General features: G+C 73.4%; 57 protein-coding genes and 1 rRNA gene (1 of these 58 only partly in view). 22 read left to right on the forward strand and 36 right to left on the reverse strand.

What is annotated here, in order from left to right; all coding sequences use genetic code 11:
* The 15 genes from ABD644_RS11480 to pheS form a co-directional block, all read right to left on the reverse strand.
* A 16S ribosomal RNA gene (locus ABD644_RS11480) occupies positions 1–61 on the reverse strand; the annotation flags it as partial.
* Positions 62–437: 376 nt separating this feature from the next.
* A complete protein-coding gene (tyrS, locus tag ABD644_RS11485; protein ID WP_344689006.1) occupies positions 438–1,715 on the reverse strand; it encodes a tyrosine--tRNA ligase in 1,278 nt (425 codons plus the stop codon).
* A complete protein-coding gene (locus tag ABD644_RS11490) occupies positions 1,712–2,374 on the reverse strand; it encodes a DNA-3-methyladenine glycosylase (protein WP_344689007.1) in 663 nt (220 codons plus the stop codon). The genes tyrS and ABD644_RS11490 overlap by 4 nt, the downstream gene beginning before the upstream one ends.
* Before the next feature lie 2 nt (positions 2,375–2,376).
* Complete coding sequence (gene argH / locus ABD644_RS11495; RefSeq protein ID WP_344689008.1) at positions 2,377–3,843, reverse strand: argininosuccinate lyase; 1,467 nt, start codon at positions 3,841–3,843, stop codon at positions 2,377–2,379.
* Between the two features lie 2 nt (positions 3,844–3,845).
* Positions 3,846–4,376 carry an arginine repressor gene (locus ABD644_RS11500; protein ID WP_344689009.1) on the reverse strand — a complete coding sequence of 177 codons (531 nt, stop codon included), beginning with the start codon at positions 4,374–4,376 and terminating at the stop codon, positions 3,846–3,848.
* Positions 4,373–5,308 (reverse strand): ornithine carbamoyltransferase, encoded by a 936-nt coding sequence (gene argF, locus ABD644_RS11505; protein ID WP_344689010.1) that lies wholly within the window; start codon positions 5,306–5,308, stop codon positions 4,373–4,375. The genes ABD644_RS11500 and argF overlap by 4 nt, the downstream gene beginning before the upstream one ends.
* Positions 5,305–6,492, reverse strand: a complete 1,188-nt coding sequence (locus tag ABD644_RS11510; RefSeq protein WP_344689011.1) for an acetylornithine transaminase — start codon at positions 6,490–6,492, stop codon at positions 5,305–5,307. Before ABD644_RS11510 ends, argF begins: the two co-directional genes overlap by 4 nt.
* Positions 6,489–7,493 carry an acetylglutamate kinase gene (argB, locus tag ABD644_RS11515; protein WP_344689012.1) on the reverse strand — a complete coding sequence of 335 codons (1,005 nt, stop codon included), beginning with the start codon at positions 7,491–7,493 and terminating at the stop codon, positions 6,489–6,491. The genes ABD644_RS11510 and argB overlap by 4 nt, the downstream gene beginning before the upstream one ends.
* Positions 7,490–8,641, reverse strand: coding sequence for a bifunctional glutamate N-acetyltransferase/amino-acid acetyltransferase ArgJ (argJ, locus tag ABD644_RS11520; RefSeq protein ID WP_344689013.1), 1,152 nt, complete (start codon positions 8,639–8,641; stop codon positions 7,490–7,492). Before argJ ends, argB begins: the two co-directional genes overlap by 4 nt.
* The gene (gene argC / locus ABD644_RS11525) at positions 8,638–9,678 is read right to left on the reverse strand and encodes an N-acetyl-gamma-glutamyl-phosphate reductase (RefSeq protein WP_344689014.1); all 1,041 of its coding nucleotides are present in this window, start codon (positions 9,676–9,678) and stop codon (positions 8,638–8,640) included. Before argC ends, argJ begins: the two co-directional genes overlap by 4 nt.
* Positions 9,679–9,741: 63 nt before the next feature.
* Complete coding sequence (locus ABD644_RS11530) at positions 9,742–11,022, reverse strand: ATP-binding protein (RefSeq protein ID WP_344689015.1); 1,281 nt, start codon at positions 11,020–11,022, stop codon at positions 9,742–9,744.
* Positions 11,023–11,182: 160 nt separating this feature from the next.
* Complete coding sequence (locus ABD644_RS11535; RefSeq protein WP_344689405.1) at positions 11,183–12,022, reverse strand: SDR family NAD(P)-dependent oxidoreductase; 840 nt, start codon at positions 12,020–12,022, stop codon at positions 11,183–11,185.
* On the reverse strand, positions 12,019–12,906 hold the full coding sequence (locus ABD644_RS11540) for a fructose bisphosphate aldolase (protein WP_344689016.1): 888 nt from the start codon (positions 12,904–12,906) through the stop codon (positions 12,019–12,021). Before ABD644_RS11540 ends, ABD644_RS11535 begins: the two co-directional genes overlap by 4 nt.
* Positions 12,907–12,979: 73 nt before the next feature.
* A complete protein-coding gene (gene pheT, locus ABD644_RS11545) occupies positions 12,980–15,451 on the reverse strand; it encodes a phenylalanine--tRNA ligase subunit beta (protein WP_344689017.1) in 2,472 nt (823 codons plus the stop codon).
* Positions 15,448–16,515, reverse strand: coding sequence for a phenylalanine--tRNA ligase subunit alpha (pheS, locus tag ABD644_RS11550; RefSeq protein WP_344689018.1), 1,068 nt, complete (start codon positions 16,513–16,515; stop codon positions 15,448–15,450). Before pheS ends, pheT begins: the two co-directional genes overlap by 4 nt.
* Before the next feature lie 187 nt (positions 16,516–16,702).
* Here pheS and ABD644_RS11555 point away from each other — a divergent pair, with 187 nt between their 5' ends.
* Positions 16,703–17,545, forward strand: a complete 843-nt coding sequence (locus ABD644_RS11555) for an EamA family transporter (protein WP_344689020.1) — start codon at positions 16,703–16,705, stop codon at positions 17,543–17,545.
* An 87-nt stretch (positions 17,546–17,632) separates the two neighbouring features.
* Positions 17,633–19,858, forward strand: coding sequence for an EAL domain-containing protein (locus tag ABD644_RS11560; RefSeq protein ID WP_344689021.1), 2,226 nt, complete (start codon positions 17,633–17,635; stop codon positions 19,856–19,858).
* Between the two features lie 10 nt (positions 19,859–19,868).
* Here the strand turns inward: ABD644_RS11560 and ABD644_RS11565 are convergent, their stop codons facing one another.
* Positions 19,869–20,183 (reverse strand): DUF4873 domain-containing protein, encoded by a 315-nt coding sequence (locus tag ABD644_RS11565; RefSeq protein ID WP_344689022.1) that lies wholly within the window; start codon positions 20,181–20,183, stop codon positions 19,869–19,871.
* An 8-nt stretch (positions 20,184–20,191) separates the two neighbouring features.
* Positions 20,192–20,848, reverse strand: a complete 657-nt coding sequence (locus tag ABD644_RS11570) for a TetR/AcrR family transcriptional regulator (RefSeq protein ID WP_344689023.1) — start codon at positions 20,846–20,848, stop codon at positions 20,192–20,194.
* A 60-nt stretch (positions 20,849–20,908) separates the two neighbouring features.
* On the opposite strand from ABD644_RS11570, the gene ABD644_RS11575 reads away from it, so the two are divergent.
* Positions 20,909–21,835: an AurF N-oxygenase family protein gene (locus tag ABD644_RS11575; RefSeq protein WP_344689024.1), complete on the forward strand. Its 927-nt coding sequence runs from the start codon at positions 20,909–20,911 to the stop codon at positions 21,833–21,835.
* 15 nt (positions 21,836–21,850) lie between these two features.
* Here ABD644_RS11575 and ABD644_RS11580 read toward each other — a convergent pair whose 3' ends face one another.
* The 5 genes from ABD644_RS11580 to ABD644_RS11600 form a co-directional block, all read right to left on the reverse strand.
* Entirely contained in the window at positions 21,851–22,666 is an 816-nt protein-coding gene (locus ABD644_RS11580; RefSeq protein ID WP_344689025.1) for a TrmH family RNA methyltransferase, read from the reverse strand.
* A gap of 46 nt (positions 22,667–22,712) precedes the next feature.
* A complete protein-coding gene (gene rplT / locus ABD644_RS11585) occupies positions 22,713–23,096 on the reverse strand; it encodes a 50S ribosomal protein L20 (protein ID WP_344689026.1) in 384 nt (127 codons plus the stop codon).
* Between the two features lie 35 nt (positions 23,097–23,131).
* Positions 23,132–23,326 carry a 50S ribosomal protein L35 gene (gene rpmI, locus ABD644_RS11590; RefSeq protein WP_344689027.1) on the reverse strand — a complete coding sequence of 65 codons (195 nt, stop codon included), beginning with the start codon at positions 23,324–23,326 and terminating at the stop codon, positions 23,132–23,134.
* Positions 23,327–23,415: 89 nt separating this feature from the next.
* Complete coding sequence (gene infC, locus ABD644_RS11595; RefSeq protein WP_344689028.1) at positions 23,416–24,093, reverse strand: translation initiation factor IF-3; 678 nt, start codon at positions 24,091–24,093, stop codon at positions 23,416–23,418.
* Between the two features lie 217 nt (positions 24,094–24,310).
* A complete protein-coding gene (locus ABD644_RS11600) occupies positions 24,311–24,799 on the reverse strand; it encodes a PH domain-containing protein (protein ID WP_344689030.1) in 489 nt (162 codons plus the stop codon).
* A gap of 58 nt (positions 24,800–24,857) precedes the next feature.
* Here ABD644_RS11600 and ABD644_RS11605 point away from each other — a divergent pair, with 58 nt between their 5' ends.
* The 3 genes from ABD644_RS11605 (at position 24,858) to ABD644_RS11615 (ending at position 27,649) form a co-directional block, all read left to right on the forward strand.
* Positions 24,858–25,904, forward strand: coding sequence for an MBL fold metallo-hydrolase (locus ABD644_RS11605; protein ID WP_344689031.1), 1,047 nt, complete (start codon positions 24,858–24,860; stop codon positions 25,902–25,904).
* A complete protein-coding gene (locus ABD644_RS11610; protein WP_344689032.1) occupies positions 25,883–26,455 on the forward strand; it encodes a uridine kinase family protein in 573 nt (190 codons plus the stop codon). Before ABD644_RS11605 ends, ABD644_RS11610 begins: the two co-directional genes overlap by 22 nt.
* 78 nt (positions 26,456–26,533) lie before the next feature.
* Positions 26,534–27,649, forward strand: a complete 1,116-nt coding sequence (locus ABD644_RS11615; RefSeq protein WP_344689033.1) for a uroporphyrinogen-III synthase — start codon at positions 26,534–26,536, stop codon at positions 27,647–27,649.
* An 80-nt stretch (positions 27,650–27,729) separates the two neighbouring features.
* On the opposite strand, the gene ABD644_RS11620 is transcribed toward ABD644_RS11615, so the two are convergent.
* Entirely contained in the window at positions 27,730–29,124 is a 1,395-nt protein-coding gene (locus ABD644_RS11620; protein WP_344689034.1) for a nitrate/nitrite transporter, read from the reverse strand.
* Positions 29,125–29,270: 146 nt separating this feature from the next.
* Between ABD644_RS11620 and ABD644_RS11625 the strand changes: the two genes are divergently transcribed.
* Positions 29,271–30,050, forward strand: coding sequence for a hypothetical protein (locus ABD644_RS11625; protein ID WP_344689035.1), 780 nt, complete (start codon positions 29,271–29,273; stop codon positions 30,048–30,050).
* Positions 30,051–30,067: 17 nt separating this feature from the next.
* On the opposite strand, the gene ABD644_RS11630 is transcribed toward ABD644_RS11625, so the two are convergent.
* From ABD644_RS11630 to ABD644_RS11640, 3 genes are all read right to left on the reverse strand, one after another.
* A complete protein-coding gene (locus ABD644_RS11630; RefSeq protein WP_344689036.1) occupies positions 30,068–30,499 on the reverse strand; it encodes a hypothetical protein in 432 nt (143 codons plus the stop codon).
* Positions 30,500–30,602: 103 nt separating this feature from the next.
* Positions 30,603–31,286 carry a class I SAM-dependent methyltransferase gene (locus ABD644_RS11635; RefSeq protein WP_344689037.1) on the reverse strand — a complete coding sequence of 228 codons (684 nt, stop codon included), beginning with the start codon at positions 31,284–31,286 and terminating at the stop codon, positions 30,603–30,605.
* On the reverse strand, positions 31,283–32,242 hold the full coding sequence (locus ABD644_RS11640; RefSeq protein ID WP_344689039.1) for an NAD(P)/FAD-dependent oxidoreductase: 960 nt from the start codon (positions 32,240–32,242) through the stop codon (positions 31,283–31,285). The genes ABD644_RS11635 and ABD644_RS11640 overlap by 4 nt, the downstream gene beginning before the upstream one ends.
* 50 nt (positions 32,243–32,292) lie before the next feature.
* On the opposite strand from ABD644_RS11640, the gene ABD644_RS11645 reads away from it, so the two are divergent.
* Positions 32,293–32,886, forward strand: a complete 594-nt coding sequence (locus ABD644_RS11645; RefSeq protein WP_344689040.1) for a helix-turn-helix domain-containing protein — start codon at positions 32,293–32,295, stop codon at positions 32,884–32,886.
* Between the two features lie 26 nt (positions 32,887–32,912).
* On the opposite strand, the gene ABD644_RS11650 is transcribed toward ABD644_RS11645, so the two are convergent.
* Genes ABD644_RS11650 through ABD644_RS11660 form a run of 3 tightly spaced genes read right to left on the reverse strand, consistent with a single transcriptional unit; the run spans position 32,913 to position 38,388 of the window.
* Positions 32,913–33,239 carry a Rieske (2Fe-2S) protein gene (locus ABD644_RS11650; protein ID WP_344689041.1) on the reverse strand — a complete coding sequence of 109 codons (327 nt, stop codon included), beginning with the start codon at positions 33,237–33,239 and terminating at the stop codon, positions 32,913–32,915.
* Complete coding sequence (gene nirB, locus ABD644_RS11655) at positions 33,236–35,776, reverse strand: nitrite reductase large subunit NirB (protein ID WP_344689042.1); 2,541 nt, start codon at positions 35,774–35,776, stop codon at positions 33,236–33,238. Before nirB ends, ABD644_RS11650 begins: the two co-directional genes overlap by 4 nt.
* 20 nt (positions 35,777–35,796) lie before the next feature.
* On the reverse strand, positions 35,797–38,388 hold the full coding sequence (locus ABD644_RS11660) for a molybdopterin oxidoreductase family protein (RefSeq protein WP_344689044.1): 2,592 nt from the start codon (positions 38,386–38,388) through the stop codon (positions 35,797–35,799).
* Positions 38,389–38,534: 146 nt separating this feature from the next.
* Between ABD644_RS11660 and ABD644_RS11665 the strand changes: the two genes are divergently transcribed.
* From ABD644_RS11665 to ABD644_RS11680, 4 genes are all read left to right on the forward strand, one after another.
* Positions 38,535–39,191, forward strand: coding sequence for a GNAT family N-acetyltransferase (locus ABD644_RS11665; protein WP_344689045.1), 657 nt, complete (start codon positions 38,535–38,537; stop codon positions 39,189–39,191).
* A gap of 92 nt (positions 39,192–39,283) precedes the next feature.
* Positions 39,284–39,640, forward strand: a complete 357-nt coding sequence (locus ABD644_RS11670; protein ID WP_344689046.1) for a YciI family protein — start codon at positions 39,284–39,286, stop codon at positions 39,638–39,640.
* An 8-nt stretch (positions 39,641–39,648) separates the two neighbouring features.
* Entirely contained in the window at positions 39,649–40,866 is a 1,218-nt protein-coding gene (locus ABD644_RS11675) for an RNA polymerase sigma factor (RefSeq protein ID WP_344689047.1), read from the forward strand.
* Between the two features lie 70 nt (positions 40,867–40,936).
* Complete coding sequence (locus ABD644_RS11680) at positions 40,937–41,374, forward strand: SRPBCC family protein (RefSeq protein WP_344689048.1); 438 nt, start codon at positions 40,937–40,939, stop codon at positions 41,372–41,374.
* 7 nt (positions 41,375–41,381) lie between these two features.
* Here ABD644_RS11680 and arfB read toward each other — a convergent pair whose 3' ends face one another.
* Complete coding sequence (gene arfB / locus ABD644_RS11685; RefSeq protein WP_344689049.1) at positions 41,382–41,822, reverse strand: alternative ribosome rescue aminoacyl-tRNA hydrolase ArfB; 441 nt, start codon at positions 41,820–41,822, stop codon at positions 41,382–41,384.
* Between the two features lie 90 nt (positions 41,823–41,912).
* Between arfB and mmuM the strand changes: the two genes are divergently transcribed.
* On the forward strand, positions 41,913–42,830 hold the full coding sequence (gene mmuM / locus ABD644_RS11690) for a homocysteine S-methyltransferase (RefSeq protein ID WP_344689050.1): 918 nt from the start codon (positions 41,913–41,915) through the stop codon (positions 42,828–42,830).
* Between the two features lie 35 nt (positions 42,831–42,865).
* Here mmuM and ABD644_RS11695 read toward each other — a convergent pair whose 3' ends face one another.
* On the reverse strand, positions 42,866–43,723 hold the full coding sequence (locus tag ABD644_RS11695) for a glucose 1-dehydrogenase (protein WP_344689051.1): 858 nt from the start codon (positions 43,721–43,723) through the stop codon (positions 42,866–42,868).
* A 116-nt stretch (positions 43,724–43,839) separates the two neighbouring features.
* On the opposite strand from ABD644_RS11695, the gene ABD644_RS11700 reads away from it, so the two are divergent.
* Together ABD644_RS11700 and ABD644_RS11705 are read left to right on the forward strand one after the other, a co-directional pair.
* A complete protein-coding gene (locus ABD644_RS11700) occupies positions 43,840–46,374 on the forward strand; it encodes a DEAD/DEAH box helicase (RefSeq protein WP_344689052.1) in 2,535 nt (844 codons plus the stop codon).
* Positions 46,371–46,928 carry a GNAT family N-acetyltransferase gene (locus ABD644_RS11705; RefSeq protein WP_344689053.1) on the forward strand — a complete coding sequence of 186 codons (558 nt, stop codon included), beginning with the start codon at positions 46,371–46,373 and terminating at the stop codon, positions 46,926–46,928. The genes ABD644_RS11700 and ABD644_RS11705 overlap by 4 nt, the downstream gene beginning before the upstream one ends.
* A gap of 28 nt (positions 46,929–46,956) precedes the next feature.
* Here ABD644_RS11705 and ABD644_RS11710 read toward each other — a convergent pair whose 3' ends face one another.
* Together ABD644_RS11710 and ABD644_RS11715 are read right to left on the reverse strand one after the other, a co-directional pair.
* Positions 46,957–47,478 carry a hypothetical protein gene (locus tag ABD644_RS11710; RefSeq protein ID WP_344689054.1) on the reverse strand — a complete coding sequence of 174 codons (522 nt, stop codon included), beginning with the start codon at positions 47,476–47,478 and terminating at the stop codon, positions 46,957–46,959.
* A 157-nt stretch (positions 47,479–47,635) separates the two neighbouring features.
* Entirely contained in the window at positions 47,636–47,941 is a 306-nt protein-coding gene (locus tag ABD644_RS11715) for a hypothetical protein (protein WP_344689056.1), read from the reverse strand.
* A 219-nt stretch (positions 47,942–48,160) separates the two neighbouring features.
* Here ABD644_RS11715 and ABD644_RS11720 point away from each other — a divergent pair, with 219 nt between their 5' ends.
* The 3 genes from ABD644_RS11720 to ABD644_RS11730 all read left to right on the forward strand — a co-directional run bounded on the left by ABD644_RS11720 (position 48,161) and on the right by ABD644_RS11730 (position 49,954).
* Positions 48,161–48,619, forward strand: a complete 459-nt coding sequence (locus ABD644_RS11720; RefSeq protein WP_344689057.1) for a hypothetical protein — start codon at positions 48,161–48,163, stop codon at positions 48,617–48,619.
* 78 nt (positions 48,620–48,697) lie between these two features.
* Positions 48,698–49,234, forward strand: a complete 537-nt coding sequence (locus ABD644_RS11725; RefSeq protein WP_344689058.1) for a hypothetical protein — start codon at positions 48,698–48,700, stop codon at positions 49,232–49,234.
* A 162-nt stretch (positions 49,235–49,396) separates the two neighbouring features.
* Positions 49,397–49,954 (forward strand): SMI1/KNR4 family protein, encoded by a 558-nt coding sequence (locus ABD644_RS11730; protein ID WP_486303488.1) that lies wholly within the window; start codon positions 49,397–49,399, stop codon positions 49,952–49,954.
* Positions 49,955–50,048: 94 nt separating this feature from the next.
* Here the strand turns inward: ABD644_RS11730 and ABD644_RS11735 are convergent, their stop codons facing one another.
* A complete protein-coding gene (locus ABD644_RS11735; protein WP_344689061.1) occupies positions 50,049–51,518 on the reverse strand; it encodes an HNH endonuclease signature motif containing protein in 1,470 nt (489 codons plus the stop codon).
* A 134-nt stretch (positions 51,519–51,652) separates the two neighbouring features.
* Between ABD644_RS11735 and ABD644_RS11740 the strand changes: the two genes are divergently transcribed.
* The 4 genes from ABD644_RS11740 to ABD644_RS11755 all read left to right on the forward strand — a co-directional run bounded on the left by ABD644_RS11740 (position 51,653) and on the right by ABD644_RS11755 (position 54,438).
* Positions 51,653–52,153: a SixA phosphatase family protein gene (locus ABD644_RS11740; RefSeq protein ID WP_344689062.1), complete on the forward strand. Its 501-nt coding sequence runs from the start codon at positions 51,653–51,655 to the stop codon at positions 52,151–52,153.
* An 82-nt stretch (positions 52,154–52,235) separates the two neighbouring features.
* A complete protein-coding gene (locus ABD644_RS11745) occupies positions 52,236–53,009 on the forward strand; it encodes a sulfite exporter TauE/SafE family protein (RefSeq protein WP_344689063.1) in 774 nt (257 codons plus the stop codon).
* 54 nt (positions 53,010–53,063) lie between these two features.
* Positions 53,064–53,468: a response regulator gene (locus ABD644_RS11750; RefSeq protein WP_344689064.1), complete on the forward strand. Its 405-nt coding sequence runs from the start codon at positions 53,064–53,066 to the stop codon at positions 53,466–53,468.
* 28 nt (positions 53,469–53,496) lie between these two features.
* Positions 53,497–54,438 (forward strand): prenyltransferase/squalene oxidase repeat-containing protein, encoded by a 942-nt coding sequence (locus tag ABD644_RS11755; RefSeq protein WP_344689065.1) that lies wholly within the window; start codon positions 53,497–53,499, stop codon positions 54,436–54,438.
* Between the two features lie 9 nt (positions 54,439–54,447).
* Here ABD644_RS11755 and ABD644_RS11760 read toward each other — a convergent pair whose 3' ends face one another.
* Together ABD644_RS11760 and ABD644_RS11765 are read right to left on the reverse strand one after the other, a co-directional pair.
* On the reverse strand, positions 54,448–55,002 hold the full coding sequence (locus ABD644_RS11760; protein WP_344689066.1) for a hypothetical protein: 555 nt from the start codon (positions 55,000–55,002) through the stop codon (positions 54,448–54,450).
* A gap of 203 nt (positions 55,003–55,205) precedes the next feature.
* Positions 55,206–55,602: the 3' portion of an HNH endonuclease family protein gene (locus ABD644_RS11765; RefSeq protein ID WP_344689067.1), read on the reverse strand. 314 nt of this gene lie beyond the right edge of the window; 397 of the gene's 711 nt are visible here — the last part of the coding sequence; the start codon falls outside the window, past its right edge; it ends in the stop codon at positions 55,206–55,208.

A 55,602-nucleotide genomic window follows, 5' to 3' on the forward strand; every position in this document is an offset into this window, starting at 1 on the left:
CTTGCATGTGTTAAGCACGCCGCCAGCGTTCGTCCTGAGCCAGGATCAAACTCTCCGTAGATGATTTGATCGCAGCTGAGAACCGAGAACTGGACGCTCTCGATATCAATCAACCAAAGGAATCCCAGCCCCCACCACAAGTAGCGGGAGCACGGGGTATTACTTGGCACTGACTTTCGGCACGCTGTTGAGTTCTCAAGGAGCGGACGCGCACGAAACACACCCTTACGGGCTTCCCTCGTGGCTGGATGTCCAACTCTACGCCGGTTTCCAGCTGCCCCACACAGGAGGGCTGGTCCGGCGGCCCTCACGGGCCGCGCGGCGCAGAGAGAAAGTTACGTGCGGGCCCGGGGTCGTGTCAAACCGGTTGGTGGTGACGCCCGACACTCGTTCGTCACGCGCCGGACATGCCGCCGTCGCCGGGGCGACGAGCGTGCTCAGACGGTGCGGCGGACCCCGGCGACCGAGCGCTTCCCCCGGCGGAGCACCAGCCAGCCACCGGGCAGCCACGAGTCCTCACCGGGCACCGCCTCGGCATCGGCGACCCGCTCGTTGTTGAGGTAGGCCCCGCCTTCCTTCACGGTGCGGCGCGCCTCGGAGAGGCTCGAGGCCAGGCCGGTCATCTGCAGCAGCGCGGCCACCGACGGGACCTCACCGTCGACCGTGACGCTGCCGGCCTCCTCGAGCGCGGCGCCCAGCGTCTCGGCACCCAACGTCGAGAGGTCGTCCCGCCCGAACAGCGCCCGGCCGGCAGCCTCCGCCTGGCGCAGCTCCTCGGGCCCGTGGACCAGGAGCGTGAGCTCCTCGGCCAGCGCGCGCTGCGCCGTCCGGGCGGCCGGCCGCTCGATGCTCTCGGCGATCAGCGCCTCGAGCTCGTCGGCGGGCCGTTCCGAGAACAGCGGGAGCCACGTCCGGGCGTCGGCGTCGTCGGCGTTGAGCCAGAACTGGAAGAAGGCGTACGGCGAGGTGAGGGCCGGGTCGAGCCAGATGGTGCCGCCCTCGGACTTGCCGAACTTGGTGCCATCGGACTTGGTCACCAGCGGCGTCGCGAGGGCGTGCACGCTCACGCCCTCGGTCCGCCGGACCAGGTCGATGCCGGCGGTGAGGTTGCCCCACTGGTCGGACCCGCCGGTCTGCAGCGTCACCCCGTGCCGCTGGTAGAGCTCCCGGAAGTCGTTGGCCTGCAGGATCTGGTAGCTGAACTCGGTGTAGCTGATCCCGGCCTCGGAGTTCAGCCGAGCGGCCACGGCCTCCTTCGCCAGCATCTTGCCCACGCGGAAGTGCTTCCCGATCTCGCGCAGGAAGTCGATGGCCGAGATGGGTGCCGTCCACTCGAGGTTGTCCACGTAGACGGGGCCCTTGAGCCCGTCGGTCTCGGCCGGGAGCTCCAGGAACGGCGCGACCTGCTCCCGGATGCGCTGCACCCAGGTGGCCACGGTCTCGTGGTCGTTGAGCTGCCGCTCGGCCGACGGCCGCGGGTCGCCGATCAGGCCGGTGGCGCCACCCACGAGGACGACGGGCTGATGGCCGGCCCGCTGGAGGGCGCGCAGCACCATGAACTGCAGGAGGTTGCCGACGTGCAGGCTCGGCGCGGTCGGGTCGAACCCGCAGTAGTAGGTGACCGGCCCCTCCGCCAGGTGGGCGCGCAGGGCGGCCTCGTCGGTGCTGAGGGCCAGCAGCCCGCGGCGGTGCAGCTCGTCGATCACGTCGTTCACAGGACACCATCCTGCCCGGCCCGCGCACGGCGCGGCTTCCCACCCGCCCGGAACACGCTCACCGACGGCGCATCGGTCTCCCAGAAGCGCCACGGCAGGTCGGTCGCCTGGCTGATCCCGACCCGCGGGCCCGCGGAGATCGTGGCCGGCGTCGCCCCCGTGTGGAGGCGCACCGGGCTGGCCGGCGACAGCAGGTCGACGTCCAGGTCGTCCGGGCCGATGGCCAGCGCCTGCGTCAGCCGGGCCGGGCCGCGGGCGAGGTCGCGCGCGGTACGAGCGGCCGGACGGCGGGATCGGGCGAGCTCCTCCCCCACGACGACCTCACCGGCGCGCAGCAGAACCGCCTGCCCGCGGCCGTCCGGCCCGACCACGACGTTGGCGCACCAGTGCACGCCGTAGCTGAAGTACACGTAGAGCCGCCCCGGCGGACCGAACATGATCGCGGCACGCGGCGTCGGACCACGGTGCGAGTGCGCGGCCGGATCCATCCCGTCGCCCGAGTACGCCTCGACCTCCGTCAGCCGCAACACCACTCGGCCCGCCGGACGATCGGTGACCACCCAGCAGCCCAGCAGCTCGCGCGCCACGACGTCGACCGGCCCGAGCAGGTCCTCCTCGCGGACGAGCGGCCCCAGGCCGTCGAGGTCCGGTCCCGCCACGCTCAGAGGGCGGGGGCCACGGGTGACGAGGACGCCCACTGCGCGTGCTCGGTCGCCAGCGCCTTGAGCGCGGTCAGCTGCTCGGCGACCCGCTCGGGCGCCGTCCCCCCGCGGGTGGTGCGGGCGGCCAGTGCCCCCGGCACCGACAGCACCGCCCGCACGGCCGGGGTCAGGCGCTCGTCGATGCCGGCCAACTGGTCGTCGTCGAGCTGGTCGAGCTCGAGCCCGGCCTGCTCGCAGACGGCGACCATCTCACCGGAGATCTCGTGCGCGGACCGGAAGGGGACGCCGTTCTTGACCAGCCACTCGGCCACGTCGGTGGCCAGGGCGAAGCCCTGGGGCGCGGCCGCCTCGAGCACCGCGGGCCGCAGGGTCAGCGTGGCGATCATCCCGGTGACGGCGGGCAGCAGGAGCAGCAGTTGCTCCATCGAGTCGAAGACCGGCTCCTTGTCCTCCTGCAGGTCGCGGTCGTAGGCGAGCGGCAGACCCTTGAGCATGGTGAGCAGGCCGGTCAGGTTGCCCACGAACCGGCCGGACTTGCCGCGGGCCAGCTCGGCGATGTCGGGGTTCTTCTTCTGCGGCATGATCGACGACCCCGTGGCCCAGGCGTCGTCGAGGATCGCCCAGCCGAACTCGGTCGACGTCCAGAGCACGACCTCCTCCCCCAGCCGGGAGAGGTGCACGCCGATCAGCGCCGCGGCGAAGCAGAACTCCGCGGCGAAGTCGCGGTCGCTGACCGCGTCGATCGAGTTGTCCGCCGCGCGGTCGAAGCCGAGCTCGGCGGCGACGGCGTCGGGGTCCAGCGGCAGCGACGAGCCGGCCAGCGCGCCGGAGCCCAGGGGGCTGACGGCGGCACGCCTGTCCCAGTCCTGCAGGCGGTCGACGTCCCGCGCGATCGCGTGCGCGTGCGCCAGCAGCTGGTGGGCGATGAGCACCGGCTGGGCGTGCTGCAGGTGGGTCATCCCCGGCGCGGCGACCTCCTGGTAGCGCTCGGCCAGCCCCAGCAGCGCGTACTCCAGCGACGACAGCTCGGCGACCAGCGCCCGCACGTTGTGCCGCAGGTAGAGCCGCAGATCGGTGGCGACCTGGTCGTTGCGGCTGCGCCCGGCGCGCAGCTTGCCGCCGAGGGTGCCCAGCTTGTCGAGCAGCCCGCGCTCGAGCGCCTCGTGCACGTCCTCGTCGGCCTCGACCGGGGCGAACGTGCCCGCGGCGACCTCGGCCGACAGCTCGGTGAGGGCGCCCACCATCGCGGTCAGCTCGTCCTCGGTCAGCAGGCCGGCCCGGTGCAGCACGCGGGCGTGCGCCCGGGAGCCGGCCAGGTCGTAGGGGGCCAGCCGCCAGTCGACGTCGGTGGACTTGGAGAGCGCCGCCATCGCCGGCGACGGCCCGCCGCCGAAGCGGCCGCCCCAGAGCCGGGTCTGCGAGGGGGCGGGGATGCCGGGCGCGGCGCCGGGGTCGGCATCCGTCATGTTCAGCTCTCTTCCAGGTCGGTCTTCAGTTCCGGGTACACCGCGGGCGTGCGCTCGGCGAGGCCCCGGAGGCGGTCGGCCAGCGCCGGGCCGCCGTCGGGCTCGCGGGAGACGACCAGGAGAGTGTCGTCCCCGGCGATCGTGCCCAGCACGTCGGGGAGGCCCACCTTGTCCAGAGCGGAGGCCAGGAACTGGGCCGCGCCCGGCGGGGTCCGGAGGACGGCGAGGTTCGCACTCCCCTCCGCGTTGATCAGCAGGTCGGCGAGCAGACGGGTCAACCGGGCCGGCGCCGCCTGCGCGGGCCGCAGCGGCGCGTTCTCCGGCGGCAGCACGTAGGACGCCGGAGCCCCGTCGGACCCGCGCAGCTTCACCGCGCCGAGCTCCTCCAGGTCCCGCGAGAGCGTCGCCTGGGTGACCTCGATGCCCGACTCGGCCAGCAGCGCCGCCAGATGGGTCTGCGAGGTCACCGGCTGGGCCTCGATGAGCTGGCGGACCCGCGCCTGGCGGGCCGAGCGGGTCAGCGCGCTGGTCACGCCCGCTCCAGGAGCCAGGTGAGCAACCCCTTCTGGGCGTGCAGCCGGTTCTCCGCTTCGTCCCAGACCGCGCTCTGCGGACCGTCGATCACCGACGCCGCGATCTCCTTGCCGCGGTAGGCGGGCAGGCAGTGCAGGACGACGGCGTCCGCGGCCGCCCGGGCCAGCGCGTCGTCGTCGACGGCGTAGGGCCGGAACGGCGCGATCCGCGCCTCGTACTCCCCCTCCTGACCCATCGACACCCACGTGTCGGTGGCCAGGACGTCGGTGCCGTCCGCGGCGGCCTGCGCGTCGGCGGTCCACAGCACCGAGCCGCCGGTCTCGGCGGCGATCTCCGCGGCTCGCTTCAGCACTGCGGGGGCGGGCTGGAACGACTCCGGGGAGCCGATCCGCACGTGCATGCCGGCCGTGGCGCCGCCCAGCAGGTACGAGTGCGCCATGTTGTTCGCGCCGTCGCCGAGGTAGGTCAGCGTCAGCCCGGAGAGCTGCCCGCGACGCTCGATCACCGTCTGCAGGTCGGCGAGGATCTGGCACGGGTGGTACTCGTCGGTCAGCGCGTTCACCACCGGCACCCGGCTCACCGCCGCCATGGCCTCGATGCGGTCCTGACCGAAGGTGCGCCACACGATCGCGGCCGCCTGCCGGTCGAGCACCCGAGTGGTGTCCTCGATCGGCTCCCCGCGGCCGAGCTGGCTGCTGGCCGCGTCGATCACCAGCGGGTAGCCGCCGAGCTCGGCGATGCCGACGGAGAACGACACCCGCGTGCGGGTGGAGGGCTTGTCGAAGATCACCGCGACCGCCCGGGGGCCGGCCAGCGGCATCGGCGCCCCGGCCGTGTGCCGGGTCCGCTTCAGGTCGGCGGCCAGCGCCAGCACCTCGGCCTGCTCGCCGGGCGTCAGGTCGTCGTCCTTGAGGAAGTGCCGGGGGGTCATGCCGTCTCCATCGCAGAGTCGAGGGCCGCCGGCAGGGCGGCCACGAAGGCGTCGACCTGGGCGTCGGTGAGCACGAGCGGCGGGGCGAGGCGGAGCACGCCCGGGGCTACCGCGTTGGTCAGGAACCCGGCGGCCCGCAGGTCCGCCTCCAGCGCACCCGCGACGTCGGCGGTGAGGACGACGCCGAGCAGCGCCCCCCGCCCGCGGACGCCCGCGATGCCGGCGTGGCCGAGCGCCTCGATGCCCGCGGTGAACCGGTGCTCCAGTTCCTTGGCCCGCTCGAGCAGGCCCTCGTCCCGGATGGTGTCGAGCACGGCCAGGGCCGCGGCGGCCGCGATCGGGTTGCCGCCGAACGTGGAGCCGTGCGAGCCCGCGGTCAGCAGGTCCGCGGCCTCCCCGAAGGCGAGGGTGGCGCCGATCGGGAGTCCGCCGCCGAGCGCCTTGGCCAGGGTGATCACGTCGGGCGCGACGCCGTCGGCCTGGTGCATAAACCACGACCCGGTGCGGCCGATGCCGGTCTGCACCTCGTCGACGGCGAACAGCGCTCCCGCGCCCGACGCGGTCGCCGCGGCCGAGGCGAGGTAGCCGGCGGGGGCCGGCAGCACGCCGCCCTCCCCCAGCATCGGCTCGAGCAGCACCATGGCGGTCCGGTCCGTGACCGCGGCCGTCAGGGCGTCGCCGTCCCCGTAGGGCACGTACCGGACCCCGCCCGGGAGCGGCGCGAACGCATCGGCCTTGCCGGGCTGGCCGGTCAGCGCCAGGGCGCCCATGGTGCGGCCGTGGAAGGAACCCTCGGCGGTGATCACCTCGGGCCGGCCGGTGAGCCGGCTGATCTTGAACGCGGCCTCGTTGGCCTCGGCCCCGGAGTTGCAGAAGAACACCCGTCCGGGCCGGCCGGCCAGCTCGAGCAGCCGCTCGGCCAGGAGCAGCCCGGGCTCGTGCATGGCGAGGTTGGAGACGTGCCCCAGCTTGTGCGCCTGCGCGGTGATCGCCTCCACCACGGCCGGGTGGGCGTGGCCGAGGATCGTCGTCGCGATGCCTCCGAGCAGGTCGACGTACTCGCGGCCGTCGACGTCCCAGACGACCGCGCCCGCACCGTGGTCCAGCGCGACCGGCGGCGTCCGGTAGTTGCCCATCATCACCGCCGACCAGCGGCGGGCCAGCTCCTCCGTGTGCGTCGTCATGCTGTCGCCTCCTCCCTGGTCGGCGGGGCCGGGACGACCATCGTCCCGGTCCCCTCGGTGGTGAACATCTCCAGCAGCAGGGCGTGCGGCAGCCGGCCGTCGACGACGGTCGCGCGCTTCACGCCACCCTCGACCGCCCGCAGGCAGGCGGCCATCTTCGGGACCATCCCGGCATCGAGGCCGGGCAGGATCTCGGCCAGCTCCCGGGCGTCGATCTGCTCCACGAGCGAGTCGCGGTCGGGCCAGTCGGCGTAGAGGCCCTCGACGTCGGTGAGCACGACCAGCTTGACCGCACCCAGCGCCACGGCCAGCGCGGCGGCGGCGGTGTCGGCGTTGAGATTGTGCAGCTGGCCGTCCCGGTCCGGCCCGACGGTCGACACGACGGGGATGTGGCCGGCCTCCAGCAGCGCGTGCACCGGGCTCGGGTCGACGGCGACCACGTCGCCGACGAAGCCGATGTCGACCGGCTCGCCGTCGACAACCGCCTGGGTGCGGGCCGCGGTGAACAGGCCGCCGTCCTCACCGGAGAGCCCGACGGCGCGGCCGCCGTGCTCGTTGATCAGGCCGACAACCTCCGGTCCGACCTGCCCGACGAGAACCATCCGGACCACGTCGATGGACTGCTCCGTGGTCACCCGCAGGCCGCCGCGGAACTCGCTCGGGATGCCCAGGCGGGTGAGCATCGAGGAGATCTGCGGGCCGCCGCCGTGCACGACGACCGGCAGGATGCCGCAGGTCCGCAGGAACACCATGTCCTCGGCGAAGGCCCGCCGGCAGGCGTCGTCGACCATGGCGTGGCCGCCGTACTTCACGACGACGACGTTGCCGTGGAACTCCTTGAGCCACGGCAGCGCTCCGGTGAGGACGGCGACCTTCCGGGCGTCGCCCTCGGGGTCGTTCTTGCGCATGACCCGGCGGGTGCCGACCTTCCTCGGCAGCCGGGGCTGCGGCGAGGGCTCGTCGATGCGGACGTCGGGGGGCGTGGGGTCCTGGTGCGTCATGTCGAGTACGCCGAGTTCTCGTGCACGTAGGCGATGGACAGGTCGTTGGTCCAGATCGTGGCCTGCTCGGCGCCGGCCTTCAGGTCGACGTCGATGCTGATCGCCCGGCCGGTCAGGTCGACGCCCTCGCGGGGGTCGCCGATGGCGCCGCCGCGGCACACCGTGACGCCGTTGATCGTGACGTCGACCTGGTCGGCCTGGAACGCGGCGTCGGTGGTGCCGATGGCCGCGAGCACCCGGCCCCAGTTGGGGTCGTTGCCGAACAGCGCCGTCTTCAGCAGGTTGTTGCGCGCGCAGGCCCGGCCGGCGGTGAGCGCGTCCTGCACGCTGGCGGCGTTGCGGACGGTGATCGCGATGTCCTTGGTCGAGCCCTCGGCGTCGGCCAGCAACTGCATCGCCAGGTCGGTCGACGCCGCGGTGAGCGCCTCGGTCAGCTCCTCGACGCTCGGCGTGACCCCGCTCGCTCCGCTCGCCATCACGATCACCGTGTCGTTGGTCGACAGGCAGCCGTCGGAGTCGACCCGCTCGAAGCTGACGCTGGTCGCCTGCCTCAGCGCCGGGCCGAGCACGACGGGGTCGACAACGGCGTCGGTGGTCAGGACGACGAGCATCGTGGCCAGCGACGGGGCGAGCATGCCCGCGCCCTTGGCCATCCCACCCACCGACCAGCCGTCTCGCTGCTGGACCGTCGTCTTCGGCACCGAGTCGGTGGTCATGATCGCGCGGGCCGCGTCGGCGCCGCCGTCGTCGCTCAGGGCCTTCACCGCGGCCGTGACGCCGGCGGTCAGCTTGTCCATGGGCAGCCGGACGCCGATCAGCCCGGTCGACGCGACGGCGACGTCGATCGCGCCGATCCCGAGCTCGGCGGCGGCGTGCTCGGCGGTGGCGTGGGTGTCGGCGAAGCCCTCGGGCCCGGTGCAGGCGTTGGCGCCGCCGGAGTTGAGGACGACGGCCCGCGCCCGCTCCCCCGCGAGCACCTGACGGCTCCAGAGCACGGGCGCGGCCGGGAAGCGATTGGTGGTGAAGACGGCCGCGGCGGCGTCGTCGGGACCGTGGTTGAGGACGACGGCGACATCGGGGTCGCCGGAGGACTTCAGCCCCGCCGCGACGCCGGCGGCGGAGAACCCCTTCGGAGCCGTGACTGTCATGGCGCGACTCCTATGAGCGGCAGGCCGGTGGTCTCGGGCAGGCCCAGGGCGAGGTTGGCGCACTGGATCGCCGCTCCCCCGGTGCCCTTGGTCAGGTTGTCGACGGCGGCGACGACGATCAGCCGGCCGGCGTCGGGGTCGACGGCGACCTGGAGCTGCACCGTGTTGGCACCCAGGACGGCGGCCGTCGTCGGCCACTGGCCCTCGGGCAGCAGGTGCACGAAGGGCTCGTCGGCGTAGGCCTTCTCGTAGGCGGCGCGAGCGGCCTGCGCGTCGGTGCCGTGAGTCAGCTTCGCCGAGCAGGTGGCGAGGATGCCCCGGCTCATCGGGACCAGCGTCGGGGTGAAGCTGACGCTGACCGGCGCACCGGCCGCCTGCGAGAGGTTCTGGATCATCTCCGGCGTGTGCCGGTGCACCCCGCCGACGCCATAGGCGCTGACCGACCCCATGACCTCGCTGCCGAGCAGGTGCGGCTTGGCCGACTTGCCGGCGCCGCTCGTGCCGCTGGCAGCCACCACGACCACCTCGGGCTCGACCAGGCCGGCGGCCAGCGCGGGGGCCAGCGCCAGGGTGACCGACGTCGGGTAGCAACCGGGGACGGCGATCCGCTTGGCGTCCTCGAGCTTCGCCCGCTGCCCCGGCAGCTCCGGCAGTCCGTACGGCCAGGTACCAGCGTGCACGCCCCCGTACCAGCGCGACCATGCCTCGGGATCGGTGAGCCGGTGGTCGGCGCCGCAGTCGATGACGAGCGTCTCGGCCGGCAACTGCCCGGCGATGACCGCCGACTCCCCGTGAGGCAGCGCCAGGACGACGACGTCGTAGCCGGCGAGGCTGTCGGCGTCGCTCGGCCCGACGACCATGTCCGCGAACGGCAGCAGGTGCGGCTGGAGCTCGCCCAGGCGTCGGCCGGCGCTCGAGTTGGCGTGCACCCCGGCGAGACGCAGGTTCGGGTGCCCGGCCAGCAGCCGGCACACCTCACCGCCCGCGTACCCGGTGGCGCCGGTGACCCCGACCGTCCATGTCTGCGCGTCACTCACGATGCATGACCATACACACCGCTGCATGAGTGTGCATCGATGATATCGGGCGAGGCCTCGGAGTCAGAGCCGGGCGTGGCGCTCGATGTCCTCACGGAACTCGGTGAGCGCCTCGCGGGTGAGCGAGGGCCGGGTGTCGGCGACGGCCGCCAGGTAGTCCTCGGTGCGGGCGGCCTCCCCGGTCCGGTGCAGCACCTCGCGCTCGAACGCCGCTTGGGCCCCCTTGCGGGCGGCGAACTCGATGTCGGCGGGCGTGAACATGTCCGTGGCGGCCACGAGCTGTGCCACGTCGACGCCGTCGACGGCCGGCCCCAGGTAGCGCGCCCAGATCGCCTGGCGGGCGCCAGGATCCGGCGGGCCCACGGGGAGGACGTAGTCGAACCGGCCCGGCCGGAGGAATGCCTGGTCCAGGGAGTGCACCGAGTTCGTGGCGCAGATCAGCAGCCGGTCGCTGCGCTCGGCGAAGGTGGGGATGAGCTTGAGCAACTCGTTGGTGACGCCGTGCGTGGGATCGACCGCCAGCCCGGAGCGGGCACCCGCGATCTCCTCGACCTCGTCGATGAACAGCACGACCGACTCCAGCTCGGCGAGGTCGTCGAACGCCTCGCGCAGCGAGGCGGCCAGCCCACCCGACGCCTCCGCCGCCAGCCGCGAGGGGAACAACTCCACGAAGGGCCACCGCAGCCGGGAAGCGATCGCCTTGGCGAAGCTGGTCTTGCCGGTACCGGGCGGCCCGAACAGGATGACCGCCTTCGGCGGGGCCACGCCGTACCGCTCGGCCAGCTGGGGCTCGGCCAGCGGCAGCACGATCCTCCGCTCGATCACCTGCTTCTCGCGCTCCATGCCCGCCACGGCGTCCCACAGGCCCTCCGGCAGCAGCCGGCCGCCCAGCCCGGCCAGGACACCCGCGTCGGCCGCGCCGAGCTGCTCCACCTTCTCGAAGTAGGTCAGGCCCCCCAGCGCCCGGTACTCGGAGTTCTGCAGCGCCACCGCGCCGACGGCTCCCGGGGCGAGCAACGCGCCGATGCGCCGGACCCCCAGCGCGCGCAGCCGCCGTTCGAGCTCGGCGAGCAGGGCGCTCCCGATCCCCCGGTTGCGCCACCGCGCGGCCAGTCCGAGCAGCAGCACCCAGGCGCGTTCGCCCTCGGCCTGCGCCACGGCGATGCCCACCAGCTCGTCACCGGCGACCGCGACCACCGCGGGCTGGCCGGCGCGCGCCGCCGCCATGACCTCGGAGATCGAGAAGACCGCCGGGGAGTCGTCGGCCTGCCGGTTCTGGTCCCACACCTGGATCGCCTGGTCCAGGTCGTCGTCCCGGAAGTCGCGCACGCGGTACGCGGGCATCGCCACCTCCCCGCCACCGCTCCGGCCGAGCCGGCCCGTGATCACGTGCGCAGCAGTGTCGCCCCCCGAGGAGCCCGCGTCGACCCTGGCCGCGGTTTTCGCTTTCTGTACCGAAAGCTGCGGCGCCGGCGTGAGCTCTCGGTACAGAAAGCGGGAGACGTCAGCCCTGGGGATCGGTGGGGCCGTACGGGCGGAGCCGGAGCTGGCGGGCCGCGTCCTGCGGCGGGATTGCGTGCAGCTTCTCGGGGTCGTCGACACCGGTGTAGACGAACCGGCCGGACCACGCGTCCAGGCGCCCCGCGGCGATGGCCGCGGCGAGCTCCACGACCTGCTCCGGCTCGGTCCAGTCGGTGCGCGTGCGGTGGATCGACATGGCGGCGGTCATGTCGGTGCGGACGACGCCCGGCGCCATGTCGAAGGCGTGCACACCGGTGCCGGCCAGCCCCTGGGCGAGGGCCTCGGTGAGCCGCATCAGCCCGGTCTTGCCGACCGAGTACGCGCTGTAGATCGGCATCGCCCGGGTGGACAGCCCGCTGGCCAGGTTGATCACCCGCCCGCTGCCGCGCTCGAGCATCCGCGGGACGACCGCCTGGATCATCAGGAACGGCCCGCGGATGTGGCTCTCGACGACGTCCCACCACTGGTCGGGGTCGGCCTGCCAGACCGGCACCTCGCGAGCGTCCATCAGCCCGGCGTTGTTGATGAGCAGGTCGATCCGGCCGAACTCCTCGAGCACCTGCCCGACGGCGACGTCGATCGCGGCGCGGTCGGTGACGTCGGCGGTGACGGCGAGGGTGGGCGCGCCGGTGGTCACCGCGATGTCGCTCATCGCCGTCCGCAGCCGGTCCGCGCCGCGGGCCAGGCCCGCCACCGAGGCCCCGCGCTGCGACAGGCCCTCGGCCAGGTGCCGGCCGATGCCGGTCGATGCACCGGTGACCAGGGCGACCTGGCCGCTCAGCTCGGAGATGTCGGTTCCTTTCCTCGCAGCGGCGCCGCTCAGGTGATCGCGGCCGCGTAGATCTCGGCGATCGACGCGTCGAGCACCCGGTCGAACTCCTCCTCGGACTGCGACTCGGCCAGCCCCTCGGTGAGGGCCCGCGAGAAGCTCGCGCTGACCCCGGGGTTCCTCGCCAGCAGCCGGCACGCCTCGTCGCGGGAGTATCCACCCGACAGCGCGACCACCCGCAGGACCCGGGGGTCGGCGACCAGGTCACCGAAGAACCCGTCGACGGTCGGCAGGGTCAGCTTGAACATCACCTGGGCCCCGGCCGGGACGGAGTCCAGCCGCTCGGTGAGCCCGGCCTTCAGCAGCACCTCGGTCTGCTGCTTCTCGGGGCTGTGGATGTCGACCTCCGGCTCGATGATGGGCACCAGGCCCGCGTCGAGGATCTGCCGCGCCAGGTCGAACTGCTGGTCGAGGTTGTCGGCGATGCCCTTCTCGTCGGCCAGCGTGACGACCGAGCGCATCTTGGTGCCGAAGACGCCCTTGTCGATGGCCCGGGCGAGCAGGGTGGCCAGGCCGGGGATCGGCTTCATCAGCCGCACGCCGCGCTGCTCCTCGGCCAGGCCCTTGTCGACCTTGAGGAACGGCACGACCTGCTTGCGCCGCCACAGGTACTCGGCCGCGCCGACGCCGTCGACGTCGCGGTCCATCGTGCCCTCGAACAGGATCGCGCCGATGATCCGGTCCCCGCCGAAGCTGGGGCTGGTCATGATCCGGGTGCGCATGCCGTGGACGAGGTCGAACATCTCGTCCTCGGTCGACCAGCGGCCCTCGTCGATCCCGTACAGGCGCAGCGCCTTGGGCGTGCTGCCACCGCTCTGGTCCAGCGCGGCGATGAACCCCACGCCCTCGGCGATCCTCGCCCGCTGGTCGTCGTCCATGGCCGCCTCCTGCGTCTCGGAGCACTGCTGGGAACGGCGATCCTAGGGGCGGCCGAGGCGGCTCGGGGCAGCCTCAGGCGCGCAGCGTCGCCCCCGTCCGGCCGGCGGCGGCGGCGACGGCGGCGTCGCGGACGGCCGTCGCCTCCTCGCTGGTCAGCGTCCGGTCCGGGGCGCGCAGGGTGAGCGCGTAGGCCAGCGAGCGCGAGCCCGCCGGCACGGGCGCACCGGTGTAGACGTCGAAGAGCCGCAGCGCCTCGAGCAGCTCGCCCGCTCCCTCGCGCAGGGCGGTCTCCACCTCGGCGGCGGGGACGTCGTCGGCGACGACGAGCGCGAGGTCGAGCAGCACCGGCGGGAAGGTCGACACGTGCGGGCCGACCGGCACCTGCGCCGGGGGGAGGGCGTCGACGTCGAGCTCCATGGCCGACGTCCGCGCGGGCAGCTCCAGCGCCGCGCACACCCGCGGGTGCAGCTCCCCGGCGTGGCCGACGACCCGGTCGCCGACGAGCAGCTCGGCGCAGCGGCCGGGGTGCCACGGGGCGCGGTCGCCCGCCCGCACGGTCAGCTCGACGCCCGATGCGGCGGCGACGAGGCGGGCGGCCTGCACCGCGTCGGCCCAGCCGGCCGGGCGACCCGCCCCCCACCAGCCGCGCGGTTCGCGATGACCGGTCAGCGCCACGGCGACGTGCCAGGGCTGGGTGGGCACCGCGCCCAGGAGGGCGGCCAGCGTGTCGTCGTCGGGACGGCGGTCGGCGCCCGGCAGCGGGGCCGGCGAGCGGACCCCGCCCGGGAACACCGCGCCGTGCTCGAACAGCGCGAGGTCGCGCTGACCGCGCGAGAGGTTGCGCGCCAGGCCGGCGAGCAGGCCGGGCAGCAGCGTCGTCCGCAGGCCCGGCTCCTCCTCCGACAGCGGGTTGCGGACGACGACCACCGCGCGGCGCGGGTCATCGGCCGCGAGGCCCAGCGCGTCCAGCGCCGCCGTCCCGACGAACGGGTAGGACGGCGCCTCCACGTAGCCGGCCTCGGCCAGGGCCCGGCCGACGCCGCGGCGGCGGCGCTGCACGTCGGTGAGGCCTCGGCCGGGCGGGGCGGTGGGCAGCACCGAGGGGACGTCGTCGTACCCGGCGAGCCGGACGACCTCCTCGACGAGGTCGGCGGGGTCGGTCAGGTCGGGGCGCCACGGCGGCGGGACGACGTCGAGGGCGTTCCCGTCGGCGTCCACGGTGCAGCCCACTGCCTCGAGCAGCTCGACGACCTGGCCCGGCGAGTAGGCGACCCCGGAGACACGGGCGGGCTTGGCGACGTCGAGGGCGATGCCCGGCCGGGCGGACCGCGTGTCGATGTCGACGACGCCGCCGATGACCCGCGCACCGCCGTACTCGGCGAGCAGCTCGGCGGCGCGGGCGAGCGCGACCACGGTCATCTCCGGGTCGACGCCGCGCTCGAAGCGCTTGGCCGCCTCGCTGGGCAGCCGGTGCCGGCGAGCGGTCCGGGCGACCCCGGTCGGCTCCCAGTGCGCGGCCTCGAGGAGGACGCTGCTGGTGCCGTTACCGATCTCGGTGGACGCCCCGCCCATCACGGCGGCCAGGCCGATCGGGCCGCTCTCGTCGGTGATCAGCAGGTCGTCGGTGGTCAGCTTGCGCGTGACGCCGTCCAGGGTGGTGAGCTTCTCCCCCTCGGTCGCGAGCCGGACCGTGATCGGGCCGGTCACGGCGTCGCGGTCGAAGGCGTGCATCGGCTGGCCGAGCTCGAGCATCACGTAGTTGGTGACGTCGACGGCCAGCGAGATCGTGCGGACCGAGGCCTGTGCCAGGCGCCGGCGCATCCACCACGGGCTGGGCGCCGTCGGGTCCAGGCCCTCCATGGCGATCATCGAGAAGCGGTCGCAGCGCGCGGGGTCGGCGACGCCGACCCGCCAGGCGGGCTCGCCGGACCACGCGGGCGGGGTGACCGCGCCCGGGTCCCGCCAGGGGGCGGCCAGGCCGGTGCCCATCTCGCGGGCGATGCCGCGCATGGCCAGGCAGTAGCCCCGGTCGGGGGTCACGGCGAGCTCGATGACGACGTCGTCCAGGCCGGCGACCGGCCCGGCCGGCGTGCCCGGCGGCGGGACGTCGGCGCCCTCGGGACCGAGCACGAGGATGCCGGCGTGGTCGTCGCCGATGCCGAGTTCCCGGACCGAGCAGATCATCCCGTCGGAGACCCGGTCGTAGGTCGTCCGTGCGGCGATCGCGAAGCCGCCGGGCAGCACCGCGCCGGGCAGCGCGACCACCACGGTGTCGCCGACGACGAAGTTGGTCGCGCCGCAGACGATGCCCCGCGGCGCGGCCTCTCCGACGTCGACCTGCGTGTAGCGGATCGGCTTCTTGAAGCCGGTCAGCTCCTCGATCTCGAGCACCTTGCCGATGACGAGCGGGCCGGTGACCTCCTCGGGGCGGTGGATCTCCTCGACCTCGAGGCCCAGGCGCACGAACGCGGTGTCCAGGTCCTCGACCGTCGTCCCGGCGGGGATGTCGACGTACTCGGCCAGCCAGCCGATGGGGACCCTCACTGCTCGACTCCGAACGCTCGTGTGAACCGGACGTCGCCCTCGACGATGTCGCGCATGTCGCCGACGCCGGAGCGGAACTGGAGGGCGCGCTCGATGCCCATGCCGAACGCGAAGCCGGAGTACTCCTCCGGGTCGATCCCGCAGGCGATGAGCACCCGGGGATTGACCATCCCGCAGCCACCCCACTCGACCCAGCGCGGGCCGTCGCGGTGCTCGGGGAACCAGACGTCGAACTCCGCCGACGGCTCGGTGAACGGGAAGTAGGACGGGCGCCAGCGGGTGACCGCGTCGGCGCCGAACAGGGAGCGGGCCAGGTGGTCGAGCGTGCCGCGCAGGTGCGCCATGGTCAGCCCGCGGTCGACGGCGAGGCCCTCGACCTGGTGGAAGACGGGGGTGTGCGTCGCGTCGAGCTCGTCGGTCCGGTACACCCGGCCGGGCGCCACGATGTAGATCGGCGGCGTGCGGCTCAGCATGGTGCGGGCCTGCACCGGGCTGGTGTGGGTGCGCAGCACCAGGCCGGAATCCTCGGGCGCTACGAAGAAGGTGTCCATCATCGTGCGGGCGGGGTGGTCGCGGCCGATGTTGAGCGCGTCGAAGTTGAGCCACTCGGCCTCGAGCTCCGGGCCGTCGGCCACCTCGTAGCCCATGCCGACGAAGATGTCGGCGATCCGGTCGGTGAGCGTGGTCAGCGGATGCCGGGCGCCGCGCGGTGTGCGGTCCCACGGCAGCGTGACGTCGACCCGCTCCTCGGCGAGCACACGGGCGTCGCGCTCGGCCTCGAGCTCGGCCAACCGGGCCTCGTAGGCCTCGGTCAGCGCCACGCGGGCCGCGTTGACCCGCTTGCCGGCGTCGGACCGGGCCGCCGGGGGCAGCGCGCCCAGCTCGCGGCGGGCGAGCAGCACCGGCGCGCGGTCACCGAGGTGCGCCGGGCGGACGGCGGCCAGCGCCTCCAGGTCGACTGCTCCCGCGAAGGCCTTCTGCGCGGCGGCGACCGCGTCGTCGAGGGCCTCGGGCGAGAGCGCGGCGACCTGTTTCGGGTCGTAGGGATCGTTGGCGCCAGACACGGGAGGCCATTCTGCCCGCACGTCGAGCTCGCCCGCGCCGGGGTTCCCGGACGAGCCCCGCGAGATCTGCACGGTGGTGGCCATCAGGCGCTGATGGCCACCGGTGTGCAGATCTCGCGGCGTCGGAAGCGGGTGCTAGAACGGACCGGGGTGGCCACCGGGGCGAACCTGGACTTCGGAGGACGGCGTGGCGATCCTGCTGGCCCTGGGCTGCGCCGTGGTCTACGGCGCGGCGGACTTCCTGGGCGGCCTGGCGACCCGGCGGACGTCGGTGTTCGGCGTCGTGGCGCTCTCCCAGGTGTCCGGGCTGGTCGCCCTGGTCGCCCTCCTCCCCTGGCTGGGCGGGTCGGTCGGCGGCGCCGACCTGGGCTGGGGCGCGCTGGCAGGTCTGGCCGGGGCCGCCGGGCTGCTGGTGTTCTTCCGCGCGCTGGCCGGCGGCGTCATGAGCGTCATCGCGCCGGTGACCGCGGTCACCGCCGCAGCCGTCCCCGTGCTGGTCGGCCTGCTCGGCGGCGAGCAGATCGGCACATGGGCATCGGTGGGTGTCGCGCTGGCGCTGGGCGCCGTCGTCCTCGTGTCGGCCGAGAGCGGGCTGCTCGCGCTGCGGGCTGCGCGGCCGGCGAGCCTGATCCCCGCCCTGGTGGCCGGCGCCATGTTCGGCCTGTTCTTCGTGCTGCTCGACCGCACGTCCGACGACTCGGGGCTCACGCCGCTGGTGGCCGCACGCCTGGCGTCGGTCGTGCTCGTCGTCGGCATCGCGCTGGCCCGCCGGAAGAAGCTCACGGTGACGCGGTCGGCGCTACCGCTGGTCGTCGCCTCCGGCATCGGCGACATGACCGCGAACGCGCTCTTCCTGCTCGCCACCCAGCAGGACGGGCAGCTGGCGATCACCGGTGTGCTGGCCTCGCTCTACCCGGTCAGCACGGTCGTGCTCGCGCAGGTCGTGCTGCGGGAGCGGCTCGTCGGCGCCCAGATCGCCGGGCTCGCGGCCGCAGTGACCGCCGTCGTGCTGATCACGCTGCCGGGCTGACTCACCCGTTCGGGAGGGGCATCGCCGGCCCGGCTCGCGTCCGGCCGGGCGCGAGCCGATGGCAGAAAGGTGGAGGACAACCGATCCGTGACGGCGGCCGCGCTGACCGAGGCGCTGCGGCCGGGAGCCGTCCGCAGCGTGTTCCAGCCGATCGTCGAGCTCGACACGGGCCGGGTCGTCGCCTACGAGGCCCTGGCGCGCGGGCCGCAGGGTCCGCTGGAGCGTCCCGACCTGCTGTTCGCGGCTGCCCGGGAGGCCGGGCGGCTGGCCGAGCTCGACGAGCTCTGCCGGGCCGCCGCCTTCCGCGGAGCCGTCGAGCAAGGCCTGCTGGCCCCGCTCACGGTGTTCGTCAACGTCGAGCCCGAGGTGCTCGACAGCGCACCCCTGGACGACCTGCTCGCCATCGTCGACGCCGCCCCGCGGGACCTCCGGGTGGTCCTCGAGATCACCGAACGCGCCCTGGCCCAGCGGCCCGCCGAGCTGCTGCGCACGGTCGAACGCGTCCGCCACCTCGGCTGGGGGGTCGCGGTCGACGACGTCGGCGCCGACTCCCTCTCGCTGGCCTTCCTCCCGCTGCTGTCCCCCGACGTCATCAAGCTCGACCTCCGCCTGGTCCAGGAGCGGCCCGGCCCGGCGATCGCCGAGATCATGAACGCGGTCAACGCCCACGCCGAGCGCACCGGCGCCCTCGTGCTGGCCGAGGGCATCGAGACCGACGAGCACCTGGCCACCGCGCTCGCCCTGGGCGCCACCCTCGGGCAGGGCTGGCTGTTCGGCCGGCCCGGCCCCGGCGCCGCCGAGGGTGTGGCGGCCGGCGAGCTGACCCTTCCCGGAGCGTCGTCGGTCGCTCCGTCCGATGACTCCCCGTTCGGCTGCCTGCCCGACGGGGCCCCGCTGCGCCGGTCGGCGAAGTCGCTGTTGATCGAGCTCAGCAAGCAGCTCGAACGGGAGGCGATGCGCCTGGGCGAGACGTGCGTGGTGGCCGCCACCTTCCAGGAGGCCCGCCACTTCACCCCGGCCACCGCGCTGCGCTATCGCGATCTCGTGGAGCGCACCGGCTTCGTCTGCGCGCTCGGCGAGGACCTGCCGGTCGAACCGCTGCCCGGCCTCCGGGGCGCCGCCCTGGCGCCGGAGGACCCGGTGCGCGGCGAGTGGGACCTCGTCGTCCTCGGCCCGCACTTCAGCGCGGCGCTGCTGGCCCGCGACCTCGGCGACGACGGCCCGGACCTGGAGCGCACCTTCGAGTACGGCCTGACCTACGACCGGGAGGCGGTCACCCGCGCGGCGCACGCGCTGCTGACGCGGGTCGCACCGCGCCGGGCGGCTCCCGTGCGCGCCGCTGCTGCCGCGCCGTCTCCCGCAGCGGCCGGTCCCGCTGAGCCTGCTCGTGCGGTCACCGGCCACGACGTCCTGAGCCGGGCGCTGGCGGCGACGACCAGCGGCGTCACGATCTCCGACCTGCGGCTGCCCGACCAGCCGCTGGTGTACGTCAACGAGGCCTTCGAGCAGCTGGCAGGCCTGCCCCGCGCCGACGTGCTCGGCCGCAACTGCCGGTTCCTGCAGGGGCCCGACACCGACCCGGCGGCGATCGCCCGCATGCGCGACGCCATTGCACGGGGCGCCGAGTTCCGGGAGACGGTGCGCAACCACCGCGGTCCGGAGCGCACGCCCTGGTGGAACGAGATCCACCTGGCGCCGGTGCGCGACGCCGAGGGCGCCGTCGTCCAGTACATCGGCGTCCAGCACGACGTCACCGCGCGGGTGGAGGCCGAGCGCGCCCTGCTCCAGGAGCGGGACCGCAACCAGACCTGCCTGGCCCGCATCCAGGAACTCGCCTACACCGACCCGCTGACCGGGCTGCCCAATCGGCGGCGGCTCGAGGAGCAGGTGGAGGCCGCGATCTGGGACGCGCGGGCCGGGCGGGACACCCTGGCCCTGCTGTTCGTCGACCTCGACGGGTTCAAGACCGTCAACGACCGTCTCGGGCACGCCGCCGGCGACGAACTGCTCCAGTTGGTCGCCCGAACGCTGCGCGGCCGGCTGCGGCGGGGCGACCTGCTCGCCCGGCTCGGCGGTGACGAGTTCCTCGTCGCCCTGCTCGGCCTGGACCCCGCGACCGCCGCGGACGAGGCCCGGCGGGTGGCCGACGAGCTGGCGCGGGCGGTCTGGACCCCCGTGGAGCTCAGCGGCGTGAAGGTGACGGTCGGCGCGAGCGTCGGCCTGGGCGTCTACCCCACGGACGGCGAGGACTTCCCCTCGCTGCTGCACAGCGCGGACCTCGACATGTACGCGGCCAAGCCCGTCCGGGCGTGACGAGGAACGCTCAGGTGAGGTCGTCGGCCGCGTCGAGCAGCTCCACCGGGAACGGCGGCCGGTCGATCCCGCTGAGCCGGGTGTTCCCCCAGGCGTCGGTCTCCGTGGTCTCGGCGGCGGCGCTGCCGTGCGGGGTGGTGACGAGCACCCGCGTGCGCACCGGGAGCTGCACGGCGAGCCGGCCGCTCCACACGACGTGTCCGGCGAGCGGGTCGAACCGGGCGGCGAGCGCGGCGTGCGCCGCCCGTGGCGCCTCGCCGTCGACGGTGACGGTGACCTCGCCTTCGTAGCCCTCGTAGCCCGCCGGGCCCTCGTGCTCGCTCATCGCCGCCCTCAGCTCCTCGCCGGCGGCAGCAGGGTCGACAGGCCCCCATGGGCCAGCGCGGTCAGCTGGTCGACGAGCTCCGCGGCCGGCACCGTGGGCGACCCCGCCCACCAGTGCGCGGCCAGCTGCACCATGCCCACGACCCCGTAGGCCCAGGTCATCGCGGCCCCCGCGGGGCGGCCGGCCTCGGTCAGCCGGTCGGCCATGAGCCGGCCCAGCGCCTCGGCGATCTCCCGCTCGGTCGCGGCGACGAGGTCGGCGCGCCCGGCCCGCCCGGTGTGGGCGTAGGCGAAGCGGTAGAGGGCCGGCTCGTCCTCGATCAGGGACACGAAGGCGGCGATGACCGCGCGCAGCCGGGCGGCGTCGTCGGGGCGGTCGACGGCCAGCTCCCCCAGCAGCCGCGGCAGCAGCACGACGGTGGAGATCTGCTCGAGGACGGCGTCGATCAGCTCGTCCTTGTCGCTGAAATAGCGGTAGATGACGGTCTTGGACACCCCCGCGCTCCGCGCCACGTCGTCCACCGAGAAGTCCGGCCCCGCGCGGCGGACGGCCTCCACCGCGGCCGTGACCAGGTCGGCCCGCCGGGCCCGCCGGTGCTCGGTCCAGCGGGAGCGACGACCGTCTGCGGTCGGAGACGCGGGACGGATCTCCGCCACCGGTTGCATGTGTTTCACAGTAACAGTTACCTTTCCTTCAGCCGTACTCGACGACCGGGGGAACTCGTCATGACCGCAACGCTGCCGTCCACCACCTCCGACCCGACGACCAAGAGATCTGTCGGTCGCCAAGAGCTCTCTACCCGCCTCCTCGGGTCCGCAGCCAAGAAGTCCTACGACCCCGTCGTCGACATCGACTGGACGGCGCCGATCCCTCCGCACCTCTACGGTCTGTCACCCGAGTGGTCGACGCTGTACGGCACGCCGTTGTGGGACGGACTCACCGACGAACAGCGCGTGCGCCTGACCATCCACGAGTACTGCTCGATCTCCGGCGTCGGCATCTGGTTCGAGTGCCTGCTCATGCAGCTGGTGCTCAAGGACATCTACGGCGACGACCCGGCCCAGCCGCACGTCCAGTGGGCGCTGACCGAGATCGCCGACGAGTGCCGGCACTCGGTGATGTTCGCCCGGACGGCGGAGACCTTCGGCGCACCGTCCTACCAGCCGCCGGCCTCGATCCTGCGGCTGGGCACGGCCTTCGTGAAGCGGTTCGACGGGCCGGCCGCGTACGCGGCGATCCTGGTCGCCGAGGAGATCCTCGACATCTTCCAGCGCGACCTGATGAAGGACGAGCGGGTGCAGCCCCTGACCCGCGCGACCAGCCAGATCCACGTCGTCGAGGAGGCGCGGCACATGCGCTTCGCCCGCGAGGAGATCGCCCGGCGCACCCCGGAGCTGTCCCGCTGGCAGCTGCGCAAGCACCGCACCGGGGTGGCCGCCGTGGCCGCGATCGTCGCCGACAACCTCGTGCAGCCGGAGGTCTACGCCTCGGTGGGTCTCGACCCGTCGACGGCGAAGGCAGCGGCCCGCGCCAACGAGCACTACCGCGCCAAGCTGCGCGACGCGTCGACCGGGCTCGTGGCGTTCCTGCGCGGCGTCGGGCTGATCGGCGGGCCCTCCGAGCTGCTCTGGAAACGTGCCGGCCTCGTGTAGGTCAGGCACCGCCCCTCAGCGTTGGGCGAGCTGGGTCGTGTAGAGGCAGATCGCGGCGGCGGCGGCCAGGTTGAGGCTCTCGGCCCGGCCGCGCATCGGGATCCGCACCCGCGCGTCGGCCAGCTGCGCCAGGTCGGCCGGCACACCGCGGGCCTCGTTGCCGAACAGCCAGAGCACCGGGCCGGCGAGCTCGTCGGTCAACTCGTCCAGCGCTGCCTCTCCCCCGCCGTCGGCGGCCAGCACGGTGACCCCGTGCTGCCGCAGCGCAGGCAGCAGCGTCTCGAGCGACGCACCGCGGACGACGTCGACGTGGAAGACGCTCCCCGCGCTCGCGCGCACCGCCTTGCCGCCGTACGGGTCGGCCGACCCGGTACCGAAGACGACCGCCCCGGCCCCGCAGGCGTCCGCCGTCCGCAGCACGGTGCCGGCGTTGCCCGGATCGGCGAGCTCGGCCAGCGCGACGGCCAGGCGCGGCGGGTGGGCGACCACGGCCTCGGCCGGGACGTCGCGCAGCGCGCAGACGGCGACCAGCCCCTGCGGGGTGACGGTCTCCGACAGCCCGGCCGCGGCCTTCTCCGTGACGATCCGCACCGGGACCGTCGTGGACGCGAGCAGGTCGCGGTGGGCGGCGGCCGCGGCGTCGGTGGCGAACACCTCGCGCACGCCGGCCGGGTCGGCCAGCGCCTCGGCGACCGCCTGGCGGCCCTCCGCGAGGAACAGCCCGGCGGCGTCGCGCCCGGCCCGTCGGGTGAGCTTGCGGGCGGCCGCGACCCGGGCCGACCGCTCGGTCAGCGGCTCCCCGTGCGCCGAATGCGACGAACTCGTGGCCATCAGCGCGTGATGACCACGAGTTCGTCGCACTCGTGAGCGGCCGGGATCAGGCGGCCTTCTCCGGCGCCGGAGCGGCGGCGACCGCGGCGCGCGCGGTCTCCACCAGCGCGGCGAACGCGGCCGGCTCGTTGACGGCGAGCTCGGCGAGGACCCGACGGTCCAGCTCGATGCCGGCCAGCTTGAGGCCCTGCATGAACCGGTTGTAGGTCATGTCGTTGAGGCGCGCCGCGGCGTTGATCCGCGTGATCCACAGCTTCCGGAAGTCACCCTTGCGCGCCTTGCGGTCGCGGTAGGAGTACGTCGCGGAGTGGAGGATCTGCTCCTTGGCCTTGCGGTACAGCCGGGACCGCTGACCCCGGTAGCCGCTGGCGGCCTCGAGAGTCGTCCGGCGCTTCTTCTGGGCGTTGACCGCCCGCTTCACGCGTGCCACGTGAGTGCTCCTGTCTTCTCGTCAGTACGGGGCGCTCAGAGGCCCAGCAGCTTCTTCATGTTCTTGGTGTCGGCCGGGGACAGCACGCCGATGCCGCTCACCCGGCGCTTGCGCGAGGACGACTTGTGCTCGAACTTGTGCTGGTTGTTCGTGTGCTCGCGCACGAGCTTCCCGGTGCCGGTCACGCGCACGCGCTTGGCCGTGCCCTTGTGGGTCTTCTGCTTCGGCATTTCCCTCGTCCTGTTCGTGTCTGTCAGTGGGCACGCGGCAGCCCAGGGGCTGCTCCGTGCGCACCGGCGGTCTCGGTGGTGCGGTCGGTTCAGGCGCTGGGCGCCTGCTCCTCGGCCGCGTGAGCCTCGGACGCCGACGCCTTGTCCGCCTTGGCCTGGCGGCGGCCGGCGTCGGTCGCTGCCTGGTTCCGGTGCGGGGCGATCACCATGACCATGTTGCGGCCGTCCTGCTTCGGGTTGGACTCGACGACGCCCAGTTCGGCGACGTCGGCGGCCAGCCGCTGCAGCAGCCGGTAGCCCATCTCGGGGCGGGACTGCTCGCGACCGCGGAACATCACGGTGATCTTGACCTTGTCGCCGCCCTTGAGGAAGCGCTCGACGTGGCCCTTCTTGGTCTCGTAGTCGTGCGGGTCGATCTTCAGGCGCAGCCGCATCTCCTTGATGACGGTGAGCGCCTGGTTCCGCCGGGCCTCGCGGGCCTTCTGGGCGGACTCGTACTTGAACTTCCCGTAGTCCATGAGCTTGCACACCGGCGGCCGGGCCATGGGAGCGACCTCGACGAGGTCGAGCTCGGAGTCCTGGGCCAGGCGCAGCGCTTCGCCGATCGACACGATGCCGACCTGCTCGCCCTCCGGACCGACCAGGCGGACCTCGGGGACGCGGATACGGTCGTTGATGCGGGGCTCGGTGATGGCCTCTCCTCTGCTGCTGCATGGGAGGAGTCGCTGGCCCACCCGGGCGCCGGAGAACGAAGGCCCCGGAAGCATCAGCTTCCGGGGCCCACTCGCCGGTGACGCTCGCCGCGGACGGCGTGCGCTGCGCGAGAATCCGACCGGTGGCCGGCTCCTCGCGATCCGGGGACCTGGACGTCTCGACGACGCCAGGTGGGAGCGGGCTCCTCTTGGATCGACGGCCCGGAGGCCGCCAGTTGGTTCGCGTGCCTCATGGAGGCTCGCCCATGCTACAGCGCCGCGACCCCGCAGGTCATTCCCGGGGGTCGGGGTACAGCAGCGGCGGCGGCTTGGGCCGCTTGGCCTCCGCCGCGGCCAGCAGGGCTCGCAGTCCCTCGACGGCCCGGACGGCGTGCTCGCGGTCGGCCGCCTGGATCGCCAGCAGCGAGACCTCGTCGTCGTTGCGCAGCCGGAGCGTGGCCCACGCGGACTTCCGGTCGAACGCGACCGCCCGCACCGCGTCCCAGGGCAGCTCGTGGGTGAGCGCGATGTTGCGGAACCGGATCCGTTCGGCGTCGGCGTCGACCCGGGACCGGCCGAGGGCGAGGACGCCCGCGCCCAGCAGCAGGGCGAGACCGGCGACGGCGACCTGGTCGACCGCGCCGAACTCGATGACGCCCGTGGAGTTGGACCGCAGCGTCAGGGCGACGAACAGCCCGACGGCGACGACGACGACGGCCACGCCGGCACAGACCAGGCGCATGCGCCGGGGGACGGCGGAGACGGGGGCGGGATCGGGCACCCGTCCATGGTGACAGGGCGGCGTCGGGCCTATGGGGCAACTGGCAGAGTGCGAGGGCGTGGACGTCACCGGCACCGCCCAGCACGACGCGTGGCAGGCGCGCGCGCTGCCCCCCGTGGAGCAGCTGCGCCCCGACCTCTGGTCGATCCCCGTGCCCATGGGCGGCCCGCTGCGCTACGTCACCGCCTACGCGTTCGCACTGGAGGGCGGCGGGCTGGGCCTGCTCGACACCGGCTGGGAGAGCGACGAGGGCTGGACGGCGCTCACCGAGGGGTTGTCCGTCATCGGGGGCGGGATCTCCGACGTGCGCGGGGTGCTCGTCACGCACCTGCACTTCGACCACCTCGGGCTGGCCGAGCGGGTGCGTCGGGCCTCGGGCGCGTGGGTGGCCATGCATCCCGCCGACGCCGGCATCGTCGGCTCGCCGGTGCACCGCGACCCGGCCGCGTCGGTCGCCGCCGAGGTGGCGTTCCTGGTGTCCCTCGGCGCCGACCCCGACGAGGCGGCCGCCGATGTCGGGGACCCGGCGAAGTTCCTCCCGTTCTCCCGCATGGCGATCCCCGACCGGCTGCTGGAGGACGGTGAGCGCGCCGACTTCCCCGGGTGGCGGATGCGCGCCGTCCACACGCCGGGCCACACGCCCGGCCACCTCTGCTTCGCCGAGGAGCGCACCGGGCTGTTCTTCTCCGGCGACCACGTGCTCCCCCGGATCAGCCCCAACATCTCGACCACGCACGACGGGATCGCCGATCCCCTCGGCTCCTACCTGGAGTCGCTGGCGGCGGTCGGCCGGGACGAGCCCGCCGAGGTGTTGCCGGCGCACGAGTGGCGCTTCCGCGGGCTGGGCGACCGCACCGGGCAGCTGCGGGAGCACCACGAGCACCGGCTCACCGAGCTGCTCGACGCCATCCGGGAGCACCCGCGCTCCACGCCCTGGCAGCTGGCGGCGTACCTCACCTGGTCGCGGCCGTGGGACCAGTACGAGCGGCGCATGCGGATCTTCGCCGTCACCGAGACCGACGCCCACCTCCGGCTGCTCGCCACGCGCGGCCTGGTGACCAGCGACGGCGGGCCGGTGCCCACGTGGACGCTGACCCTCCGCTGAGCGTCGCCGCCCTCGCGGCCCGGATCCTCGACGCGCCGCCCCGGCTGGGCGGCACCCGCCTGGTGTGCATCGACGGCCCCGCCGGGTCGGGCAAGACGACCCTGGCGGGCCGGCTCGCCGCCGCGCTCGGCGACGCCGTCGCCGTCGTCCACCTCGAGGACCTCTACGCGGGCTGGACGCTCACCGGCGCCCTCGCCCGGTTGTCCGCCGGCGCGCTGCGGCCGCTGTCCGAGGGACTCCCCGGCGCCCACTCTCGCTACGACTGGCACGCCGGCCGGTTCATGCCCGACCGGGTGGCGGTGCCCGCCGCGCCGGTCCTCCTGGTGGAGGGCTGCGGCAGCAGCCCCCGGGCGCTGGACCCGTGGACGACGCTGCGCATCTGGGTCGAGGCCCCGGTGCCGGTGCGCACCGAGCGGGGGCTGGCGCGCGACGGCGCGAACCTGGCCGCGGAGTGGCGCCGGTGGCAGGACCTCGAGGCCGCCGAGTTCGCCACGCAGGGCACCCGTGCCCGCGCCGACATCCGGGTGGACGGCACCGCCGGGATCGAGTGAGCTTTCCGACAGCTCCCGGAAACATCCCGGCAACGCCGGCCCCGGAGCATGGGGCGACGCCGCCACCGAGGGGGACACATGAGCGATCCGCTCGAGGAGAAGCCCGAGCTGCCCCTGGCCGGCTACACGGTCGCGGTGACCGCGGCCCGCCGCAAGGAGGAGCTGGGGGCACTGCTGGACCGCCGCGGCGCCCGGGTCGTCTACGCGCCGGCGATCCGCATCGTGCCGCTGGCCGACGACGCCGAGCTCGTCGCCGCCACCCGCGAGGTCCTGTCCCGCCCGGTCGACCTGGTCGTCGCCACCACCGGGGTCGGTTTCCGCGGGTGGCTCGAGGCCGCCGACGCGTGGGACCTCCCGCTGGTCGAGCACCTGAAGCCGGCCCGCGTCCTCGCCCGGGGCCCCAAGGCCCGGGGGGCGATCCGTGGCGGCGGCCTGGTCGACGCCTGGTCGCCGGAGTCGGAGTCGTCGGCCGAGGTGCTCTCCCACCTGCTGTCCGGTGCCGAGGGGCCGCTGGAGGGACGGCGGATCGTCGTCCAGCTGCACGGCGACCCGCTGCCCGACCTGGTGACCGGTCTCGGGCAGAGCGGCGCCGAGGTGCTCACCGTGCCGGTCTACCGCTGGGTGCTGCCCGAGGACGTCGCGCCGGTGCACCGGCTGGTCGCCGCCGTGATCGGCGGCGGCATCGACGCCGTCACCTTCACCAGCGCGCCCGCGGCGGCCAGCCTGCTGACGGTGGCCGACGAGCTGGGCCGGCGGGACGCGCTGGTCGCTGCCCTGCAGGACCGGGTGATGGCAGTGGCTGTGGGCCCGGTGACGGCCGGTCCGCTGGACGCCGCCGGCATCCCGTCCTTCCAGCCCCAGCGGGCCCGCCTCGGCGCCCTGGCCCGGGAGGTGGTCGCGCGCCTGCCCGAGCGCGATCCGGTGCTGACCGTCGGGGCGCACACGCTGCAGGTGCGCGGCCACGGCGCCGTGCTCGACGGCGCGCTGGTGGAGCTGGCGCCGGGGCCGATGGCGGTGCTGCGCGCGCTGGCCAGCCGCCCGGGTCACGTCGTCCCCCGGGCCGAGCTGACCGCGTCGTTGCCCGGTGGTGGCGACGGGCACGCCGTCGAGATGGCCGTGACCCGGCTGCGCGCCGCCCTCGGCGCCCCCGTCGTCGAGACGGTCGTGAAGCGGGGCTACCGCCTCAAGCTCTGAGCGGCGAGATCGCCGATCTCGCACACTTTGGGCCCGCAAGGCGGGCGAGATCGGCGATCTCGCCGGGGAGGCTGCTGTTCTCACACCCGGCCGAGCGGGGCCTGCGGGCGCAGGTAGACCACCCAGGTGACCGCGACGCAGACGACGTAGAAGGCGATGAAGACCAGGTAGGCCGAGTCGCCGGTCCCGGTGGTCAGGAACGACTGCCGGAAGGCCAGGTTCACCAGCACCCCGCCGAACGCCCCGATCGCGCCGGCGATACCGATCAGCGCACCGGACATCCGCAGCGCGCGCCGGTCGGCGGCGTCGGCGTCCCCGCCCTCGGCCACCGACTGCAGCGCCTGGGACCGGAAGATCGCCGGGATCATCTTGTAGGTCGACCCGTTGCCGAGGCCGCTGAGCACGAACAGCGCCACGAAGCCGACGACGAACAGCGGGAGCGACCCCACCTGGCTCGCCGTCCAGACGACGGAGGCGCCGACGGCCATCGCGACGAAGTTCCAACAGGTGATGCGCGCACCGCCGAACCGGTCGGCCAGCGAGCCGCCCAGCGGGCGGATGAGCGAGCCCAGCAGCGGGCCGAGCCAGGTGAGCGATGCGGCGGCCAGCGGGGTCGCGAAGGACGCGGCGAACTGGTTCTGCAGCACCTGGCCGAAGGCGAAGCCGAAGCCGATGAACGAGCCGAACGTGCCGATGTAGAGGAACGACATGATCCAGGTGTGCCGCTCGCGGGTGGCCTCGCGCATGGCGCGGGGCTGGTTGCGCGCCGTCGTCAGGTTGTCCATGAGCAGCGCGGCGCCGACGGCGGCGGCCACGATGAACGGGATGTAGACGAGCAGGATCAACCGCGGGTGCTCCGCGCCGGCGGTGGCCAGCACGAGCAGCGCGACCAGCTGGACGACGGGGACGCCGAGGTTGCCGCCGCCGGCGTTGAGGCCGAGCGCCCAGCCCTTGAGCCGGTCGGGGTAGAACGCGTTGATGTTGGCCATCGAGCTGGCGAAGTTGCCGCCGCCCACACCCGCCAGGCACGAGACGACCAGCAGGGTCGGATAGGAGACGCCGGGCTCCAGCACGATCGCCGTCGCGACGGTGGGGACGAGCAGCAGCGCGGCGCTGACGATGGTCCAGTTGCGGCCGCCGAACCTGGCGACGGCGAAGGTGTAGGGCAGCCGCACGAACGCGCCGAGCGCCGTCGGCAGGGTCGTCAGCAGGAACTTCCCGGCCGGGTCGATGCCGAAGACCGGCTCGGGCAGGAACAGCACGAGCACCGACCACAGGCTCCAGATCGAGAAGCCGATGTGCTCGGAGAAGATCGAGAAGAACAGGTTGCGCCGGGCGACGCGCTTGCCGGTCGCCTCCCAGAACTCGGGGTCCTCGGGACGCCAGTCCTCGATCCACCTGCCGGAGTGGCGCGGTGGGGCGGGCGCGGTGGTCGGCGGTGCGCTCGGGGACGGCGTGCGGGTGGGGGCGGCCATGGCGACGACGGTCGCAACGGCCGGTTTCCCCGGCGTCGCCCTGCGGCTGGATTCGTGTTCCGTTTCGCTCACCGCCGCTGACCCGCTGTGGTGAGGGAACCGGCACCGGTGTGCAGGAGCGCGCGCGAACCGACGAAGATCACCGTGTGGACGCGCAACCGGGCCAGCTGCTGGTCGAGTCGGGCGAGCGGATCGCCGGCTCGATGGCACGGTCGGCGGCCGGGCTGCTCTTCGACGCCTCCTCCGCGCGCGTCCGCCTCGACCCCGCCTTGGCGCAGTGCCTGCGGCGGGCGGCGCAGGACGCCGCCGGGCTCGACCAGGGCTTCTGCCGGGAGCAGATCCGGGTCGGCGCCGCGCTCGCGTTCGCCGTCGAGCTGGCGGTCACCCGCACCGCCCAGGGGCGGACAGTGCGCGGCGACGGCTTCTTCGGCGCCGAGCGGGGAGCCGCCGACGAGGTGGCCGAGGCCGCCGTGCTCGCCGCCCGGGTCAGCGCCGAGGAGTGGCGCGTCCGCCACCTGGGCTACCTGATCGCCGAGGCCGCCGTCTCCCCCGACCTCGACGCCGGCGTCGTGGTGCGGGGCCTGGAGCTCGGGAAGTCACTGACCGGGCGGCAACTGGCCCTCCTCGCCGCCGTCGGCCGGCGCGAGCGGTTGCCCCTTCCGATGGCCCCAGCGCTGCCGCAGGACCCGCGCGCCTGGCGCGAATGGGGCGCGCTCGAGGACGTCACCGACCTCCGCCGGCGCGGCCTGCTCGACCCGCCGCCGGCCCAGCCCCGGCCGGGCGGCACGGTGCTCCCCCGCCTGCGAGCCGCCGACCTGCGGCTGACCCGCCGGGGCGTGCTGGTGCACCGCCTGCTCGGGCTCGACCTCCTGCACGAGGACCGCGTGACCGCGGCCCTCGCCGACCTGGGGCTCCCCCGGACCTGACCGCCGCCCGGCGCGGGTCAGCGGGCGCCGAGCGCCCGGACCAGGCTGACGAGGTTCGTGAGGATCCCGATGATCGAACCCACGATGCCCACCCACAGCAGCACGCGGAACACCACCGGCCAGACGTCGGAGTCGCCGAAGTCGAACGGGAAGACCTGCAGCATCCGCACCGCGCCGGCCAGCCCCACGGCGGTGGTGACGACCGCCCCGGCCGCGGTCAGCCAGCGCGGATCGCGGACCAGGTAGACGAGGTTCACCGCGATGCTCGCGACCAGCGAGAGGTCGACCAGCCACAGCACGATCTCGAAGTCCGCGGTCAGGAAGGGCACGACGTCCCAGCCGGGCCAGATGTGGATCAACCACAGGAAGGCCGCGTTGATCGCGATCCCGATGACGTAGCCGACCCGCCTGCCGGCCGTGGTCGACTGCTTGGTCTCCGTCGTCGTCATGGCCCCTCCCGATCGGGTCGGGGATGACGCTAGGGACGAGGCAGGCACCGACGGCAGGGGCCGAGGTCGACAGCCGCCGGGCCGGAAGGCTCGCCGACCTCGGCTACCGCTGGGCTGGCCGGCGGCGGGCCCGCAGGACGGTGTCCGGTACCGGATTGCCGGTGCGCGCGGTGGCCTCCGGGTCGCGGTCGCGGGTCTCGCTGACGACATCGCCCCACTCCGACGGGTCGAGCAGCGCCGCGACGTCCTCCGCGGTGTAGAAGGCCTCGGGGTCGTGCCGGTCCAGCCCACCGCGACCGTGCTCGCCGTCGTGCCCGTGCCCGTGGCCGTGCCCTTCGCCGTGGTCCGCGCCCTCGACGAGCAGATGGCCGACGACGAGGAGGGTCCCACCGGGCGCGACGGCGGCGGCGAGCCGCCGGAACAGCGCGGGACGGTCGGCCCAGGTCGCGTGCAGGTAGTGCGCGGTCACCAGGTCGAAACGGCCCTCCGGCGGCGTCCAGGAGCCCAGATCGGCGTGCACCCATTCGATCCGGTCGCCGAGCCCGCGCGTGGCGGCCTGCGCGGCGGCCCGCTCCAGCGCGACGGTGGAGAAGTCGACCGCGGTGACCCGCCACCCCTGTTCGGCGAGCCACAGGGCGTCGCCACCCTCGCCCGATCCGGCGTCCAGCGCCGTACCGGGCGGCAGCGCGCTCGCCTCGACGACGAGCTGCCGGTTCGGCCGGCCGCTCCACAGCGCCGGAGCAGATCGGTAGAGCTCGTCGTAGGACTCCCGGTCGGTCGCCCTCATACCGCCACGCTCCGATGCGCCGCGACGGCCACGCGGGCGTCCTCGGCGACGAGATCGGCGTTGATCATGGCGCCGGCCCGCAGCCCGGCGGCGGCCGAGACCACCACCTGCGCGCTGAGATCGGAGACGTTGCCCGCCACCCACACGCCCGGCACGGAGGTCGCCCCGGTCGGGTCGGCCGGCACGGCGCTGCCGACCACGTGGCCGGCCATCTCCTGGTCCATCGCCGGGACACCCAGCGCGTCGAGCACGCCGGCGCGTGCGGTGAAGACCGGTGCCACGACCAGCGCCGAGCGCGGCACCACCTCGCCGGTGACGAGGCGGACGCCGGTCAGCCGGTCGTCGGTCACCTCGATGCCGGTCACCTCGCCGTCGACCATCCGGACGCCGAGGGCGGTCAGCTGCTCGGTCTGCTCCGGCGCGAGGCCGGGTCCGCTGTGCAGGAAGAAGACGACGTCCTCGCTGAGCTGCCGGAACAGCAGCGCCTGGTGCATCGCGTTCGGACCGGTCGCCAGGATGCCGATCGGCTGGTCGCGCACCTCCCAGCCGTGGCAGTACGGGCAGTGCAGCACGTCGCGCCCCCACCGGTCGGCCAGCCCGGGCACGTCGGGAAGTTCGTCGACGAGGCCGGTCGCGACCAGCAGCCGGCGTGCCGACACCTCGCGACCGCCGTCGAGCGCCACGCGGAAGGTCCCGTCGTCCTCCCGCCGGGCGGTGCTGACCACGCCGTCGACGACGGTCCCCCCGTACCCGGCCAGTTCGGCCCGCCCGTCGGCGAGCAGGTCCGCGGGACGAGCGCCCTCCCGGCCCAGGTAGTTGTGGATGCCGGCTGCCGGCGCGTTCCGCGGCTGCCCCGCGTCGACCACCAGGACCGTCCGGCGGGCCCGTGCCACAGTCACCGCCCCGGCCAGGCCGGCCGCTCCCCCACCGATGACCACGACGTCGTATTCGCTCATGCCGACACGGTCCACCCGCGCTCGCCGGTTCGACAAGTAGCGTTGCCGGTATGGCAAAGAGATCCGAGCCGCACGTCGACGACGTCCTCGAGGCGGTGGGCCCGCGGCTGCGCGCGCTGCGCACGGAGCGCGGCCTGACTCTGGGGGCGCTGTCGAGCACCACCGGGATCTCGGTGAGCACCCTGTCCCGGCTGGAGTCGGGGCAGCGCAAGCCGACGCTGGAGCTGCTCCTGCCGCTGGCCCGGGCCTACCAGGTGGCCCTCGACGAACTGGTCGACACGCCTGCCGCCGGCGACCCGCGGGTGCGGCAGAGCCCCTTCGAGCACGAGGGCGTGACGATGGTGCCGCTGACCCGGCACAGCGGTGGGCTGCAGGCCTACAAGCAGACCTTCCCGGCGCGGTCGCGGATGGGCGATCTCGAGCAGAAGACGCACGAGGGCTACGAGTGGATGTACGTGCTCTCCGGGCGGCTGCGGCTGCTGCTCGGCCCCCGCGACTTCGTGCTGGCCGCGGGCGAGGTGGTCGAGTTCGACACCCGCGTGCCGCACGCCTTCGCCAACCCGTTCCCCGAGCCGGCCGAGGTGCTCACGCTCTTCGGGCCGCAGGGCGAGCGCATGCACGTCCGGGCCCGCCCCAGGCAGTAGCGGACTTTCTGTACAGAAAGTCCGGCTCAGACTTCGACGACGAGCGTGCCGTCCTCCTCGCGGACCGGGTAGACGCCTATGGCGAAGGCGCCGGCGGTCGAGGCGCCGTCGGACCACCGGTATGCGTACTGGTGCAGCGGGCAGACCAGCACGTCGACGTCGGTCTGCCCGTCGGCGAGCGGTCCGCCGGCGTGCGGGCAGGCCGCCTGGGTGGCGTGCAGCGAGCCGTCGCGCAGCCGGAACACCGCGATCTGGACGCCGCCGGCGACGAAGGCCCGCCCCTCCCCCAGCGGGATCTCCTCGACGCGGCCCACGCGCACCGCGGTCGTCGTCCGCAGGTCGGTGACGCTCATCGGACCGGCACCTTCGGCAGGGCGATCAGGGGCAGCGCCGGTCGGAACTGGCCCGGCGTCGCCGGTTGCTTCGCGTCCTGGCCCCAGGGATCGCGGTAGGCGTCGATCGAGCGCTGGAGGCCGGCGTCGAGGTCGGCGACGATGCCCTCGCTGTCGTCGAGCAGCACCGCCTTGAGGTGGTCCAGCCCGACCCGCGGCACGAAGTCGTAGGTGCGCTCCAGCCAGTTGGCGTTCTCCCGGTAGTACTGCAGGAACCGGCCGGTGAGGGTGAGCACCTCCTCCGGGGAGCCAACGGTCGCCAGCAGGTCGCCCTTGCGCACCGAGGCGCCGGCGGCGCCGCCGACGTAGACCTCCCACCTGCCGGTGCCGACGGCGACGACGCCGACGTCCTTCACGTAGGCCTCGGCGCAGTTGCGCGGGCACCCGACGACGGCGAGCTTCATCTTGGCCGGGCTCTCGATGCCCTGGAACCTCGTCTCGAGGTCGATGCCGAGCTGGGTGGAGTCGCCGAGACCGAAGCGGCAGAAGTCGGAGCCGACGCAGGTCTTCACGGTGCGCATGCTCTTGCCGTAGGCGTATCCCGACGGCATGCCGAGGTCGTCCCACATGGCGGGGAGGTCCTCCTTGCGGACGCCGAGCAGGTCGATCCGCTGGCCGCCGGTGATCTTCACCATCGGCACCTCGTACTTCTCGGCGACCTCGGCGATCTTCCGCAGCTGCGCCGGCGTGGTCACCCCGCCCTTCATCTGCGGGACGACGGAGAAGGTGCCGTCGCGCTGGATGTTGGCGTGCACGCGGTCGTTGATGAACTCGCCGTCCTTCTCCGGGACGAAGTCGACGCCCCAGATCATCTTGAGCAGCGAGGTCAGGCCCATCTTCGACCTGGCGTCCTCGGTGCCACCGGGTGCCAGTGCGGCGAAGACGGCGGACACCGAGCGCAGGTCCTGCTCCCGGATCGCGGCCATCAGCTCCGGCTTGGCCATCGGGATGCCGGGCACGTAGTACGAGGCGGTGGGGTCCTCGGCGAGGTCGCCGTCGGCCGCCCACTCGACGATCTGCTTGACCAGGGACTTGCACGAGCCGCAGCCCTTGCCGGCCCGGGTCGCGTCCATGACCTCGCCGACGCTGCCGCAGCCGTCGGCGACCGCGCCGCAGATCGCGCCCTTGGTGACACCGTTGCAGTTGCACACCTGCGACTCGGCCGGCATCTCGGCGACCGACAACATCCCCGAGGCCGACCCCGCGCCGTCGGACAGGTCGACCAGCAGCTTGATCCGCTCCTCGGGGAGGGCGAGTCCGCGGTCGAAGGCCTGGGTGAGGAAGGCGACCTTGCGGGTGTCGCCGAGCAGGGTCGCGCCCACGAGCCGGTCATCGCGGATGACCACCGACAGGTGCACCCCGCGCCGGGGCTCGGAGATCACCAGGAACTCGTCGTCGTCCCGCTCGGGGGTGTTGATGCCCATGGTGGCGACGTCGACGCCCGCGACCTTGAGCTTCGTCGCCGTCCGGCTGCCGTGGTACTCGGCCGTGGGATCGGTGCCGGTGAGGACGTCGGCGAGCACCGTGGCGTGCTCCCAGGCCGGGGCGACCAGGCCGTAGACCTCGCCGCGGTGCTGGGCGCACTCGCCGATGGCGTAGACGTCGGGGTCGTCGGTGCGCAGCTGGTCGTCGACGACGATGCCGCGCTCCACCTCCAGCCCGGAGCGGACGGCGATGTCGGTGTTGGGCCGGACCCCGGCGGCGACCACGAGCAGGTCGGCGTCCAGACGCCGTCCATCGGCCAGGCCGACGCCCTCGACGTGGTCGGTGCCGAAGACCTCGGTGGCGAAGACGTCGAGGTGCACGCTGATGCCGAGCGACTCGACGCTCCGCTCGAGGACAGCTCCGGCCTCCGGGGAGAGCTGCATGTTCATCAGGTGGGGCATCGCGTGCACCAGCTCGACCTGCAGCCCGTGGCCCTGCAGCGCGCGGGCCGCCTCCAGCCCGAGCAGCCCGCCGCCCATGACGACGGCCTTCCGGCACCGGCCGACGGCGTCGAGCATCGCCCGGGTCTCGTCGATGGTGCGGAAGCCGTGGACGCCGGGCCGCAGCTCGCCGTCGTCGGTGCGGACGCCCGTCATCGGCGGGATGAACGAGTAGCTGCCGGTGGCCAGGACCAGGTGGTCGTAGGGCGTGGCGGTGCCGTCGGCGGCGTAGACGAGCTTGGCGGCGGTGTCGATCCGCGTCGCCAGGACGCCGGCGCGCAGGGTCACCCCGTTGTCGGCGTACCAGTCGTGGCTGTTGAGGACGATGTCGTCCTCGTGCTCCTCGCCGGCGAGCACCGGCGACAGCATGATCCGGTTGTAGTTGCCGTGCGGCTCCTCGCCGAAGACGGTGATCCGGAACTGCTCGCCACCGCCGCGCTCGAGCACCTCCTCGACGAAGCGCGCGCCGGCCATGCCGTTGCCGACCACGACCAGCCGCGCGCGGGTGTCGAGGTCGTCGTCGAACCTCAGGGACGTCAGGCCTTCGGGACGGCCGCCCAGGATTGCCGTCATCTCCCGACCCAGCCCGCCCACTAGACCTCCACCAGCCCGAGGTCGACGACGAGCTCGCCGGTGACGCCCTCGGGAGCGGCGGCGTGCAGCTCGACGACGGTGCCGCCGGGCAGGTCCTCGACGACCCGGAGCGGCACGTGCACGTCGCCCTTGGCGGCGATCGGGAACCAGCGCATCGGCTCGCCGTCGCGGACCAGCAGCACGTAGGCCAGCTCGCCGGTGGAGTTGCCGCCGCGGAAGTAGAGGGCCTGGGCGGCCTTGCCCGTGGGCACGGTGTAGCGCAGCGCGGGGTCGAGCGGGCCGGGCTTGGTCAGGCCCTCCCCGGTGATCGGGAAGACGCCTTGCAGGAAGCGGGGGGTGCTCTTCACGCGGGTGCTCCTCGGTGCGGTGCGGTTCGGGGCCAGGGGCTGGGTGGTGGCGGGGAGTCGGTGCGGGACAGGTCGTGGCTGGCCGGCCGCGGCCGGGGGCGGGATGCGTTCCTCCGGTCCGCCGACCCGGGTGACGGCGACCGCGCAGACCTTGAAGGCCGGCATCCGGCTGGTCGGGTCCAGCGCGGGGTCGGTGAGCGCGTTGGCACTCGAGGCGCCGCCCCAGTGGAAGGGCGCGAAGACGACGTCGGGCCGGATCGCGTCGGTGACGTGCGCGTGGAACCGGGCCCGGCCGCGGCGGGTGGCGAGCTCGACGACGTCGTCCGGGCCGATGCCGAGGCTGCGCGCCAGGTCGGGGTGCAGCTCGGCGCGGGCGGTCGGCGCGACCATCGCCAGGCTGCGGGTCCGCCGGGTCTGCGTTCCCGACTGGTACTGCGCCATCACCCGGCCGGTGGTGAGCACGTACGGGTACTGCGCGTCAGGCTTCTCGTGGGCCTCGACGTGCTCGACCCGCAGGAACCGGGCGCGACCGTCGGGGGTGGCGAACCGGTCGGCGAACAGCCGCGGGGTGCCGGGGTGGTCGGTCGACGGGCAGGGCCAGAAGACGCCGTCCTCGGCGTCGATGCGCTCGTAGCTGATGCCGGCGTAGTCGGCCGTGCCGCCGGCGCTGGCCCGGCGCAGCTCCTCGAAGACCGTCTCGGGGTCGGCGCTGAACCTGTCCCCGGCACCGAGGCGGGCCGCGAGGTCGGCCAGCAGCCACAGGTCGTCGTGCACGCCGTCCGGCGGGGCGAGGGCGCGGCGCCGGCGGATCACCCGGCCCTCGAGGTTGGTCATCGTGCCGTCCTCCTCCGCCCACATGGCGCTGGGCAGGACGACGTCGGCGAGCTCGGCGGTCTCGGAGAGGAAGAAGTCGCTGACGGCGAGGAAGTCGAGGTCGCCGAGCCGGCTGATGACCCGGCGGGCGTCCGGGGCGCTGACCGCCACGTTCGAGGCCAGGACCAGCAGGGTGCGGACGCCGCCGTCGGTGCCGAGCCGGTCGAGCAGCTCGAAGGCGCTGCGCCCGGGCATCGGCAGGTCGTCGGGATCGATGCCCCAGACGGCGGCGACGTGGGCACGGGCGGCGGGGTCGGCGAGGCTGCGGTAGCCCGGCAGCTGGTCGGCCTTCTGCCCGTGCTCGCGGCCGCCCTGCCCGTTGCCCTGCCCGGTCACGGTGCCCCAGCCGCTGCCCGGGCGTCCGGGAAGCCCGAGGGCCAGCGCCAGGTTGATCCACGCCTGCGCGGTGTCGGTGCCGCTGCGGTGCTGCTCGGCGCCGCGGGCGGTGAGCACGATCGCCTTCTCCGCGCGGGCCAGCGCGAAGACGGTGCGCCGCTGGTCGGCGACCGGCACGCCGGTGAGCCGCTCGACCCGGTCGGGCCAGTAGGCCGCCACGCCGGCCTTCGCCTCGTCGAATCCGGTGGTGCGGTCAGCGACGTACTGCTCGTCGACCAGGCCCTCGGCGATCGCGATGTGCAGCAGGCCGTTGGCCAGCGCGAGATCGGCGCCCGGCAGCAGCTGCAGGTGCAGGGCGGCGTTGCGGGCGGTGGCGGTGCGCCGGGGGTCGACGACGACGTGCTGCGCGCCGCGGGCGCGGCCCTCGTCGAACCACTGCATGGCCGGGGGCATGGTGTCGGCCGGGTTGCTGCCGACGAGGACGACGACGTCGGCCGCGGCGAGGTCGGAGAGCGGGAACGGCATGCCCCGGTCGATGCCGAACGCCCGGGTGGCCGCTCCGGCGGCCGAGGACATGCAGAACCGGCCGTTGTAGTCGACGGCGCTGGTGCGCAGCGCGACCCGGGCGAACTTGCCGAACTGGTAGGCCTGCTCGTTGGTCAGCGAGCCGCCGCCGAAGCAGCCGACGGCGTCCCGGCCGTGCCGAGCCTGCGTGCGCCGGATCGCGGCGGCGACGAGGTCCAGCGCGGCGTCCCAGGTGGACTCGACCAGCGGGCTGGTGCGGTCGCCGGGGACGGCGCGGACCAGCGGGCGGAGAAGCCGCTCGGGGTGGTCGAGCAGCTCGGTGGACGACCAGCCCTTGGAGCACAGCCCGCCCCGGTTGGTCGGGAAGTCGAGCGGGACGAGGGTGGCCGGGCGGTCGCCGGCGGTGACCGCCATGCCGCACTGCAGCGAGCAGTAGGGGCAGTGGGTGTCCGTCGTCCTGGTGCCTCCCACGCTCCGCGCGGCGGAGTCGGGCACGGCGGCGGCGGGCATGGCACGAGGGTGCGTGGTCGGGGTTTCCCATCCGGGGCACCGGCGTCAACGCTGCGTTCCGTCGTCCTCACGCCGTCCGCGGGGCCGTTGTGCGCTCCGACCCTCCACCGCAGTGGTCATGTTGGCGGACCGGCGAGAATGGGCGCGTGACCTCGCGCCGCCCGACCATCCAGCGGATCGACGACCCGGACGAGGAGGGGCCGGACGTCCGGCTCGCCGAGCAGCGCGACGTCCCCCGCATCGCCGCGACCCTCACCGTCGCCCTCGGCGACTCCCGCTGGACCCGCTGGGCGCTGCCCGACGACGGCCGGATGCAGCGGCTCACCCGGCTGCACGAGCTCGACGCCGGTCACCGCGGGGTCGCCACGCGCAGCGCCTGGGTCACCGAGGACGTCGACGCCGTCGCGGTGTGGGAGCCGCCCGCCGGCACCGCTCCCCTGCCGGACGACGTCGCCGCTGCGCTGGCCCGTGAGTTGCCCTACCTGCGGGCCGATCGCGCCTCGACCGTCGCCGAGACCGAGGCCATGATCGGCGCCGCCCGGCCGGAGGAACCGCACTGGTGGCTGGCGCACCTGGGGGTCCGCCCGTCGGCGCGCCGACGCGGGCTGGCCGCCGCCGTCCTCGCCCCCGCCCTGGTCCGGTGCGACACCGATCGCACGCTGGCGGCCGCCGCCGTCTTCTCCTGGGCCAACGTGCGCTTCCTGCGCGGGTTCGGCTTCGAGGTCCGGGTCGAGACCCGGACGGCGGACGGCGATCTGCCGCTGTGGGTCCTGGTGCGGCAACCTCAGCGCCTGATCGGCTGAACACGCCCGGAGCTGTCGATCCGGCCGCCCCCCGTTCGTACAGGGGGTGAGCGACCGGCACGAGGCCGGGAGCGGAGCCCGAGGAGGACGAGATGCCGCGCTACCTGATGACCGTCGTCGAGCCGAGCACCGGCGAACCCCCCACCGCGGAGGCGCTGGAACAGATCATGAAGGACGTCGACGCCGTCCACCACGAGATGCAGGACGCCGGCATCTGGGTGTTCGGCGGCGGACTGCACCCGCCGGGCACCGCGACCACGCTGCGTCCGGCCGACGGCGACATCCTGATCGTCGACGGGCCGTTCATCGAGGGGAAGGAGCACGTCGGCGGGTTCTCCATCATCGACGTCCCGGACCTCGACACCGCGCTCGGGTGGGGTCGCAAGCTCGTGCGCGCGACCACCATCCCCATCGAGGTCCGCCCGTTCTACGGGGACTCCGACAGCTGAGCCCCGGTGTGAACCCCGCACCCGCGGAGATCGACCGTGTGTTCCGCGAGCACTACGGGAAGGCGGTCGCGGTCCTCACCCGCCTCCTCGGGGACATCGACACCGCCGAGGAGGCGGTGCAGGACGCCTTCCTCACCGCCGTGCAGCGCTGGCCGGCCGACGGGGTGCCGCCGAGCCCGCCGGGCTGGATCGTCACGACCGCCCGCAACCGGGCGATCGACCGCCTGCGCCGCGAGTCCACTCGCGCCGGCAAGTACGCCGAGGTCGCGCGGCTGGTCGGTGATCCCGAACCGCAGGAGGTGGGCCCCGTGCAGGACGACCTCCTGCGGATGGTGTTCACCTGCTGCCACCCGGCGCTGGCACTGCCCGCCCAGGTCGCGCTGACCCTCCGGCTGCTGGGCGGGCTGACCACCGCGGAGATCGCGCACGCGTTCCTCGTGCCCGAGGCGACGATGGCTCAGCGGCTCGTGCGGGCGAAGGGCAAGATCCGGAACGCCCGCATCCCGTACCGGGTGCCGAGCGAGGCGGAGCTGCCCGACCGGCTGCGCGCCGTCCTCGCCGTCGTCTACCTGGTCTTCACCGAGGGTCACAGCGCCACGTCCGGCGACCGGCTGGTCCGTGAGGACCTCTGCGCGGAGGCGATCCGGCTCGGCCGGCTGTTGGCCGACCTGATGCCCGACGAGCCGGAGGTCGCCGGCCTGCTGGCCCTGATGCTGCTGACGGAGTCGCGTCGCCCGGCGCGGACGGGACCGGACGGCGAGCTGGTGCTGCTGGCCGACCAGGACCGATCGCTGTGGTCGCGGGAGCTGATCGACGAAGGCCAGGAGCTGGTGCGGCGCTGCCTCCGGCGGGATCAGCCGGGGCCCTACCAGGTGCAAGCCGCGATCGCCGCCGTGCACAGCGACGCCGCCACCGCGGGCGCCACCGACTGGGGTCAGGTCGTCGTGCTCTACGACCAGCTGATGGCGCTGACCCCAGGCCCGGTGGTCGCGCTGAACCGGGCGGTCGCCGTCGCCGAGGTCGCCGGGCCGGCGGCGGGGCTGGCACTGGTCGACGAACTCGACCTCGGGCACCACCACCTGTTCCACGCCGTCCGGGCCGACCTGCTCCGGCGGCTGGGCCGGAACCCGGAGGCCGCCGCGGCCTATGACGCGGCCCTCGCGCTCGCCGGCAACGAGCGTGAACGCGTCTTCCTGGAGCGGCGCCGCGATGAGTTCCGGCCCTGATCGCGTCCCGTGAAGGTCACCGTGCACCTCCAGCAGCGATCGAGCCGACGCACGCCCTACCGTGGGGCGCGTGGCCCACATCGCAGGCGAGGTGCACATCGACGCCCCCATCGGCACGGTGTTCGACGTGGTCGCCGACTCGCGCAACGAGCCGACCTACAACCCGGCCATGACCCGGGTCGAGCTGCTCACGCCGGAGCCGATCGGGACCGGGACGCAGTTCCGCGCGTACATGGGTAAGGCCGGCACCCCGATGCTCGTCGAGCTGACCACGGTCGAACGTCCCCACCTGCTGGCGTCGCGCACCACGAGTTCCCTGATGGAGACGTCCGGCACGCTGTCGTTCACCGAGACCGACGGCGGCACGACGATGCGCTGGGACTGGCAGGTGCGGGCCAAGGGCTGGCACCGCCTGCTCACCCCGGTGTTCGGGCTGGTCGGCGGCAAGATGGAGCACAGCATCTGGAACGGCCTCAAGCGGCACGTGGAGAGCGGCCGGGCGAGCTGACCGGCGATCAGTCCCAGGAACGCCGCTGCTTCTTGAGCTGCCCCCGCTGCTTCTTCGCCTCGATCCGGCGCTCCTGGGAGCCGCGCGTCGGCTTGGTGCGCCGGCGGGGCCGGGGCGGCGCCGCGAGTGCGGCGCGCAGCACGGCCGCCAGCCGCTCGCGGGCTGCCTGCCGGTTGCGCAGCTGCTGGCGGTGCTCGCTGGCGACGATGGTGAGGACGCCGTCGACGAGTCGGGTGCCCAGCCGTTCGGTCAGCCGCTGCCGCTGCGTCTCGCTCAGCCCGGGCAGCTCCAGGGGCGCGACGGAGAGCTCCACCCGGGAGTCGGCGGTGTTCACGCCCTGCCCACCCGGTCCGGACGAGCGGGAGAACCGCCAGTTCAGGGCCCCGGCGGGGACGACGAGGGAGCCGGTGACGGGCAGGTCACCGGCGGCGTCGTCGGTCGCAGCCACGCGACCAGTCTGACCGACGCCCCCGCTCCCGACGATCATGGAGGCCCGGTGTCCACCCCTCGCGTTCCCGGGCGGGCGGAGGATCGAGGCATGCGATCCCTCGCCTCCGCTCTCGCCGCCGGCACGGTGCTGCTCGACGGCGGCCTCTCCACCCGGCTCGAGGCGCGCGGACACGACGTGAGCTCCGCGCTGTGGTCGGCCCGACTGCTGCGTGACGACCCGGCCGCGATCGTCGCCGCCCACGCCGCGTTCGCCGCCGCCGGAGCTCAGGTGGCGACGACGGCGAGCTACCAGGCCACGCTCGAGGGATTCGCGACCACAGGCGTGAGCCGGCGCCGGGCGGAGGCGCTGATCGAGCGGTCGGTGATCCTGGCCCGGGAAGGGCAGGGCGAGGGCTGGGTCGCAGGGTCGGTCGGCCCGTACGGCGCGATGCTGGCCGACGGGTCCGAGTACACGGGCGCCTACGTCTCCGAGGTCGACATCCGCGCCCTCCGAGCGTTCCACCGGCCGCGGATGGAATTGCTGATGGGAGCCGGCGCCGACGTCCTCGCCTGCGAGACGGTCCCGGCAGCCGCGGAGGCGGGGGCGCTGGTCGCGGAGGCCGTTCACCTCGGTGTGCCCATCTGGCTCTCGCTCACGACCGTGGTCGACGACGACGGCGTCGTCCGCACCCGACGCGGGGAACCCGCCGCCGACGTCTACGCGCTGGTGGCCGACGTCCCCGAGGTCGTCGCGGTCGGCGTCAACTGCACCGCCCCCGCGGCAATCGGGCCCACGGTGGCCGCGGCGGCCGTCGCCGGGAAGCCGGTCGTCGTCTACCCGAACAGCCGTGAGGTCTGGGACGCCGTCGGACGGCGGTGGACGGGGTCGCCGGGGATCTCACCGGACGACGTCCCCGGCTGGGTCGCCGCCGGTGCCCGCCTCGTCGGCGGCTGTTGCCGCGTCCGCCCAGAGCACATCGCAGCCCTCGCCGCCGCCCTCCCCTCAGCTTTCGGTACCGAAAGCTGACGCCCACGGCGCAGCTTTCGGTACAGAAAGCGTGTTCAGAGGATGGGCTTGCCGCCGGTCACGGCGATCCTGGCGCCGGAGATGTAGCTCGCCTCGTCGCTGGCCAGCAGCACGTAGACCGGCGCGAGCTCGGCCGGCTGCCCGGCGCGGCCCATCGGCACCTGCTCCCCGAAACCTTCCACCTTGTCCGGCGGCATGGTGGCCGGGATCAGCGGCGTCCAGACGGGGCCCGGCGCGACGCTGTTCACCCGGATGCCCTTCTCGGCGAGCATCTGGGCCATCGACGCGCTGAAGTTCGCGATCCCGGCCTTGGTCATCGCGTACGGCGCCAGGTGCGGGCTGGGCTGGTCGGAGTTCACCGACGACGAGTTGATGATCGATGCGCCGGGCTGCATGTGCGGGAGCGCGTCCTTGGTCAGCGTGAACATCGCCGACAGGTTCACGGCCAGCGTGTAGTCCCACTCCTCGTCGCTGACCTCGTCCAGCGAGTCGTGGCTCATCTGGTACGCGGCGTTGTTGACCAGGACGTCGACCCTGCCGAACTCCTCGACGGCCCTCGGGATGATCGTCTTGCAGTGCGCGCGGTCGGAGAGGTCACCGGCCACGAGCACGCAGCGGCGGCCGGCCTCCTCGACGTACTTGGCGGTGTCCTGCGCGTCCTCGTGCTCGTTCAGGTACGAGATGAGGACGTCGGCGCCCTCGCGCGCGAACGCGATCGCCACGGCCCGGCCGATGCCGCTGTCGCCGCCGGTGATCACGGCGACCTTGCCGGTGAGCTTCCCCGACCCGCGGTAGCTCTCCTCGCCGTGGTCGGGCTTCGGCGTCATCTCCCCCAGCACGCCGGGTGGCTCCTGCTGCTGGGCGGGCTGGCTCTCGGGACGGGGCTCGGACACGGGACCTCCTGCGCAGTCGTCTCGACTCGTCGCCGTCCGCCTACCCCGGGCGCGCCCGCCGGAACCGGACCACCTGGCGCGGACGGGGACCCTCGTCAGGCACGCTGTTCTCCACGATGACCACTCCCCTGCTCGACGACGCCGCCGCCCTCGACGCCCTCCGCGCCGGCGGCGCCGACCCCGACGAGCTGTTCGCCTCCTTCGCCGCGTGGGCCGCCGACGCCGGCACCGTGCTCTACCCGGCACAGGAGGAGGCACTGATCGAGCTCGTCAGCGGCGCCAACGTCGTCCTCGCCACGCCCACCGGGTCGGGCAAGTCGCTGGTTGCGACCGGCGCGCAGTACGCGGCGCTGGCCGCCGGCCGGCGCAGCTACTACACCGCCCCGATCAAGGCGCTGGTCAGCGAGAAGTTCTTCGCCCTCTGCGGCGTCTTCGGCGCGGCCAACGTCGGCATGCTCACCGGCGACGCCGCCGTGAACCGGGACGCCCCGATCATCGCCTGCACTGCCGAGGTGCTCGCCAACATCGCCCTCCGGGAGGGTGCTGACGCGGACATCGGCCTGGTGGTCATGGACGAGTTCCACTTCTACGGCGACCCCGACCGCGGCTGGGCCTGGCAGGTGCCGCTGCTGGAGCTGCCGAAGGCCCAGTTCCTGCTGATGAGCGCCACGCTCGGCGACGTCACGTTCCTCCGCGAGGACCTCACCCGCCGCACCGGCCGGCCCACGGCGCTGGTGGCGCACGCCGAGCGCCCGGTGCCGCTGCACCACTACTACGCGACGACGCCGATGCACGAGACGATCCAGGAGCTGCTCGACACCGGCCAGGCGCCGATCTACGTCGTCCACTTCACCCAGGCCTCGGCGCTGGAGCGGGCACAGGCGCTGATGAGCGTCAACGTGTGCAGCAAGGAGGAGAAGGCCGCGATCGCCGACATGATCGGGGGCTTCCGGTTCTCCTCAGCCTTCGGGACGACGCTCTCCCGGCTGGTCCGTCACGGCATCGGCGTCCACCACGCGGGGATGCTGCCCAAGTACCGGCGGCTGGTGGAGCAGCTCGCGCAGGCCGGCCTGCTCAAGGTCATCTGCGGCACCGACACCCTCGGCGTCGGCATCAACGTGCCGATCCGGACCGTCGTCTTCTCCGCGCTGTCCAAGTACGACGGCACCCGCACCCGGCTGCTCCAGGTGCGCGAGTTCCACCAGATCGCCGGCCGCGCGGGGCGGGCGGGCTTCGACACCGCCGGCACCGTCGTCGTCCAGGCGCCCGAGCACGAGGTCGAGAACCTCAAGCAGTTCGCGAAGGTCGCCGACGACCCGAAGAAGCGGCGCAAGCTCGTGCGCAAGAAGGTGCCCGACGGCATGGTGCCGTGGAGCGAGTCGACGATGAACCGGCTGGTCGAGGGCGAGCCCGAGAAGCTGACCAGCAACATGCGGGTGACGACGGCGATGGTCCTCGACGTCGTCGACCGGCCCGGGGACCCCTTCGTGGCGATGCGGCGGCTGCTGACCGAGAACCACGAGCCGCGCAAGAAGCAGCTGCAGCACATCCGCGAGGCGATCGGCATCGCCCGATCGCTGCTGCAGGCCGGGGTCCTGGAGCGGCTGGCCGAGCCCGACGCCGACGGGCGCCGCTACCGGCTGACGGTGGATCTGCCCCCGGACTTCGCGCTCAACCAGCCGCTGTCGACCTTCGCGCTGGCCGCCATCGACCTGCTCGATCCGGACAGCGACACCTACCCGGTCGACGTCGTCTCCGTCATCGAGGCGACCCTCGACGACCCCCGCCAGATCCTGGCCGCGCAGCTGAACAAGGCCAAGGGCGAGGCGGTCGCCCAGATGAAGGCCGAGGGCATCGAGTACGACGAGCGGATCGCGCTGCTCGAGGACGTCACGTATCCGAAGCCGCTCGAGGAACTGCTGGAGATGGCCTTCGAGGTGTACGTCCGCACGAACCCGTGGGCCGCCGACGCGCACCTGTCGCCGAAGTCGGTCGTCCGGGAGATGTGGGAACGCGCGTTCACCTTCCGCGAGTTCGTCAACACCTACAGCCTGACCCGGTCCGAGGGTGCGGTGCTGCGGTACCTGTCCGACGCGTTCAAGGCGCTGCGCTCCGGCGTCCCGGCCGCGGCCCGCACGGAAGAGGTCACGGACCTGGTCGAGTGGCTCGGTGAGCTGGTGCGCCAGGTCGACTCGTCGCTGCTCGACGAGTGGGAGCAGCTCACCTCGCCCGACCAGCCGCACGACGTGCCGGTCGCCGTCCCGGCCCGGCCACGGCCGCTGACCGGCAACGAGCGGGCGTTCACCGCGATGGTGCGCAACGCCCTGTTCCGCCGGGTGGAGCTCATCGCGCTGCGGCGCTGGTACGACCTCGGCCTGCTCGACGCCGAGTCCGGCTGGACCGCCGACCGCTGGGAGGAGGTGGTGCGCGGCTACTTCGCCGAGCACGCCGAGCTGAACACCGGCGCCGACGCCCGCGGGCCGGCCCTGCTGATCTGGGACAAGCAGCCCGGTGTCTGGCGGGTGCGGCAGATCCTCGACGACCCCGACGGGAACCACGACTGGGGCTTCGACGTCGAGGTGGACCTCGAGGCCTCCGACGAGGCCGGCACGGCCGTGCTGCGGCTGGTCGAGGCCGGGCGGCGCGATTGACCGAGCACCTCACGACGGCGCGGCTCCGGCTCGACGCCGTCGTCCCTGCCGACCTCGACGAGCACTACCCCCTGCTGGCCGATCCCGGTGTGTGGGCGCACTACCCGTCCGGCCGGCACACCGACCCGCAGCAGACGGCGGTCGGCATCGAGCACGCCGTGGGCCACTGGGCGCGCGACGGGCTCGGCTACTGGACGGCGCGACTGCGCACCGACGGCACTGTCGTCGGCACCGGTGGATGCGCCCGCCGGGCCGGCACCGAATGGTGGAACCTGTACTACCGGTTCACGCCCGCCGTCTGGGGTCAGGGGCTGGCCGCCGAGCTGGTGGCCGCCGCGCTGGACTGCGCCCACGCCGTCGCCCCCGAGCGGCCGGTGGTGGCCTACCTGCTCGAGCACAACGAGCGGTCGCGGGGGCGGGCCGAGAGGTCAGGCCTCTCGCCGGTCTGGCGCGGCCCAGACGCCGGCAACCCCGACCCTGCCGCCGTCCGCCTCGTCTACGCCGACCGCCCGCTCGACCCCGACCTGTTGGCCCGCGTGATCGCCATGCCCTGACATTTGCCGAATGTCCTAGAAGGCGGCTTTAGGGCGAGCCGATCTCGTTGCTCGTGTCGCCTGCGGCGTCTGATTCCAGGGCCCTCGCCGCGTCCTGCGCCGTCAGCTCGCCGCTAGCTACCAGCTTGTCCGCGAATGACCGTGCGTCCTCGAAGCCGTGGTTCGCCGCGAAGTCACGGATCAGGCGTTGCATGTACCTGCTCATCCACGCGCGGGGATCAGCGTCACATGCGCTCAGTTCCTCCAGCCAGCTCTGCAAGCCCCGCGAAACGTCCGCTGCGGTGACGAGAAAGGGAGCCTCCGGATCGTCGACGTGAACGGGTGTGTCCGCTCCCGGCTCTCCCCGCCGGTCGGCAGTGACAAGATCGACTGCCTGAAGAAACAACAGCCCTTGGATCACCAACTCCTCGTCGGGGGTGCTGTCCTCCAGCCTTTCTTCCGCCCACCTCGAGATCTCGGAACGGGTACGGCGGCCAGCCTCAAGATCGCCCCAGCGTTCCTGCACCTGGGCCCGCAGATTGGACGCGTCGGAGCCAGCTCCGTGTTGCATGCAGTCAGGATCGCATCGGCACGGTGTCGTGGTGCTGATCCCGCCCCGCACCTGTCCTTAAATGGGCAGCTCCGAGGCGCTTGAACGTCCCGCGGAAGAACTCGAGCCGCAGCCTTCTCGCCGAGGACAGGTGGGGGGGGTCTACTTCCTGCCATGCCTAGCAGTACTCGTGAATGACTAGGAGATGCTCCGAGGCGTCGTTCTTGAACTCGGATCCGACGAAGTCGGAGTTGGGATACTTGGCCATCAAGTCTTGCGCCGACGCTAGGAAGGCTTCTCGCTCACCGGACGGCACCTCTGTGGCGTGCCCCAGATAGTCGTGAAGCACGCGAACGGCAGGGTCGCGCATCAACTTCCGCAGCCGCTTCTCATCGACGTGGGTTACGCCGCGCCGACGCCAGATAGTCCCGTCGGCGTCAGTGAACTCGGCAACGCGGGCGAGGTTCAAGATCGGTTCGGTCATTCTGGCGGATGACCCGGGCACGGGACTGGCGAGTGACTCGTTGAATTTGTCACTGCGAACGACTCGGTCTCGACCCATGTGCTCACGGTAAGCCGACTCAACCGCAGAGGGCTCAGGTGTCCCGTAGTGGGCCGCTCAAGGACACACGGCGGGTTAGGGACACTTCGTATCCCTTTCCCTCGCTGGTCGGGAGACGAGCCGTCGATAGCCTCCGTCGCTGTGAGAGAAGAGTCGGACGGCCTGCTGCTTCGGTACGAGGACCGCGACACCGACGGAACCGGTGAGCTGCGGGTTGAGGCGAAGTACCGCCAATTCTCCGGAGCATCGTCGGCCTGGTTCAGTGACAACGAGCTGCTGAGGTTCGCTGAGCAGCTGTTGACCCACCCGCTCGGTGACGCTCAGCTCCACATCAGCGGCGGCACCGGATCGGACGACACCTTCGAGATGCACGTCGGCTTGACGGTCGCGCTGGGGATGCGGGGGCAGGTCGCGGTAGTGGCGCACCTAGCGACTCCGACCAATCCCGAAATCAATCCGGGGTCATCGCGCAGCCAAGCTCGCGTGGAGGTCCTGACTTCATACGGCGGCCTCCAGCGGTTCTCGGCAGAACTACGACAGCTGGTCGCGGGAACCGCGGATGAGGCCCGGCTCGAGGCCGTGACGCCAGCCCAGGACTGAGACCAGACGCTGCCCATCGGCGGTAGTGGCGTCCCTAAATGGGCCGCTATGGGGCATCAAGCGAGCGAGGATGTTCCGGTGCCCGAGATCACCGAGAGCGGCGACGGGCAGGATGGCGTCACGGCCGAGTTGCACGGACTGGCCAAGTCATCGCATCCGGAAGATCGAGCCGCGGCCGGCCGACAACTTGCGCCAAGGGCCGGCTCCGATCAGGTCGACGAGCTGCTGCTCGAGCTACTCCTCGACCAGTCCAACACGTTCGTGACCTACGAGACCGCAGAAGCCCTCCTTGAACGCCGTACGCCCCAGGCAGCGCGGGTCGTCGCGAAAGCGGTCGCCCTAGCCGACCCGCGAGACCTGCCGATCGAATGGCTCGGCGACGCAGTGAACGACGTCTGGCTCCAGAAGACAGACGACGTCCGAACGGCCACCTCCATCACCGTCGAGCTGTGCTCGGACCCGGATGCCACCGTTCGCGACGGCGCGGAGAAGCTGCGTGTTCGCATCGAGTCGGGTGATTGGCCGCGTTCACATGAGCCGCCGTCGGCAGACAGAGGAAGCTGGCGGTCACGCCTGATGAGGCGGACGCGACGGCGGCGTCCAAATGCCCCGTAGAGGGCAGCTCAGGGACACAACGTCGCTCCAATGCAGGCGCACGAGTGAGACGACGAGTCCCGGCTACGTTCCCCGCATGTCCGATCTCGACCGAGTCTATTGGCAGCGTGGAGGGCGACCGCCTGGTTCCACGAGCCAGGGCCGCCGGGGTCGCCCGGCGACTTGGAGTCCGTCGAGGATGCGGTCCAAAGGCGCCTGCCGGGGGGGCTCCGGGAGCTGTACCTGCGACACGACGGGGGCTCGTGGCTCGGTGGCGACCTGGCCTTGTTGCCGTTGCTGAACGGGGACGACCTCAGTGTCGCGCGCGCCTGGGCGGCTCATCGGGAATGGAATTGGCCGGTTCCGGAGGAGGTCGCGATCTTCGGAAGTGATGGTGGCGGAGACCCGCTTGGCCTATGGCTGCCGGCTGCCGCTGCCCGGCCGGTCGTGGTGAGGATCGGTGCGCTCTTCGAGCCCGGATGCATGGGCGTGGTCGGAGAAGACCTCAACGCCTTCCTGCGAGCCTGGACCGCCTACTACCTCCTCCCAGACCGGAAAGTGGTCACCCCGGGGCTCGACGCGCTTGAGCTGCCCGAACACCTGAGGGCCGACGACCCCGACGACGAGACTTTGGCGCAGATCATCGAGTGGGCAAGCCCGTCCCTCAAGGGCTCAATGACCGATCCCTACGAGGCCGAGCTGACCGCCGACGACGTGCGTCGAATCGCTTCGGACGGCTGACTGACGGCGGTGTCCCTCAATGGGCCGCTCAAGGACAGACAGGCGGCGCTATACGTCGCACTCACGGCCGTACCCCAGGTCGAGGTCGTACTAGCTAAAACGGCGGTGGGTGGTCGTCGGGTTGGTCCGGTGGTGGTTCGGGTGGGGGTCTGCGCAGGCCCGGTGGCCGGGTGGTGCGGGTGATCCCGGAGGGGGTGGTGACGTGCAGGGTGCCGTCGGGCTCCATCACGAACTGCCAGCCGCGGGCGAAGGTCTTCAGCCGGTGATGCGACCGGCACAGGCAGCACAGGTTGGTGCAGGCGGTCGGCCCGCCGCAGGAGTGCGCGACGACGTGGTCCAGGTCGGCCCAGCCGACCCGTTGCCCGCAGTTGGGCATCCGGCAGGTGCGGTCCCGGGTCTTGGTGAAGGTCTGCTGCCGGTCGGTGGGCTGGTAGCCGTGGGTGGCGCCGGGCGCGCCGAGCACCGGGCAGGCACAGTCCTCGCCGGGATGCTGCACGCAGCCCTTCGTGGCCACCCGCAGCAGCTCGGCCACCGTGGTGGTGGCCAGCAGCCGGCCACCGCCGTCGGTGATCGCGAACGTCAGGCTGCCACCGTCGGGGGCGGTCAGGCCCAGCGCGCCGATCCGGGCGAGCAGCTCGCGGGCGTGCCCGGCGGTGATCACCAGCCCGTCCACCGACCCCGCCCGCGCGGAACCACCCTCCAGGGAATCGAGGGTGGCGGTGATGGTCAGCTGCGCGGCCACGCCGGGCTGGCCGTGCCCGCCGGGGCGGCGCAACAGCAGCGAGAACAGCTCGGTGCGGACCGCAGCGATCGGCCGCTCGTCGCCGTCGGCCTTGGCCAGCCGAGCGAGCTGGTCGATGACCGCGTAGGCCTCCGCGGCCTCATCGGCGGACAGTTCCGCGCCCAGGGTGGCCATGCCGTCGGCGCCGGGCTGCAGGAACACGTCCGCCGTCTGCTTGGCCCGCTCGCGGCGCTGGTCGGCGGCGGGAGCGTCCAGCTCGGCCAGCAGCTCCAGCGCGCGGGCCCGCAGCCGGGCCACCGACAGGTCCACCGCCTCGGGCAGCAGGATCGCCTCCACCGCCCGGGCCAGCTCCGGGCGGGTGGAGCCGAGCACGTCGGCCAGCGCGCCCGCCCGCGCCACATCCAGCTCGCCGGCCGCCAGCGCCGCGTAGGTGGCGGGCAGGTTCTCCCGCCACGCCAGCGCCCGGTGATGCAGATGCCTCGCGGTACCGCGGCCCCGGTTGAGCACCAGCGCCAGCTCCCCGGCGAAGAACTCACTCACCCCGGAAGCCTCGCCGTCGGCGGCCGACCAGCCCGGCGCGCGCGCCCCCGGGCTGCCGGCCTCGGGGTCGTCGTCGTCGGGGGTCAGCTCGGCCAGCCGCAGGATCAGGTCCGCCTCGTAGGCGGCGTCCATCGCCTGCCGCCGCTGACGGCGGGCCAGCTCCGCGGCCGCCTGCCGCTTCGACAACAGCCCCACCGGCAGCTGCGGCGGATCGACCGGCTGGCCCAACGACCAGTCGATCAGCACGCCCTCGAAAGTCGAGGAGCCAGAGATCCGAGACACACCGACACGCTATGGCGGGGGTACGACATTTCCGCCGCTAGGAGCGGGGCACCGAATGTCTGCGGCATGGACGACGTGGGACGGGTGGTCTGCATGGGCGTCTGCGCAGGCCCGCCGGGTGCGAGACTCGGGCGATGGTGCCGCGCCGACTCGTGCTGATCCGCCACGCCAAGGCCGCCGGTGGCGCGGTCGACGCCGACCGGCCGCCCACCGAGGGCGGCACGCGGCAGGCCGCGGCGATCGGCCCGTGGCTGGAGCAGGCCGGGCTCGTGCCCGACCGCGTGCTCGTCTCGCCTGCGCGGCGTGCTGCCCAGACATGGGAAGCGGCGGCGCCGACATCGGCCGCGCGGCCGACCACCGAGCCGCGCATCTACGACAACACCGTCGAGGCGCTGCTCGCCGCGATCCGGGAAACCCCGGACGACGTGTCGACGCTGGCGCTGGTCGGTCACAACCCGTCGATCGGCGAGCTCGCCCACGCCCTCGACGACGGGCAGGGCAGCCCCGCCGCCCGGCAGGCGCTCGACGCCGGCTTCCCGACCGGTGCGGTCGCGGTCTTCGTGGTCGGCGGGTCGTTCGGCGAGCTCGAGCCGGGCGGGGCGAGGGTGAGCGACTTCGCGCGTCCGGAAGGCTGAGCGCGCTCCGGTGTGACCTGATCCACGCGGCCGCGCCCAGCCCCCGGGCCACGGCCCGTGTCAGGCTCGACGCGATGAGCGCATGACCGTCCTCGAGTTCGCCCTGCTCGTGCTCGCCGGAATCGGCGCGGGGCTCACCGGCAGCATCGCCGGGCTGGCCTCGCTGGTCAGCTACCCCGCGCTGCTGGCCACCGGCCTCCCGCCGGTGACCGCGAACGTCACCAACACCGTCGCGCTGGTGCTCAACAGCGTCGGCTCGGTCAGCGCCTCGCAGCCCGAGCTGCGCCGGCAGGGACGCCGCCTGCTGCCGCTCGGCGTGGCCGCGGTCCTGGGCGGGGCCGCCGGGGCCGTGCTCCTGCTGCTGACGCCGTCCGAGGCGTTCGAGAAGCTCGTGCCGTGGCTGATCGGCGCCGCAGCGCTGGCCATCTTCCTGCAGCGGCCACCCGCCGAGCTGGCCCTGGCGGGCGAGCGCGAGCAGGCCGCCCATCCGCACGGCGACCCGCGCTGGCTGCCGCTGGGCACGTTCGTCATCTCGATCTATGGCGGCTACTTCGGCGCGGCCGCCGGCGTGCTCATGCTGGCGATGTTCCTGCTGGGCACCGGCGAGGGCCTCCCCCGCGGGAACGCCATGAAGAACGTCATCCTCGGCGTGGCCAACTCGGTGGCCGCCCTCGGGTACGTGTTCTTCGCGTCGGTCGCGTGGTCCGCAGCGCTGCCCCTCGCGATCGGCTGCCTGCTCGGCAGCGCGGCCGGCCCGTGGGTGGTGCGCCGCGCGCCGCAGGCCGCGCTGCGCCGCGTCATCGCCCTCGCGGGCCTCGGCCTCGCGATCCACCTGGGCATCCAGGCCTACACCTGACCGCCGCCGGGACGTCGGCCCCGGCTCTTGCGCGCTGCCCTACTGTTCCGACCCATGGGCGAGTCGGGCAGCGACCGCGACATCCGGGTGCTCGTCGTCGACGACCACCCGCTGGTCCGGACGACGCTGGCCGAGCTGCTGGCCGAGGAGGCCGACCTCACCGTCGTGGGTGAGTGCGACGACGGCTCCCAGGTCGTGGAGGCCACCGCGCGACTGCGCCCCGACGTCGTCTGCATGGACGTCTCGATGCCGGTCATGGACGGCCTGACCGCCGCCGGGGCACTGCGCGCGGCACGGTCGGACGTGCGGATCATCCTGTTCACCAGCGGCCCGGCGGACCACCCCGTGGTCGCCGCCGCGGGCGCCGACGCCCTCGTGCCGAAGACGGCGCGACCCGATGCGCTGCTGCAGTGCCTGCGCGCGGTCGCCGCCGGGGCGGACTGCCCCTACTGCCTGTGACGTGCCGCGTCACTAGGCTCCCCGTCCCATGACGGTGCTCGACTGGCTGCTCGACTCCGATCCCGCGATCCGCTGGCAGGCGCTGCGGGACTTCGCCGACGCGCCGGCCGACATCGTGGCCGCCGAGCGGGCGCGGGTGGCCACCGAGGGATGGGGTGCCCGGATGCTGTCGCTGCGGGACCCGGATGGCCAGTGGGCCGGCGGCGCGTGCTTCCCGGCCACCGGATGGTCCGGTGAGGGTGGCCAGCCGTGGACGTCGACCCTGCCCACGCTGGTGCTGCTCCGCGACCTCGGGCTGGACCCGGCCTCGACGCAGGCCCGGGAGACGGTCGCGCTGGTGCGGGAGAACTGCCGATGGGAGTACGACGGCTCCCCGTTCTTCGACGGGGAGGTCGAGGCGTGCATCAACGGGCGGACCGTCGCCGTCGGGGCCTACTTCGGCGCGGACGTCGACGGGATCGTGCAGCGGCTCCTCGACGACCAGCTCGACGACGGCGGGTGGAACTGCTGGACCGAGGAGGGCTCGACCCGCTCGTCGTTCGACTCGACGATCAACGTGCTCGAGGGGCTCCTCGCGCACGAGCGGGCGGGGGGCGGCAGTCCGCAGATCACCGCGGCCCGACGTCGCGGCGAGGAGTACCTGCTCGAACGGTCGCTGTTCCGGCGCAGGAGCACCGGCGACGTGGTCTTGCCCGGCTACCTGGCGTTCTCGTTCCCGCCCCGGTGGCACTACGACGTGCTCCGTGCCCTCGACTACTTCCGGGACGCCGGGGGCGCCCCGGACGAACGGATGGCCGAGGCGGTCGCGCTCGTGCGGGACCGACAGCAACCGGACGGCACCTGGCTGCTGGAGGACACGCACCCTGGCGCCGTGCACTTCCCCCTCGAGGACGGCGACGGGCGGCCCAGCCGCTGGAACACCCTGCGGGCCCTGCGCGTGCTCCGGTGGCATCAGCGATCGTCGGGCTGATGCCGCCCGTCAGCCGCGGCTGACGTACGCCGCCAGGAACAGCACGAAGGCGCTGACCAGGACCGTCAGCCGGGCGGGGGTCACGCCGTGCAGCAGGCCGGCGGTCGCCTCGGCCCGGGCCGGTCGCACGAGGGCCTCCCGGGCGCCATGCCGCACCATGCGCACCTCGTCGGCGAGCAGCGTGCCCGAGACACCGAGCAGACCGAGGCCGACGACGACCAGCGCGAGGGCCAGCCTGTCCTCGAAGCTCTCCGCCGAGCCCGCGAGCGCCAGCACGATCACCACCCCGGCGACCAGGCCGAGCACGCCGCCGGCCACGGGGGCCCACGGCCCGAGCAGCGTCAGGGGGCCGCGGCGGGGCCTGCGGGGCGACGGACGCACCGTGACCGGCGCCGTCGGCTGCACACCGCCCGCGGTCTCGGGGGCCGGCTCGGACGAGACCGGGCTCACCGACTGTTCGGGTGCCGCGGGCGGGGTGGTGGCGGCGGTCGCGCCGTCGCCGCCGATGACGATCGGCATCGTGCCGGGGTTGGCCGTGGAGACGGTTCCGTTGCGTTCACTCATCGTTGATCACCTCGCCCGTCACGCTAGGCGCGGTGGCCCCACCGGTCTGGGACGCCGCCCCGGTGGCCCGCACACGCAGAGTGATGCCGCGCCGGGGGTGCGGCGACCGGCCGGGCAGACTGTGCGCGTGCTCACGATCGGCGCGGGCGCCGGGGGCGACGCCCGCCCCCGGTGATCCGTCGCGGTCCTCATGGCCCGGCCGGTCAGCAGGTAGCCAGCAGGTCTTCCAGCGCGTCGGACTCGGCCGGGCTCACGCTCAGCGCGTAGCGGCTCTTCACCGTGATCACGACGGTGGCGTACGAGCAGGCGTAGGCCGGATCCGGGGGCACCCACTCGTCGGCGGTCGAGTCGCCCTTGGCCGAGTTCTGCTCCCGCGTCGTGGCCATCAGGTTGCCCAGGTCGTTGGCGAAGACGGCCCGCTCGTCCGTCGTCCACAAGGCCGCGCCCTGCACCCACGCGGCGGCGAGGGGCACCACGTGGTCGACCGGCACCTCGGCCGCGTCGGCCTTGACGAACGGAACCGTCGCCCCGGTGTACGGGTCGACCAGGACCCCGGCGACGACGACGCAGCCCTGCGTCCCCTCCCGCACCTCGACCTCA

Source organism: Blastococcus jejuensis (genome assembly GCF_039534705.1).
Lineage (GTDB): Bacteria > Actinomycetota > Actinomycetes > Mycobacteriales > Geodermatophilaceae > Blastococcus_B > Blastococcus_B jejuensis.

Excerpts from the sequence above, each read along its gene's own strand:
- argH (WP_344689008.1), bottom strand. The coding sequence starts at position 3,843 with ATGACGGATGCCGACCCCGGCGCCGCGCCCGGCATCCCCGCCCCCTCG.
- argF (WP_344689010.1), bottom strand. The coding sequence starts at position 5,308 with ATGACCCCCCGGCACTTCCTCAAGGACGACGACCTGACGCCCGGCGAG.
- ABD644_RS11510 (WP_344689011.1), bottom strand. The coding sequence starts at position 6,492 with ATGACGACGCACACGGAGGAGCTGGCCCGCCGCTGGTCGGCGGTGATG.
- argB (WP_344689012.1), bottom strand. The coding sequence starts at position 7,493 with ATGACGCACCAGGACCCCACGCCCCCCGACGTCCGCATCGACGAGCCC.
- argJ (WP_344689013.1), bottom strand. The coding sequence starts at position 8,641 with ATGACAGTCACGGCTCCGAAGGGGTTCTCCGCCGCCGGCGTCGCGGCG.
- ABD644_RS11530 (WP_344689015.1), bottom strand. The coding sequence starts at position 11,022 with ATGCCCGCGTACCGCGTGCGCGACTTCCGGGACGACGACCTGGACCAG.
- ABD644_RS11540 (WP_344689016.1), bottom strand. The coding sequence starts at position 12,906 with ATGGACGACGACCAGCGGGCGAGGATCGCCGAGGGCGTGGGGTTCATC.
- ABD644_RS11565 (WP_344689022.1), bottom strand. The coding sequence starts at position 20,183 with ATGAGCGAGCACGAGGGCCCGGCGGGCTACGAGGGCTACGAAGGCGAG.
- ABD644_RS11570 (WP_344689023.1), bottom strand. The coding sequence starts at position 20,848 with ATGCAACCGGTGGCGGAGATCCGTCCCGCGTCTCCGACCGCAGACGGT.
- ABD644_RS11575 (WP_344689024.1), top strand. The coding sequence starts at position 20,909 with ATGACCGCAACGCTGCCGTCCACCACCTCCGACCCGACGACCAAGAGA.
- ABD644_RS11580 (WP_344689025.1), bottom strand. The coding sequence starts at position 22,666 with ATGGCCACGAGTTCGTCGCATTCGGCGCACGGGGAGCCGCTGACCGAG.
- rpmI (WP_344689027.1), bottom strand. The coding sequence starts at position 23,326 with ATGCCGAAGCAGAAGACCCACAAGGGCACGGCCAAGCGCGTGCGCGTG.
- infC (WP_344689028.1), bottom strand. The coding sequence starts at position 24,093 with ATGCTTCCGGGGCCTTCGTTCTCCGGCGCCCGGGTGGGCCAGCGACTC.
- ABD644_RS11615 (WP_344689033.1), top strand. The coding sequence starts at position 26,534 with ATGAGCGATCCGCTCGAGGAGAAGCCCGAGCTGCCCCTGGCCGGCTAC.
- ABD644_RS11620 (WP_344689034.1), bottom strand. The coding sequence starts at position 29,124 with ATGGCCGCCCCCACCCGCACGCCGTCCCCGAGCGCACCGCCGACCACC.
- ABD644_RS11630 (WP_344689036.1), bottom strand. The coding sequence starts at position 30,499 with ATGACGACGACGGAGACCAAGCAGTCGACCACGGCCGGCAGGCGGGTC.
- ABD644_RS11635 (WP_344689037.1), bottom strand. The coding sequence starts at position 31,286 with ATGAGGGCGACCGACCGGGAGTCCTACGACGAGCTCTACCGATCTGCT.
- ABD644_RS11640 (WP_344689039.1), bottom strand. The coding sequence starts at position 32,242 with ATGAGCGAATACGACGTCGTGGTCATCGGTGGGGGAGCGGCCGGCCTG.
- ABD644_RS11645 (WP_344689040.1), top strand. The coding sequence starts at position 32,293 with ATGGCAAAGAGATCCGAGCCGCACGTCGACGACGTCCTCGAGGCGGTG.
- ABD644_RS11650 (WP_344689041.1), bottom strand. The coding sequence starts at position 33,239 with ATGAGCGTCACCGACCTGCGGACGACGACCGCGGTGCGCGTGGGCCGC.
- nirB (WP_344689042.1), bottom strand. The coding sequence starts at position 35,776 with ATGACGGCAATCCTGGGCGGCCGTCCCGAAGGCCTGACGTCCCTGAGG.
- ABD644_RS11660 (WP_344689044.1), bottom strand. The coding sequence starts at position 38,388 with ATGCCCGCCGCCGCCGTGCCCGACTCCGCCGCGCGGAGCGTGGGAGGC.
- ABD644_RS11670 (WP_344689046.1), top strand. The coding sequence starts at position 39,284 with ATGCCGCGCTACCTGATGACCGTCGTCGAGCCGAGCACCGGCGAACCC.
- mmuM (WP_344689050.1), top strand. The coding sequence starts at position 41,913 with ATGCGATCCCTCGCCTCCGCTCTCGCCGCCGGCACGGTGCTGCTCGAC.
- ABD644_RS11700 (WP_344689052.1), top strand. The coding sequence starts at position 43,840 with ATGACCACTCCCCTGCTCGACGACGCCGCCGCCCTCGACGCCCTCCGC.
- ABD644_RS11710 (WP_344689054.1), bottom strand. The coding sequence starts at position 47,478 with ATGCAACACGGAGCTGGCTCCGACGCGTCCAATCTGCGGGCCCAGGTG.
- ABD644_RS11715 (WP_344689056.1), bottom strand. The coding sequence starts at position 47,941 with ATGACCGAACCGATCTTGAACCTCGCCCGCGTTGCCGAGTTCACTGAC.
- ABD644_RS11740 (WP_344689062.1), top strand. The coding sequence starts at position 51,653 with ATGGTGCCGCGCCGACTCGTGCTGATCCGCCACGCCAAGGCCGCCGGT.
- ABD644_RS11745 (WP_344689063.1), top strand. The coding sequence starts at position 52,236 with ATGACCGTCCTCGAGTTCGCCCTGCTCGTGCTCGCCGGAATCGGCGCG.
- ABD644_RS11750 (WP_344689064.1), top strand. The coding sequence starts at position 53,064 with ATGGGCGAGTCGGGCAGCGACCGCGACATCCGGGTGCTCGTCGTCGAC.
- ABD644_RS11755 (WP_344689065.1), top strand. The coding sequence starts at position 53,497 with ATGACGGTGCTCGACTGGCTGCTCGACTCCGATCCCGCGATCCGCTGG.
- ABD644_RS11760 (WP_344689066.1), bottom strand. The coding sequence starts at position 55,002 with ATGAGTGAACGCAACGGAACCGTCTCCACGGCCAACCCCGGCACGATG.